We start from the raw sequence: 57,671 nt of genomic DNA, 5'->3' as shown, positions 1-57,671 counted from the left end.
ACAGCGACAGAATGTGCTCGGCGGGTTCCGCGATTTCGAAGAAGGCTTCTTCTTTGCTTGTCCACGCGAGTTCTCGCGGGGCGGTGACTTCGAGATCGGCAACAATGTAGAGAATCTCGGGAAGCATTTCGGCGGGGAGCCAGCGCATTTGCGCTACGTCTTTCCCAATCCAGAAAACTTGCGGATAAATCGCTCCGGTGCGCACAAGGTAAAATGCCACTTGCAACATCAAGTGCAAGTAACGCACGGAGTAGTGGTGCCATGAAAAATTCCCGGCGCTGAGGCAGCAAAGAGCGCCCATCACGTTTGTAACGGTGAGGTTGCTATTGATGACTTTGTCTGCCATGGACTGCTCGAAATTCCAATGCCATCCGGGCTTGTGAAATAGTCGCAGTTGCTCGTTTTCCATCAGGAACGTCTTCGCGTTATTCACGCGGAACTGTTCCGAAAAAGCGTCAAAATTTTCGAAGTCGGTAAAGAACTTATGGCACGATTCTAGTTCATCCGTAAAACTTTTGCGGAAATTTCCGGCGGGGCAGAATTTGGGGAAGTTTTGCAACATCGCGGGCAGAATGTGCGAGTAGTCCTTCCAACTCTTGAAATCGAATGTCGGCAGTTGCTTGGGTGGAATGCTGTTTTGCGATTCGCGGCCTGAGCCTTTATACCCACCAAATAAACTAGCGCTCGCGTCTTCCGCATGAGAAAGTTCGGCGGCGTTTTGGGCCTCGCGTTCGTCGCTTTCTCCGGCGCTTCTCGCAACAGCACTATCTGCGCTTTCCCCATTACTTCCCGCGACATTCCCGTTAGCGGATGCATTTTCGGCGGCATTTCCCGAAACGCTCGCAGCATCCGTGCTTGCAGCATTCCCTACGAGTCTTGTTGCTTTGCTGAACGACCTCACGAGATTTACTTCGCTGGGCGCTTCCATTTCCATCGCGTCCGGCTTGTAGTCTTTGATAAATTCCAGGTCGAGTCCGTGAATTTTGAATAGAACGTTGGGTTCTTTGTCAGCTTGTTCTGCGATTTTCAAAAACGTGGCGACGAGGTATTTGCACGGGCGTTCATCGCTGCAGTCGCAACCCATGTTGACTTTGGTGGGGTCATCGAAAAGTTGGAGACCGCTTTTGCTCATTAAAAGTTCAAGCGACGGGCTTAACGCCTTGTTATTTAACGCCAAAAGTTCTGCAGGTTGCTGCTTCAAAAAGCTCACGAAAATTTCGGAAGATTCCTTAGAAAATTTCGGGAAGACGATGTAGTTGTTGTGGAGGCCGCCATTCGGGCCTTTTACCACGGAAATCACGCGGTTATCGACGATGTCGATGCTTGTGACCTGGCCACGTGCGGCAAACTTGAGCCCCTGCAAAACCGCTTGCTCGCTTGCCGTTGCAAGAATCGAGCTAAGCCACTTTTTTGCCCACCAAGTCTTTCCGTAACTTCCAAAATCCATGGGCGCAAATATAGTAAAAAGTGCTCAAATGAACAAAAGAACGCCCGGCATAAACCGGGCGCCTTAATCGTAATTAAGCTTTAATCGCAATTATTTTTTCTTGAGCCAGGCTCCGCACAAGTACATGGTAAAGATGATGCTTGTGACAAGGAACATCGCAATGCCGATGCAGGCGAGGTCGCCAATGCCTTTGAGGCCGCGGTGTGTCGTGAACAGGAACCCAACAAAGCCTGCAATTGTCGTGGTAGAGCTTGCCATTACGTTACGGCCTGTCGTATCCATCAATTGACGCAGGGTAAGGTTCTTATCGGATACCCAGGAGGTAATCATGTGGATGGTTGCATCGATTCCGATACCGAGAGTCATCGGGATGACAATCACGTTGTAGATGCTGATTTTGCCGAACTCAAACGTGGCGGTCAGGTATCCGAGGAGCCCGAGTGTGAGGAGAACGCCCATGCCAAATGAAATACTGCCGGCGAGGAAAAGCTTCGGCTTGCGGAAAGAGATAATCAGCGTGCCGATAATCACGAGAATGATGACGAGGGCGAGTCTGAAACTGTCTTGCTTGACGGAATCAATCACGTCGGAGAGGATGAACTGCGATGAGAATGTGCGAAGGTCTTCGCCATCGAAATTCCAACGACCATAACGCCTCTGGAATCTGTGCAGGGCATTTGCATCCCAGCTCGGGAAGTCGCCGTAGATAAAGCCGATTTTACCGTAGCTGCCGTCTTTTTCACGGAGCAGGTCCAAAGCCCATCCCGGAATGTCTTCTGCAGTAAAGGTGCTTTCGACATTGGCGAGCTTGCGCAAGTTTGCAATGTTTGTGGAATCTTCACCTTCGGCCTTGTCGAACACACGTGCTTCGACAAGATCACGGATTTCTTCGATGATTTCCAGACGTTGCTTTTGCGAATCCTGTGCCGGGACGAATGTCTTTAAAGTGAGGAAGCTTCTTAATGTGGAATCTTTTTCTGTGTGCAGTCGGATCATCAAGGTATCGTATAGCTTGTCGAGCTGTTCGGGCTTGCTACCCATGACTGCAGCAGGTGTTGATGTTGCGCGGTTATCGACATACGTCACGCTAGTTGCAATTTTGTTTGTCTTTTGCTGCTTGACGGTTGCGACACGGCGGAGGTTGCGCAGGTTGTGTTCAAAGTCTACATCTTGAGCGTACCAGAGCGATACGGCACCCAGTGCAAAACCAGCAAAGGCGACGTACTTGAAAAACTTGAGAATCTTGGCTTCGTCCCAGGACTTGGGCAAAAGGGTATTGTCCGGGGCCTTCGGGATGCCGCCCATGCACTTGATGAACACCGGGAGCACCAAGACGGACGTGAGCATACTGAAAAGCACACCCATCGATGCGACCACGCCGAATTCATAGAAACCGCGGAAGTGGGCGGCGAGGAGCGTGAGGAATGCTGCAATGGTTGTAAAGCTTGCCAGAATGAATGGCTTGAGCATCTTGCGCTGGGCTGTTTCGAGAACTTCTTCAAGTGTGGCATACTTGCTCATCAGTTTTTGCGAAGTTCCCAAAATGTGGATGGCGTAGTCGATGCCGATACCCAAAATAATGGATGCGACGAACACCGTAAACGGATTGAGCTTGCCGTAGAAAATCGCTGTAAATGCAAGTGTCGGGAGGCAGGCGTAAAGCACTGTCGAGGTCACAAGGATAGGGCCCTTGACGCTTCTGAAGAAGAACATCGTGAGCAAAATAATCAGCACAAGGCTAATGCCGAACGAGAAAATGGAATCGTTGGCAACTTCGTCGACTTCCTTAAGGCCTTCATAGGTGCCTTCGACGGTAAAGCGAGTCGGTACCGAGTAGGTCTTACTGTTAAAGTAAGCGAGCAGGGAATCGGTGCGAGAAAGAATATGGGTTACAAATTCGTAGTCTGTCGAGGGCTTGATAAGCTTTGCGCGGACGGCTCCGTTAAACAGAATCTTTCCTGTGCTGTCGGGGCGGGGGGAACCAATCAAACGGCTCTTGAGATTGTCGGGGAGTGTTGATTTTGGATCCCACTTGTTTGACTTTTTGCCGTTGTTTGTCGTTTTCTTTTTGAAGAATGAATCGAATGCGCTTGCGGCTTCGTCAGGCAAACCGAGTTCCTGCGGAATGTCTGCGCTGAACCATACGCGTTCTTTCTTTTCCGTGGTCGAGGAATCTGTGGATGAAGATTCCAGCAAGTCGACAACTAAAGGACCGTTCTTGCGGCCGATTTCGAGTTGCAAATCTTCAAGATTGTCTCGGATCCTTTCGAGATGCTTGACCGGCAAATAAAGTAAGGCGTTGTCCTTGAAAAACTGGTTTTCGTTATCGACCTGAGTCGAAACGTAATCGCCTTTCCAGTTCTTGTGGATAAAATCACTGATGGAATCCTGCAGGGCGGCGACCAGATTTGCGTCTTCGCTCTGGATGGCTATCATGAAACGGTCTGTAGAACCGAATCTCTGGTAAGATTCTTCGAGCGCCTTGACGCTAGGAGTGTCTTCGGGCAAAAGGTGCGATAGGTCTGCATCGAGTTTAAGCCCTGGCTTGAAAAGAATAGGGATTGCACAGAGGAGTGCAAGTAACAGGTAGAATGTAAGAGCCTTGTACTGGTGCCTACAGATAAGTGGAATGTACCAGTTCGAAAAACGTTCAATCAGGCTTTTTTTATTGTTCATCATTGCTCCTATATATCATTAATTCTTGTTGTCAGGCATCAGGTGATTCGTGTGGACGGTGTATTCCCACGCTTTGGCTGCGGCTTGCATTTGTTTTACGATCTTTTGACGTTCGTCATTTGAAAGGTCAATTGCTTTTCCGGAAGTGTAGCCAGATACCGGTTTGTACGTATCCCATGAGGGCTCCAACAAAGCTCGATAGGCGATGATTGATGTCGACTTTGAAAATTGCGGGAAAAAGTAAGTCGTGGAATCCTCACGCATGCTCATATCGCCAAATCTAAATGCGAAAACGGGCGTGCTTCTGTTCGAAAGAGACGAATCCTGTTGCAACAAGTTGAATCCCATAAAGTGGTTTGAAACGTTCAAATGGAGGTAGCCCAATATGGAAGGTGCAATGTCGACCTGGGAAACTGGATTTCTGTTTATACTAGGAGCAATGCCCGGACCATTGAACATCAGGGAAATCCAGGTGTTGCCATCCGTGACTTTCCCAAGTTTTTCATTTTGACGGCTATGGGCGTCGTTGGGGAGCGAGTGGTCCCCTGTCAGAACGATTAAGGTCTGGTTTGCACGTGGGCTAATGGCGATTTCGTTCATGATGATGCCAAGAGCGCTATCCATATAGGCTTCGGCTCGGATGTAGGCGGAATCGGGATTGCTTGGCTTGGGGCCCATGTCTTCGGGAAGGTCGAAGGATACGTGCATGCTTCGGCTGAGCCAGTGGTAGAACACGGGCTTGTCCTTTGGGCGTTCACGATATCTTTCAACAAAACGGTTGGCGAGGGCGACGTCGTTTTCGTTATCGGGATTGTATTCGTTATAGTCAAACCATTTTTTGAACCAAATGTGACTGTTGTCGAATTTGGGGTCTGATCCGATGAGAACTTCTGTGTAGTATCCTGCGTCAGAAAGAATCTCGGAAATGGAACGCATTCGCAGATTTGGATAGCTGTTTAAGAGGATCCCCTGCGGAAAACTGTAAACACCTTCCATGATCCCGAGCATCCCTTCAATGGACGGAAACCCGACGCTGTGGGCATTGGGGAAGTAGAGGCCGCCTTGGGCTAGCTTGCAAAGATTGGGGAATCGATTGCAGTTGGCTTTAACGCGCATGTCGCTTGTCCAGCCGCGCAAACTTTCTATGGTCAGCAAAATGATGTCGGGGCGCTGATCTAGGGAGCGTTGCTTGAATGCATTTAGCGAGTCCGTCTCGTTTTCGACTTCTTTCCAGAAGGGGTATTCTTTAGAAGGAATGCCGCCTAAAGATTGAATGCCTTCGTCGAAATTGTCGCTCTTTTTGCCCATTTCGAAGTTGCTAAGAACATTATCGAGCAATGTGTAGAATACGGGGCGAATCTTGTCCCAGCGGCGGGCCGATGGGTTAAACCACGTGTGACTTGTCGAGCCGACAATGGCAAGTGCCAAAAGAACGATGATGTAGATGCGATTCTTTTTCGCGGTGGGAACAAAAATCTTATGGGAAGAAAACTTGAATGAAAGCAGGCATATGCCAACGATTGTAGCAATAGCGATACCCGCAGTCAGTAAAAAGTGGAATGCATCACCTAGAAAAATGGATTTAGACAGCCCAAGGTCTGTTGCTGCAAAAATATAAGTCTGTATATACGAAATAGTCAGTTGCTGGTTTAGCCAGCGCATGATTTCGTCATTGGTACCGCTTAAGATGATGTAAATGCTTGCAATTGCGATGGAGACAATTTTTATGATTTTTGTGCCTTTACCACGCGCAATCAGGGATATTATAGCGAATACAAACGCAATTGAGGTGGTTAGTCCGATTTCGGCGTATAGGGCGTACCAGATAAACCTATTGAAATTTGAAACTAGAGGTCCTCCAAAAGGAGTGTCTAGCATGTAAAGGGAACATAAAAGTGCAAAACGGCCCAAAATAAGGATTAGCGCAAAAACGAACCAATAAAGCGGTGAAATGCAATCAAAAAAACTATTTTTTCCGTTCTTAATCATACCTGTGCAATATAGAATTATTCGAAATCGCTGTCGGCTGTGGTGGGCTGAAAACAGATGATCGGTGGAATCTTTTGGATGGAGTGTAACGAACCTTAGATAAAAATTGTATCTTTTGGGCGTTAAGATTCGGCCAATTATAAATAGATAGATGAATTATGAGTAAGATCAATACAATAGTCGTAGCCGGTGGAACGCATGGCAATGAACGTACAGGGGTGAGTCTGGTCGAAAAGTGGATGGCTCATCCGGAATGCTATAATACGCTTTGTAGAAGCGCCAAGGTGGATGTTGTCCTTGGCAATCCCGAGGCGGTGCGCCTTAATCGACGTTATCGCGATCATGACTTGAATCGCGCTTTTTCGCAGACTTGCCTGGATGTGAGTGTAGAACCTGCGCAGTATGAATTCCGTCGCGCTCGTGAACTCAATAAGATTTATGGACCCAAGGGCGAAAATACACGTACCGACTTGATTCTGGACGTGCACAACACGGGCTCGAACATGGGCTATTGCCTGATTCTTTCGACACGTGATCCGTTTACGATGAAGGCATCGGCAGTGCTCACGCAAGAATTTGAGGACGCTTGGATTTATTACCAGCCCGAAGAACGTAGCGCTTCGCCGTACTTTGGAACGGTCGCCAAGGCGGACGTATGCATTGAAATTGGCCCGCAGCAGCATGGAACGCTGAACGCCGCCATTTTTGAACGCTCCGAGAAGCTCGTGAAACGTTATTTGGAACTTGCCGAGGAATGGAACCGTGGCGAGTTGCAAAAGCGCGCCCCGATTAAGGTTGAAGTTTATACGCAATTACGTGACCTGGGCTACCCGAAGCCGCAGGGTGGTGGCGCCATACAGGCGATGATTCACCCGGAATTGGATGGTCACGATTACCGTGAACTCAGACAAGGCGACAAACTTTTCCGTACGTTCGATGGCAAGGACATCTTGTTCGAGGGCGAATCGGACGGACGCTCGGTCTACCCGATATTCATCAACGAACCTGCGTACTACGAGAAAGACATTGCCATGAGCCTCACGGTGAAAACCGTGGAAGAGTGGTAAGTTCGCATTGTCATGCCGGACTCCGTTCTCTTTGACCACTTAGAACTTTGACGCTTTGCGTCAGCATCTTCGGCTCAATCATGACAGTCTGCAAGCAGCCTGTCGCGACACTCGCCTTGAATGCAACTAGCTCTTATGTGGTCATGATCCGCGAATGGGGACGGCATCGCCTTTTATTTAGAATTCGTCATCCTGGAGGGTGCGCAAGCGACCGATAGGATCCAGTGAAGTCTAGTTTTGGATCGTAGATACTTTTCTACATTTATTGCGTAAAAACAGAGGTCTGATATGGCAGAAAACGAAGAAGAATTGAAGTCTATCACGGGCGAAGAAAGCCTGAACAGTTTTATGGAACTCGTGCAGAAGTTGAAGGACGAACCTTGGACTTCCCGTTTGAACGATATTCTGGATGCCTTTGAAGACTTCTTGACGATTCGCCCGGAACCGCCTCAGTCTTGGCAGGACAACTATGCCACTAGCGGTAAAAAGTTTGACTATTACCAGATTGTGCTGCCCGAAGATTTCCAGGACCCGTACGAAGACGATCTTGGAAACATCAACCGTCTGCGTGGTGAATTTGCTCGCGTGCCGAGTACGATGGCTCTTGAACATGAACTCGTGAGCCGCAATTACTTTATTTTTGAAAACGGCCATGCCGAACCGATTCCTGCACCGCGCCCGATTCTGATGCTCGAAAGCAAGGACCGTGCCGATGACGAACAGCCGCAGGAAGGCGATATCACGTGGGATTGCTGCATCTCGATTTTTGCGGATGGTAGCTACGTTGCCTACAATCTCGATCACGATGACGAAGAAGAACTTGGCGAAGATTTCAAGGTCGTCTTTGAAAAGCATATCGATACGCTTTCGAAGTTGCAGCTCGTGATTCCCGTAGAAGGTCGCGATTACGGCATCCTCCGTAGCGACGCATAATCGCTTATCGCGCACTTGTCATCCTGAGCATCGCGAAGGATCCAGTCAAATCTAGAGTTTAAGAATCATCTTTCTCGCTAAGATGATGGTCAAAAGCGAATTTTAATGGAACAATTTGAAACAGAAATTTATCTGCGTTACAAGCAAATTATTGAATCGCAAAAGGCGTGCTCCTTTACATGTCATCCCGGATTAGTTCCGGGATCTCCATTTCTTTGCAAAACTGAATTGTCATCCTGGAGGGCTCTGCCCGATAGGATCCAGGGCGATTCCTGTGCAGTCCCTCGCCGTGTTTACATGGCGGATTTGCTGGACCGTTATGATGTTTTTTGCTTTGACGGCTACGGCACACTCTACAATCGCGATAGATTTGTTTATCCCGGCGCTATGGAATGGTTCCAGATGCTTCGCCGTGCTGGTAAAATCCTCCGCTTGGTGACAAATGCCGCTTCCGATGTGGATGGCGTCTTGGCTCGTGCTGCAGAAAAGCGTGGCTTTGACTTTTCGACGGAAGAAACGATTTCGTCGGGAAGCTTGCTGCCGAAACTCGTGGAACGTCTGCGTTCGGGTATCGCGAAAAATACGGCTGCCGGAATTGTGAACGAAACTGCGGGTGGAATTTTCGCGAAACCGCTTGAATTGCGCGAAGTCTATTACATTGGCCGCGAGACTGGCAAGAATGTTTTGGAAGCCTGCGGAATTACTGCAGTTGCGATGGATGCAGAACCTGCCGAGCCGATAGTCGCGATTTCTTCGGCAAAAGATACGCCAGAAACTTATGCGCGTGCGGTCAAGATTTTGCAGAAGCCGGGTGCAATCCTTCTTGTGCTGAATTCGGATGCTTGGGCTCCGAAAGCCCCTGATGAAAATGGCGAGACTGAACGCGAGCCTGTTTCGGGCGCACTCTCGGAACGTTTGCGCCGTGATTCCATGTGCGACGCTAATGGGGGAATGGGTTGCGAAACTTATTACTTGGGCAAGCCTTTCCCGCAAATTTGGGAACGTGTTAAAGCATCGATCCCGGCGGGCTCTCGCGTGCTGATGATTGGCGATACGCTTGGAACGGACGTGTATGGTGCGAAAATTGCGGGCTTTGATTCGGCGCTTGTTGTCGGTCGAAATGTTCCTGCCGCAGAATTAGATGCAGATGAAGCTGCGCTTGGAATCCGCCCGGATTATTATTTGGAACCGTAAAATAAAAGAACCAAGCTTGCGCATTTATTTTATCACAAAAAATTCGCCCATCGTTTCTTTATAGATGTTTCCGTAATTTTTTACGTTATACAGTTGTACGTGAGAACCTGAAATCTTACTTGCAATCTCGATATACATATCTCTTAAGGAGGCGTCGGGCGCTTCATTCAATAGCTCCGTAAAGCCACGAGTAAAACTGTTAGTCAAGTAGACTCCCATTTCTTCGTTTCGTTCATCGGCCTTGCTTGTTTCATAAGGTGATGCCGCAGTCAAAAAAATGATACCAGGGAGCTTTGCTTGTTCCGCTGTTTCTCCGAGACCTCCACTATAGCAGGCTTCTACGGCAACTAGTACCTTGCGGTGCGGAATCTGTTTTATCAGAGAAATAATCTGTTCGTAACTGATTTTATTTTTGCCATATTCCAAATAACCAGGAATTCCGTGTCCACTCCAGAATACAAAAACATTGTCAGTTGATTTGGCCTGAATTACCTTGGGTAAACTTTTGCTTGATTTCCCTGTTAGAACATCCTTCATTTTTTGTGGATCAAGTGAACTTAATTTGTAATCAATCACGTTGGGCTCATACACGTTGCCGCCATCTAAGCGGACAAATAATTCTCCGGGGTAGGGGTTCTGTTCATGATTCACAAGATCGTCTTCGGCAATCACGATAATGTGGTCATCATCGTAACCCATTTTTTTGAGTTTTTGGTAAAAGGCAAAGATGTCTGCTTGGAAACGGTAATTCGCCCAGCCAGAAGATGCCGCCACCAAAAGCGCCCAGCGTTTTGAAACATCTGCATAAGAAATATTCGTATCCGCATTATTGAAAAAACTCGTATCCACATTGGCTTTAAAAATTTCCAGCCAATTGTCCTGCGGATTCACCGAATGCTTTGAATTATCGTTGCTGGTAAAATCATTTGTCACATATTTATGATTAGCAATATTCCACCCACGATATACGGAACCGCTTACGCTGTTGTCCCTATTTTGGAAAGTCCATGAACTTGACACACCCGCTAAATCAGGCAAGTGGCCGTTTTGCAGCGCCAAGAAGTTTTCCTGCATTCCTGCAACCATCCAATCGCCACCGACACCATCTCTTCCTTCTAGCACCGCTCTAATGGATTCGTTCAACTCTAGACCCGACGAAATGGAATAAGAAGCTGCATATGCTAAGATATACAGGGCGTCAAAGAAATGAGCCTCGCCATTGAGGATTCCTTCGTTGAAGTGTTCATGATAAGCTTGAGCAAAACCCGATTCGGGCCTTGCATATAAATCAAAACCACGGTAAAAATCATAGTGAAGTTTATTCACGATAGAATCTGAGACGAAGTTGCTGGAACATATCATGCGAATTCCTCCGTGTGAATCCACATTTTGTCGATATAGTTCATCATCGAGGGCTAGTGCCATTTTGTCATTGTAAGGCTCGAACAGCAGAACGCTGTACTGGTTTTTACGGTCCAGATATTTTTGCACAAGCGTTCTCAATTCAGTCTCGTCATTATAAAGGAAAATCCTATCAATTTTCAAGTCAAATTCTTCGGCCATAAAGCCAAGCCAGTCCACATAAGAACTGACAAGGTTCCCGTTCAATTCGCTAGAGGGCGCCAAAAGAGTAAGCTCTATTTTTTCTGCAAACGCACCTATTGAAAAGCTCGCCAAATGCGAGAATGCCGATTCTATCAGCATAAAATCATTTTCGACTAAGTTCCACAGGTTCGGCATATTGGCAAAGGTTCGCTGGTATTCCACATTCGAGGACTTCGGTGATAGAATCGGTTTTGTACTTTGTTTCAAAAGTTCCGCCATGCGGTACGCCTTGTCCGATTGCGTAGGGCCAACAATGGCCACATAGTCCGTGTCGTGCGCAATCTTTTCCATGTAGGAGTCGATATCGGCATCATCCTGGTTTTTAAATTCCAGCTGTAGTTTTACTTTTTGGTCAAGTCCAGCCTGAGCTTTGTCAATATTTTCCAAAGCCCACTTGGCGCAGCGTTTCCAGCGGGGCATTTCAGAAGTCGTAGCCATGACGGCGACTTTAAACTTTTGCGTATTGACATCGGACTTGGCCGAGGATGAATTGTCGGAGCACGCACAAAGACAAAGCAATGTAACAAACAATAACGAAAGAAGACTATTTCTTGGCATGGCGAGCCTCCTCGCTAACAGCTTCATCATAATACTTGTCATGGCGGGCTTCAAAGTTTTTCGTATCGCCAAAATTTTTGTTGAATACAATCGCCGTGGCGCCATCCCCCAGGCCCAAAGAACGGAAACGTGGCCATTCCTTACCCGAAAGCCATTCTTCCAGATAGCGCACCACGATTTCCTTGATGGAAATCGTCAGCGTAAAAGGCACCTTGGGCAAAACCCCGCTCTGGTCAACATCCATTCCAATCATGAAATGACCCGTATTCGGTAAATCAATCATTGCACGGCGCGCCCCCTTGATGGCTCCCCCTAGCAGCGGAAATATGGCTGAAGGTCTATCAGCGTCTAGAAAAAAATTCAGGACCGAGTATGTTGCCATGTAGGCGAATTCGATGTTGTTAAAAGCTGCTTCGTCATTTTCTGTTTCTGACACATAAACCAGCTGTAGCGAATCTTTCACCGTCTTATGTGCTTCATAACCTTTCTTAAAGCCGTTTATGGATGTTTCGAGGGTCGCAAATCCAGGAGCCGCCGCCAAAATGAGACATGGGTTTATGCCTAAAATCGCACCGGACAAGTAACTAGCCCCGTAGCGGTCGATAGAAAAGGAATAGACGTTTTGCGGGAGTTTCGCAGAATCGGCTTCAAATAGTAAGATTTTGTTTCCATCCCCCGTAAAGTGGGCGTTGAGCTTTTGCGCTAACCCCATGTATTCCGAAGAAGCTAATATGAGCAGCGAGGAATCTGTATCGGCATTTTTTTTGAGCCACGATTTTACAAGAGAGTCTGCTTCGTCTATGGATTCTGGCTGTACCAAGTGAAATGGAACCCCTTGATCTTCGTAGAGCCTAAAAAGTCCTGCCAATATCTGGTCATTGTAGCTGTTGTCGCCTATACCGTTGATGCTTGCAACCAACGTGATATTTGCTATTCCCGAATAGTTTTCGGAAACGCCAACAGATTCGCTGTCGGAACAAGCGAATAAAAAAAGCAAAAATGATCCTAAGAAAAATCTAAATATCATTGTCATGAAATGAAGAAATATTCCCCCAAACTGGGGGAATGTTTAGGTCAGTTAAGTTTGTTGTAGACGGTTTTATTTGAGGACTATGACATCGAAGTCAGACAAAATTTTGGAGCTTTCCATGTATTCTTTGAGCTTCTTCTTACGGGTTACGGCTTCTTTACCGAGACTTTCGTCAATCAACTCGTATAGCGGCATCAGACTGCTGCCAGAGAAATCGACCAGTGTTGCATTTTCTGCGAGGGTAGATTTCCAAGCATTCACATCATCCTTCTTCAGAATTTTGGAATCTGTAATCTTCAACGCCTTCTCGGCATCACCACCGGATACGGTCACTTTAAGGTTCAGCTCATCATATTCTTCTTCGTAGCTGGTATATACTTCTTCATCTATGTAAGCCGCTTTATTAAATGTATATCCATATACCGCTTTTAGATAATCCATGAGTTCGAATTCATAGGATTGCTTCGACGCCATAGCTTGACGGATTCGGCCGCCTAGTGTAGCGCCCAACACGACGTGGGTTCCGTAACGTTGGATCAATTTCTTGAAACCGGTGTTATCGCTCGGGTATTTTGAGTCTAAGCCGTTAATGGCTGCGTAGGCTGATTTTTTCATATTAGATGATATGGCATCATCTAATTCGCTTTCTTCAAAGTCGACCGTCTTTACGGTTACATTGGCATAGGATACGGCAATTTCAGCGAATGTATTTTCATAGGTCCAATCGGTAAACGCCTCTGTGTATTCGCCATAGAACCAGCCCTTATCTACACTGATTCCGGCCAATTCATCAAGCCATTCTTCATATTCTGCAAAGACCGAACCGGACCATTTATAGAATTCAACATCGACTTTGGTGGGGCTTGACGAGATTACCTCATCCTCGATCAAGGTCTTGGTATCAAAGATTTCTGCCTTGAGCGAACTGTAATCGGCGTAACTACCTGTAAGTGCATCGTAGCCATAACCAACGGCATAGATTTTGTTCGATTGCGACAACTCGCTAGCATTGTCAGCATAGTCGCCACTATACTTCTGCACTACAGTAATTGTCTTGTTCAGGGATGTGTCTTCAGGGAACTCTATGCGCAGGTTACCTGTAAAACGTTCCTCCATATCGTTTGTGGTCAAGCGGACCTTCACGGTTGCATCGCCTTCGCCCGAAGTCGGACTAATGGACTGGATGAAGTTCGTTTTGTCTTCGATTTTCCATTTGCCGTCGGCCTCGATTTTGAAATCGTAGGTGCTGTCCGTCATGTCGAACTTCAATGTGTCGCTGACGGTCTTTCCTAGGACTTCAACTGAAATGGAGTGCTTGATTCCGCCACTAGGGGAGTCGGAGTCGGAACATGCGACAAGACCTGCGGTCATTGCGCATATGAGAGAAAATTCTACAGAGAATTTCTGAGTTTTTGAGTAATTCATGATTTCCCTCCTTCTTAAGAAAGGTTTTTTGGCGCTTGTGCGCTTTCTGATTGTAAAATATTTTTTTTGATAAGAAAGTCAATAATAATTGTAATAAAATCGTATCAAAATTTGAATATTCCAAGTTGGAGCATTTTGGGAAAAAAAGAGGTTGCGCCTTGTTTCTCTTATTTCGAGCGGGAATAGCGTGCAAAACGAGTGTTGCAAAATTATGCTTGCATAATTTTATAACCGAGTGCAGCCGCGGACGCCGTAGGCGTCAACAGGGTTTGATTCGTCGTCAGTCTCCGCTAACGCGGCTGACTCCTCACCCTAACGGGCTTATCGCTTGCGCGATAATTCCAAAATTCGCTCTTCGGACTTCGTCCATGACCGAATTTTGTCGAACCCTCTTCTCGGGTTCTCAACCTATATTTACCATATAAAAAAAGAAAAACCACCTGATAGGTGGTTTCTCTTTTTTCGAGCGGGAAAAGGGTCTCGAACCCTCGACATCGACCTTGGGAAGGTCGCGCTCTACCAACTGAGCTACTCCCGCATGGGTAGTCTTAATTTAGTAAAATTAGGGGGCTTGTAAAGGGATGCCTTCTTTTTTTCTATTATTGAAATATGCAAAAACTTAAGTTTAAATCTGTTTGTGGCGTAGTGGCGCTTGTTTGTCTTGTGGCGACGAATCTTGTTTGGGGCGAAGGTGAAAAGCGTGGCTTTTTTGATAGCTTCGCAAATTTCTTTACGCCGAGTGGTTCTGTGAAGGGCGAAGGCCCTGTGTATGATGAACTCAGGGGCGTTGAATCGCAAATCGATAAGATTGAAGTTCAGTATTCTAGAGAACGCCGTCCGGGCAACAAGACGCGTTATCGCAAGCAGTTGGATAGCCTCCGCAATGTCCGTGATTCGTTGATTACGGTGATTGAAAAAATGCCAACGTCATCAGCTGTGGTTGCAACATCTTCGAGTGCAAAAATCGCTCAATCAAGTGCAGCGCAGTATAGCTCTAGTGTGGTTAAGTCGAGTTCCTCGTATGCAATTTCTTCGTCTGCGGCGGTTCCCGCAAGCAGTGCTGTAAATGTTGTTTGCTCTCGCGATACGGTCTTTGTTCATGATACGCTTGTCGTGCGTGATACAGTCGTGATTCACGATACGTTATATGTTGTTTTGGCGAATAAGCCCGAAGCAACGCCCAAAGCATCTCCGAACAAAGCGAAAAAGAAAGCCGATAAAGCTTCGGAAAAGTAACTGAAAAAAATGCGCGGCTTTTCAGTCTGTCACCCCGCACTTGTTGCGGGGTCGCCTTTTTATTGAAAATGCGCGGCTTTTCGGCCGCGCTTTTCTGTACTCGTCATCCTGAACCCTGTAAGGGTGAAGGATCCAGTGATTTCTTGTCGTTGCGTTATTCCTTAATCGTATATCCCGAGCGGAAGTTTTCGATCAAGCAACTGCTGATGCTCACGCTCGTGTCGTATTCGGGAATGTCCTCGCGTTTGACCCAAGTGGCGCAAGCGAGTTCCGCCTCTTGCATGTGAATGGTTGAATCGCCATCAAGTTCGGCTGTGTAGCCCGAGATGAGCGATTCCGAGAACGGCCACGGCTGGCTGCCAAAGTACTTGATATTCTTCACGCGGACGCCCGCTTCTTCAAGAACTTCGCGCTTGACTGCCTGTTCGAGCGATTCGCCAATTTCCACAAATCCCGAAATGAGGAACATGCGCGTCTTGTCCGGATTGTCCAAATTGCGTGCCATCAAAAGCTCATTGCCGTTGCGAACAGCGACAATCACGACCGGCGAAATCTTGGGGTAGACAGTGTTCTTGCAGCTCGGGCAAATCATGGAGCGTTCCTTGATTCCTCGCTTCATGAGGCATCCGCATTTACCACAGAACTTGTTCAAACTTTCCCACTTGGCGATGTGTGCGGAAGTTGCACCGCCGAGGCGTTCCAAATGATTTTCGAGCGTTCGGAATGTGCGGTTGCCACGAAACTCGTAACCTTCCGGAATTTCAGGCAAGTTTGAATTGCACAAGAAATAAGCGTCACCGTCGATGCTGATCAAGTAATGACATTCGCATTTAGGGAAGTCGCGCACTCGTGGTATTTCGTAAACATCTTCACCCGCTTTCTTGAAAAGCGTTTGCTCGCCATTGAAAATAATCAAGTAATCGGTGGGCTTGGGTTCAATGGTCTTAAATTCGTTATTCAGCTTGTGCGGTGCAATTTCGTGAATCATAGGATAGTCAATAGTTATTGGTTGTTGTTCGTCATGGCGGACAAAATTTGCCATCTATTTTTTCTTGAAGAATTTTTTAGCGGTTGAAACGCCGACAAAAGAGAATAAAATTCGTCCAATCATTTGGGTGGCGCTTGTAACCTGCGGGTAAATGTTGCGAGCGTTTTTGACAATCCACGGGAACCATAGAGGCGATAAAAACGCATGGCTAAAGCGCAATTTCATGAATTGAATGAACTTGTCCAAGAATCGGCGGCTCTCGTCTGGCAACTTTTCGAAAATGTCCGAGCCTCTTACAGCCTTTGCCCATTGCAAATTCGTCTGGAGTTTTTCGCTCCATGTCTTGTTGCCTTCGCCGATGGCGTTGCTCTCATGAATGCGGTATTGAATAACTTTATCTGCAATAGCGCGGTAGCCGTTTTCTACAGTGGCGCAAAGTGTAATCCATTGATCGTGTACAGGCACGTCTTGCGGAATCGGGAGCACTGTCTTCAAAAGCCTTGCCTTGAAAGCAACCATACAACCGGTTACATTCGTGTAGCCTGTAAGAAGCGCTTGTTGGCTCAAGTGCTCAACAATGCACGCCTTCTTTCGCCAAGATGAATCTGTGACGACTCCTTCTCCATCAATAATTTCGGCATCGCCAAAAATCATGGATTTGTCGCCAATCTTCTGGCTCATAACTTCTAATTTATTCGGGAGCCAAATGTCATCTTGGTCGGCAAGGAAAATCAAATCATCGTCAGCGAGTAATTCGCTTGCTTTTTCCAATGCCGTTGAAAATGATGCTCGATGCCCTCTGTTCTTCTCAAACTTTGTGATTTCTAGCGGGAGCTTGTCTTTGTAACGTTCCAAGATTTCGCATGTAGAATCTTTGGAACCGTCATCCACTGCAATTATAACATCGGCAGGTCTCGTCTGCGCAACCAAAGAATCGAGCATCTGCGCGAGATACTTTTCGCCGTTATAAGTCGCCAGTGTAATGCAAATTTTCATGCTCAACACCTAACGCCAAAGGATGTGCCACGCGAGGTAAGCGCGGTATGCAATTCTAAAATAAAGGCTGTTCGTGCTCTTGCCGCCCGTGAACGAGACTGTGTTTTCGTGACGGCGGTAAAGCTGCAAAACTTCGTCCTGGTAGCCGCACTTGAAATGCTTTTGTGCGTAATACGAGACCCACAAATCGTGTGCGACGACTTTTGGCGGGAACGGCATGCAAGCGTCTTTCACTTGTTTAGTAAAGCACATGCAAGCGCCAAGCCAGCAATTGTTGATGATGTTTCGCAAAAGTGATTTCTTCATCGGCCATTTTTCGTCGTAATGGCGTTCCTTGATCACGTTCAAGTTGGCGTCGACGAGCGAGCAGTTGCAAAGAATTGTGTCGTAGCCGCCTTCTGTGAGGAACTTTTCCATCTTGTCGAGCTTGCCCGGCAACCAGACGTCATCCTGGTCGGCAAAGTAAATCAAGTCGCCTGTGGCCTGTCGCATGGCGTTTTCGAAGTTGTGTGCAACGCCGTGATTCTCGTTGTGGAAAATCTTGATTCGCGAATCGTTGTAGCTCTGGACGATTTTCAATGTGTCGTCTTTCGAAGCGTCGTCAGAAACGATGAGCTCGTCATCTTCCCTAAGCTGCGGAATAATGCTGTCCAGCTGTTCCTTGATGTATTTGGCGCCGTTGTAGGTCGCCATGCAAATGCTTCTTCTCATACCTAGAACCAACTATACAAAATTTTGTACATCAAGAACTTTAAGTACGATAATCCGAAATCCTTGTGGAGCAATTTTGCGACTTGGAAGAACTGTTTTTGCCCTGTGCGGGCGATGGCACGTGCAAAAAATCCTTTGCGAGCTTGCTCTGCGCCAAGCGTGTTGCTGGTATGCTGGCGGTAAAGTATCGTCGCGTCATCGAGAATCGAGATGACTCCGCCTTTGAAGTGGACGCAAAGGGCTACCCATTCATCGTGCATGGTTGCGCGAGGAGACATTGGGAGTGCTGCCAATTTTGCGGCGTGGTTGAACATCATTGTGCAACCGGTGACCACGTGACGCACACAAATTAATTCCGGGTGCTTGCGGAAAACGTCAATTTTCAAATCTTCGTTGAACGATTCTTTGATGGGGGAGAGCTGCTCATCGACAACTTTTAAATCCGTCGCAACAAGAACTGGCGCGGTCCCTTCGACTTCCTTCATCCGAGCAAATGTCTTTTCGATTTTCTCCGGCAACCAAATATCGTCCTGGTCGCAGAACATGTAATACTCGGAATCCACATTTTCGAGCAAATACATAAAAGACTTCGCCGCACCCCTGTGCTTTTGCGAGTCTTTCAAAATTGTAACCCTATCGGGATACATTTCGCGAAATTGCCCGACGATTTTCATCGTATCGTCCGAGGAACCGTCATCACGAACATACAAATGGAACTGTTTACAAAATTGCTGGAACAGAGAATCAAGCTGTTCCCTGATGTACTTGCCGCCATTGTACGTAGCAAGCAAAACCGCAATCTTGTAATTGTTTTGGAGCATCCTATTCCAGATACGTGTACCCGTAAAGTCCGGAACGATAGATGTTCAAGAATTCCTTGCCTTCTTGAAGCGTAATCTTTCCTTCCTTCACAGAGCGCGTGACCCAGTTTTCCATGTTGCGGACAAGAGCCTTGTCGCTGAAGTTCACGTAGTCGAGCACGTCTTCCACGGATTCACCGTCAATCACTTTGTCAATATCGTAGCCGCCCTTGTCGTTGCAGACAATATGCACAGCGTTCGTATCGCCAAAGAGGTTGTGGAGGTCACCGAGGATTTCCTGGTATGCACCGACGAGGTAAACCGCGATAAAGTACGGTTCGTCCTTCTTGATCGGGTGGAGAGGAATGGTGCGTGCCACTTCGCCACCGCGAACGAACATGTCAATCTTGCCATCGCTATCGCAAGTCACGTCCTGAATCGTCGTCTCAATCGTCGGCTCTTCGTCCAAACGCTGGATCGGCATAATCGGGAACACCTGATCCACGCCCCAGCTGTCCGGGAGGCTCTGGAAAAGGCTGAAGTTGCAGAAGTACTTTTCGGCAAGCAAGCGTGGAAGTTCGCTCAATTCATAAGGCGGATGGCGCAAGTCTCGTGCGAGCAAGTCCACCTTGCGGGCGATGCTCCAGAACAAACGTTCGCTCATAGCGCGCGTCTGCAAATCCACGTCGCCCATCTTGAAACCGCTCAAGGTGTCGTCGTTAATCTGCATGGCATCGTGCCAGCTTTCGAGCAAGTTCTTCGGAGAAAGGCTCTTGTAAATGCCGTACAAGTCTTTCAACGCTTCCGGAGCGTCATCGCTGATTTCATGAACGCTTTCGTCAAAGAATGCCTGGCCAGCCGTTTCGAGCACGTTGAACACCAAGATGGAATGGTGAGCCGAAAGTGCACGGCCCGATTCCGCAATGATATTCGGGTGAGGAACATCGGCGTTTTCGCATGCTTCGAACATCGCGTACACAACGTCGTTTGCGTATTCCTGGATGGAATAGTTCACGGAGCTTGCGTTAGAACTGCGCGTGCCATCGTAATCGACGCCCAAGCCGCCGCCCACGTCCACGAATTCAAGGCCCATGCCCATCTTTCTAATTTGAACGTAGAACTGCGACACTTCGCGGAGTCCATTCTTGATATGGCGAATGTTCGTAATCTGGCTACCCAAGTGGAAGTGGATGAGCTTCATGCAGTCTTCCATCTTCTCTTCTTTGATGTAGTCGAGAGCTTCCAAAAGTTCAGAACTGTTCAGACCGAACTTGCTGTGGTATCCGCCGGATTCTTCCCACTTGCCGCTACCGGAGCTTGCAAGCTTGATGCGAATACCGATGTTCGGGCGCACGCCGATTCGACGAGACAAGTCAACAACCAAGTGAAGCTCGTTCATCTTTTCGACGACAATGAAAATCTTCTTGCCCATCTTCTGTGCGAGGAGAGCAAGCTCGATAAAGTCTTCGTCCTTGTAGCCGTTGCAGATAATCAACGCGTCCGGATTTTCCATGTTCGCAAGCACCGCGTGGAGTTCCGGCTTGGAACCTGCCTCGAGGCCGATGTTGAACTTGGAACCGTGACTCACCACTTCTTCCAAGACTGCACGCTGCTGGTTCACCTTGATCGGGAAGATGCTGTAATGGCCACCCTTGTAGCCATATTCAGTCGTCGCCTTCGTGAAGCACTCGTGAATCTTTTCGATGCGGCTGTCCAGAATATCCGGGAAGCGCAACAACACAGGAGTCGAAACATCGCGCAAGGAAAGTTCCTGCACGAGCTCGTAAAGGTCGATGCTCGGACCGCCGTTCTTGATTGGCGAAACCGTCGCATGACCCTTGTCGTTAATGTCAAAGTAACTTACGCCCCAGCCCTTTACATTGTAAAGATCTCGGGAATCGTCAATGCGCCATTTTTTCATTGCCTAGTCCACAAGTACCGGGTTGAAATCTTCGTTCCACGGGAGACCGTACTTCGTGAGGGCTTCCATGAACGGATCCGGATCGAACTCTTCGACCGTATGCACACCCGGCTTGTTCCACTTGCCCGTGAGCACCATCATGGCACCGCACATGGCTGGAACGCCAGTCGTGTAGGCGATAGCCTGGCTGCCGAGTTCCTTGTAGCATTCCTGGTGGTCGCAAACATTGTACAGATAGTAAGTCTTCGGCTTGCCATCCTTAGTACCCTTGAAAATGCAACCGATGTTCGTCTTGCCCACCGTGCGAGGACCGAGGCTTGCCGGGTCCGGGAGGAGAGCCTTGAGAAACTGGATAGGAACAATGTCCTGACCCTGGAACTTGATCGGCTGCGTGCTGAGCATGCCCACGTCTTCGAGGCAACGCATGTGGTCGAGGTAGCTCTGGCCAAACGTCATGAAGAAGCGGATGCGCTTGATTCCCGGAATGTTCTGGGCGAGAGATTCAATTTCTTCGTGGTGGAGGAGGTACATGTCCTTCTTGCCGACCTGTGCGAAGTTGTATTCACGCTTGATGCTCATGGCCGGGATTTCAACCCAATGGCCCTTGCCGTTCTCGTCCGTGTCCCAGTAGCTGCCCGGAGCAGAAACTTCGCGGAGGTTGATTTCCGGGTTGAAGTTCGTTGCGAACTTGTAGCCGTGATCGCCGCCATTGCAGTCGAGAATGTCGATTTCTTCAATCGTATCGAACTGGTGCTTCAAGGCGTAGGCGCAGTATGCCTGAGAAACACCCGGGTCAAAGCCGGAACCCAACAATGCCGTGAGACCAGCCTTTTCAAACTTTTCTTTGTAAGCCCACTGCCAGCTGTAATCGAAGTAGGCGCTAAAACCCTTTTCCTTGCAGCGCTTGTCGTAGACCTTGCGCCATTCCGGATCGTCGATATTTTCCGGCTCGTAGTTAGCCGTATCCATGTAGTTCACGCCACATTCAAGGCATGCATCCATGATGGCCAAGTCCTGGTAGGGGAGAGCGATATTCATCACCAGGTCCGGCTTGTATTGCTTAATGAGAGCAGAGACGTTCTCGGCCTTGTCAGCGTCCACGGCGGCAGTCGTGATGACCGTCTTCGTATTCGGGCGGAGTTCCTGAGCCAACTTCTCGCAATTTTCGCGATGACGGCTGGCGATGCAGATTTCGCTAAAAACTTCGCTGCAGGTGCAGCACTTCTTGATAGCAACTGTGGCAACGGCGCCACAACCGATAATCAATGCTCTTGCCATTTTTTGTTTGTTCCTCATTTGTTGAGAGTTAATCCATCGGGATGGCGATCCCGGTAGAGAATGTTACTATGGAAAATGTAGTAAAAGACGAGTGCTGCATCTCGTCATTCTGAGGGCAAAGCCCGAAGAATCCAGTCAAGTTTCATGAATGCGCTTCGATTGCGTCATGGGGGCTTTAGCCCAATCCAGTCAAGTTTCAAAAACGCGCATCGACAGCGTCATTCTGGAGCGACTGTAAGGAGCGATAGAATCCAGTAAAGTCTTGCCATTGGGGCGTTCCCTTGCCCACGGGCAAGGTCGGGCTATATTCTAGGGGCAACCGCCTTCGCTACGCTCGCCGCTCACCTCCTAGAACGGAGCCTTGCTTGTGCAAGTCTCCGCCACACCGTGGTCACTATCCCTAACGCAATTTATCTGTATAAAACAACTACAAATATTCAAATTTGTAGTCGTTTCTTTAAAAACTTTTCAATCAAATTCGGAATATCTAAACATTTTCCGTATTTCGTTGAAATTTTACCATAGATGAACTAAATAAAAATCCACGGCTTTATCACCGTGGACATTTTCAAATGGACTGTTTAGCGTTGCGCTCTACGCTTTTGGATTTCGTCTAGCGGAACGCCCGAAATGCTAGAGATGTCTTCATCAGTTAATTTGCCATTGGCAAACATGGCATCGATCCAGTCACGATCACGTTGAGCAATCTTTTCCGCCATTTCTTCTTCTTCGACTTCGGCAATGGACTTGTATCCATAAACTTCGCTGCATTTCTTGAAATCCATTTTGAACTGCTCCTTGGCTTCGCCCTTGAACCATTTACGCAAATATATAAAAGTTTGAGACAACAATTCTTCTGCCTCTTCGCGGGGGAGTGACTTGAGACCCGCCATGGCTGGCTTCAGATATTTTTTTAGTTTTTCTCCGTTAAAAACGTACTTCAAAGCAACTAGTGCAAGTGCGATCTTAGGCGAAATCATCGAGATTTCAAAGTCTTCGAAAATTTCACTCACATCAACGACTTCCATTAGGAACGGCAGTCCAATCTTGTGATAGTATTCTGGATAATTCGGGTACATCACCTCTTTTTCTATGCGGAATGGGTCTTTCCCATTGTACAAAACGATTGCAACAGTCGGAATATTTTTCTGATTGCGAAACATAATCTGGAACCAGTATTTGACCAACTGCGGGATAATTCCTGTTTCTGGATAACTCTTGTGTTCTTCAATAATCCCGATGAGGAGTTCGGCTTGCTTGGGTTCGTCGCTTTCTAGTTTCACGGTAAATGCCAGGTCGCCATCGCCATGAGTTGCGGTATCGCAGAACGCTTCAGAAATCTCTTGCTATGTGTCAAGGTTCACTGTCGCAAGAAATTGGGCGAGATTGCTGTTTTTTCGAGACGCAAGGCGAAGAAGTTCTGCTGTTCGAGCGGGGTCCTTCAGCACCGAGCGAACATAAGAGTCATGAGAGAATTTTTGAGTCATAGAATAGCCTCCTGATAAGTTTAGAGGCTCTAATCTACAACGGCGAATTTCAAAAAAGTGAAACTTTGCAAATTTTGCAATCAACCGTTTGCAAAAACGTTCATTTTGTCAACTATAGGTGGCGCGCCCTTTCCGAAAAATTGTGATCCCCACTACTCCCATTCCTAACAAAAAATGGTATTTTAAAAAGACTTCTCGTTCACCTCCAACGATTAAGGAATTTGGCTATGCTTCAGAAATTGTGGAACAAATGCAAAAAATGCGGCTGCGATAAAGCCGCAGATTCTGAAAAATTTTGCGAATCTTGTAGCGAAAAACGTCGCGAATTTTGGAGCGATATCAAGAAAATTGTGGGTGTAGGCGGTGCCGCCTTTTTAGTGCTTATCGCCGGTGGCAAAATGACGAAAAAATCCTAAATTCATTCTTCGGAATATGAATAAGTACGCGTTTTTCTTGCTTTGCGCTTCTGCTGCTTTTGCTCAAACAGCGGATACGGTCTCGTTTGTCAACTTCGAAAATCGCGAAGTTGGCGTTTACGGCAATGCAGAGGCTAAGGAAGATTTCAAGCGCAACACCACGGATAAAAGCTGGTGGTATGCGATGGACAAGAACAACGGCGAAAATTCCAAGATTGTCTATGACGGTGAGGCGCATGGCAATGTGTTGCAACTCAAGTACCCCAAGGGCTGCGTTGGTCCGAATGACAATGATACTCCCGCGTGTGCGGCACAAATCATCCAGCCACTTGTGAAAACTGCCGATACGATGTGGAGTGCGTACGATATTTTCTTCGAGGATGGTTTTGAATTCCAGTTGGGCGGCAAGCTTCCGGGGCTTTGTGGCGGCAAGTGCTATACGGGGAACGCGATGCCTGAAACAGGCGACGGCTGGAGTGCGCGAATCATGTGGCGCAAGGGCGGAAATGCAGTTCAGCTGATTTACTTCATGGGGCAACATTCTGAATACGGCGATGATTTTAAGTGGGATTTCGGCGGTAAAAATCCGCAGGCGCAATTTACCGTGGGCAAGTGGCACCGCATTGTAAATAAAGTCTCAATGAACTCCGTGTCGGCCCCCGGAAAAGGCGACAAGAACGGTCGCGTGCAGGCGTGGCTTGATGGCGAGCTTGTGCTGGATGTCGATACGCTCAGGCTACGCGATTACGATACTTTGCATGTGGACAAGTTTTATCTTTCCACGTTCCATGGCGGGAGTAGTGCTGAATGGGCTCCGACACACGATAATTTTATCCGATTTGACAATTTTACGGTTTCTACGGATTCTATCGCTGTGTCGCTTGACAAAGCGGGCGGTGTTGGCTTGAATAAACGTTTATGGCGAGAAAATCGTCGCGCCGTCTCAAAGCCTGTTGATATCTATCGCGTTAATGGTTCGCGAGTTGGTCGTGGCCTACACACTGAATCCAAAACGCAGCCGATCAAGAACGGCAGACTCGTAAAAGTAGTGCAATAAAAAACACCGGATTTCTCCGGTGTCTTTACGAATGTAATGAGAACAAACTGCGTGGCGTCTTGTTGCAACAAGACGCGCTTCTTGTCGCGACTCTCGACTTTTAGTAGTTTTCTTCATGTACTTCGAAGTAGGCTTGCGGGTGAGCGCAGACGGGGCAGACTTCCGGAGCCTTTGTGCCGACCACGATATGTCCGCAGTTGCGGCATTCCCAAACCTTGACTTCGCTCTTTTCGAAGACCTTGGCGGTTTCCACGTTCTTGAGGAGGGCGCGGTAGCGTTCTTCGTGCATCTTTTCGATGGCGGCGACCATGCGGAACTTCTTGGCGAGAGCGGTGAAGCCTTCTTCTTCGGCGGTTTTCGCGAAGCCTTCGTACATGTCGGTCCATTCGTAGTTTTCGCCTTCGGCGGCAGCCTTCAGGTTCTGGGCGGTGTCGCCGATGCCTTCGAGTTCCTTGAACCAAAGCTTGGCGTGTTCCTTTTCGTTGTCAGCGGTTTTTTGGAACAATGCAGCGATCTGTTCAAAACCGTCCTTTTTGGCGCGGCTTGCAAAGTAGGTGTACTTGTTGCGGGCTTGGGATTCGCCTGCGAAAGCTGCTTCCAAATTCTTTTCGGTTTGGGTACCAGCGTATTTATTTGCCATAATAAACTTCCTCGTTGATAGGTTTACTTTAATATACACTCATTTTGTTGCGGTGTGGAAACTTTTGTGACACATTTTTGTAATAAGTTGGAGTAAGCTGTTTGGGTTTAATGATACGTTGTGTATCTTTTAGATTTTAAAATTGAAAAATATTTATAAAAATCATTAAAAATTTGCAATTTTCTTTAATTTTGTATCATTTTTAATATTGCGTGCAGTTCGCTAGAAACTTAAATTTATACATGTAAGAACGAATGTTATAACCAATGACTATTGACTAATAACTAAAGACTGCTTATGAAACCGATAACAGAATATAAGGATTACCGCCTGTACATGCAGGACTTTTACGAAGAGCGTAAAAGGACGAGCGCATTTTCGTGGCGTGAGTTTTCCAAGCTGGCGGGGTTCAAGTCGCCGGTTTACCTAAAGCTTGTTTGCGAAGGCAAGAGCAGCTTGAGTTTCGTCAAGATGGAACAGGTCGCACATGCGATGGGGCTTGCGGGGCACGAGTTTGCTTACTTCACACAAATGGTCAAGTTCGGCAATGCAACGAAGGACTCTGTGAAAAAAGAGGCGCTTCTTGAAATGCAGAAGATTGCTCGCGAGCATCAAGTGCGCGTTGTCGATGCGGAATCTTTTGAATTCTATGAATCGTGGAAAAATCCGACGATTCGCGAACTCGCTCCGATGATGCCCGGAAAGCGCCCGCTCGAAGTGGCGAAAACTTGCCATCAGGTGATTTCGGCAGAACAGGTGCGTGACTCGCTTGCGTTCCTCGTGCAGACGGGTTTCCTCAAGCGCGAGGCGGAACATACTTATGTGCAGACGGAAAAGACTGTCATCGGCACAAAAGAGTCGCTTCCCATTGCGGTTCGCGGCATGCACAAAGAAATGGCATCGCTTGCGAGAACGGCTATCGACAAGTTCCCGATTGAAGAACGTCATTTCACGGGTGCAACACTTGGGCTTTGCGAAGAGGCTTATGCCCGCATTTCGCAGGAGTTGGACGCGTTTGTACGCAAGGTGGCAAACATTGCTGCCGAATATGAAAACATCAACCAAGTTTATCGACTGAATCTTCAGTTGTTTCCTTTAACAAAAAAGGTCGAGGAGGAGTCTCATGAATAACGTAATTAAATTTACCATGGTGGCGAGTGTTCTCGCTTTAATGGGCTGTACTGACAACAATGTCAGTGGAGCTGCGATTGAGGATAATGCTGTTGCTCAAAACAGCAGTTCGTCGAAAGCAAACGGCAGTAGCAATTCGATGAATGGACCTTCTCAGATTGTCTTTTCCACCAAGGCAACAGAGGTGCTGAATGTTGACAATGCCGATATTTCTGTCTATGGCGAAGAAAACGGCGCTGAAGCGGGTTGCACGGCTGATGGAAAATCTTTTGAGGCAAAACTCAAGGTAAATGATGGACTTGTTGAAAATTCCATAGAAGTGAAAAACTTTGGAAGCTCTTGTGATAGCGTGCTTGCGGAATTTGTCGCTTCGTGCGAATCCATGGTGTTTATTTACAATGGAAACAATAAAACGGAATCCTGTGATGAAAATGGCAATGTGACGGCCTATTGTTTTGATGATAGAGCCGTTGGTATGACAATATGCACGAATAATGTTCCTGGTACTTGCTCGACTAAACCTACAGAAGCGTTCGTCGATTTCAATGAACTCTTTAAGGATTTCTCGAAGTTCTCGGGGAATGTGTGCAACGCTATTTCCAAAGGTGCAAGCTCAACGACGGGGCGTTTTACAACTCCGTCTTCGACATCTCGCGATATGTCTAGTTCCAGTACAGGGGATAAGCCGACGAGTAGTTTCGTTGATCCCAATATTAAATGCTTGGAAGAAACAGGGAAAAAGTGCAATGAATTGGAGATGAAGCCCGTGGATCCGCGTCAGGAATTACCGTCTTATTCCGCCATTGGTGTAGATACGAATTCTAATCGTTCTTTTGTCATCAAGCCAAATGTTGATGCTTTGAATGTGTCTGATGCGGAACGTTCAATTTTGGATAGCCTTGCAAGAGCTTATCCTCAAAAGACAAAGACTGATGCTATTGATGGCATGACGCTTTTTTTAAGTTATGTTGCGGAATATCCTTTTACAACCGAACAGGAAGAATACTATGTCCGTGGTGATGGTTCGGAACGCAGCGAGATAGATGTATATCGCGAAGAAAAAGGTGTAAAAAGCTCTATGGTTCTTCCGCTAGATGTATATTATGGTGGTCAGGGCTATATTTCTGTAACGACTCTTCAAGTTTCTGAATCCTCTATACTTTATTTGGTGCGAGCTACGCTTGGTTCTTATGCAAGTCTGCTTATAGACACTTTCAGAACGGAATGTGAAGCTACCAGTGGTTCCTTCTATGAATATGGTCCGGCATTTATGGCTGATGTGGCTGTTGCGTGTGCCGTCAAGAATTTCTCGGGCATAACATTTGACGGAATTTTGGGTCAACAGAAAAACTTGTTCAGGAATGCGTTTGCAACTTTTGTGCAGCCCGTTGTAGACTGATAACTTGCAATTTTTCTATAAATAATTCTAGATTGTTCTTCGTACAGTACGGAGAACTTTTTTTATGGCTATTTATAACAACATTCTCGAAACGATTGGCAATACGCCGCTGGTGCGCATCAACAAGCTCAACAAGGGCGATGCCGAAGTCTATGTGAAACTCGAAATGTTCAACCCGCTCGGTAGCGCAAAAGACCGCGTGGCGCTGAACATGATTGAACGTGCCGAACAAGAAGGCAAGCTCAAGCCGGGTGCGCTCATTATTGAACCGACGAGCGGTAACACGGGTGTGGGCCTTGCTTACGTAGGTGCAGTGAAGGGCTACAAGGTGGTGCTCACGATGCCGGATTCCATGAGCATGGAACGCCGCATGCTGTTGAAATCGCTCGGTGCCGAAGTCGTGCTGACCGAAGGTGCTAAGGGCATGGCTGGCTGCATTGCAAAGGCAAACGAAATCGCAGCCGCTAATCCGGGTAGCTTCATTCCGCAGCAGTTCGACAATCCTGCAAATCCTGAAGCGCATTACCGCACGACCGGTCCAGAAATTTGGCGCGATACGGATGGCAAGGTGGACGTGTTTATCGCGACTGCAGGCACGGGCGGAACCGTTTCTGGCACGGCAAAGTTCCTCAAGGAAAAGAATCCGAACATTTATGTAATTGCGATTGAACCGGACGATTCTCCGATGATTTCGAAGGGTTATGCAGGGCCGCACAAGATTCAGGGAATTGGAGCAAACTTTGTCCCCAAGAATTACGATCCGAAGGTGATTGACGAAGTGTATCTCACAAGCACCGAGAAGGCGGGGAACGCCGCACGCGCTGCCGCTGCTGAAGAAGGAATTTTCGTTGGGATTTCGTCGGGTGCAGCTCTCGAATGTGCGCTTACGGTCGCGAAGCGCCCGGAATTCAAGGGCAAGCGCATTGTCGCTGTGCTCCCGGATACTGGCGAACGTTACCTCAGCACTTGGCTCTGGAACACGTAATCGCCACTGCGCGAGACATTAAAAAGGAAAATGCCGACTCCCGTGAGCCGGCATTTCTATTAAGTGAGGAATTCATTAAAAAGTTTATTTAGAAAGCATTTTGCCGTTAAGCGTTGCTATCCAGTGCTTATTTCTAGCCTTGGACGGAATCTCGATATTGGTCGTTCCCGCCTTGATCTGGGTCTTGTACAAAACAGCACCGTTCAAATCGACTAGAGCAAACTTGCCGCCCATATCCGTGTGGATTTCGAGGTAGTTGCCAATGACCACGAAGAAGTTTGTCGGGGACAGTCTGCTGAGATCGTCATAGCGGATGCCCATCGGAATGGAATCTTTGTCCTTGCCGTCGTTCTGCCAATCGGGTTCATGGATTGACGGATCTACAGGAGCCATCGCAATGGGGGAGGCCGGTTCCTTGAATCCAAGCTGTTCGTCCATCCACTGCATTCTTTCTTTCATCTTCTTGCGGAGATGTTCAAATTCTCCATCCCACGTGGTTGCGTTGTAGCCACCCATAGGCATGCCAAAGCCACCGCCACTGCTGCTATTGCAGTATTTCATTGGCTGCGGGTCCGCATCGTTCTGGCCGCTTGATTTGCCCAAGTTCGGCCAGCGCTTGAAGTTTCTGTCAGCTGCGTTCTTGAGGTACGTCTTCATGGAATCGAGATAGAGATCCAAAGTCTTGGTGTGCCAAACGCCACTACGGAGTTCTGCCCAGCGTTTCTTCAATTCACTTTGGTAGTGACTGTCCTTCCACATGCCAAGGAGCCAGTTTGGGGCCTTGAGGGAGCTACCCATGCCCCACATGCCGCCATTGCCTGACTTTTGGCTGTTTTCGATTTGCCAGCCGCTTGTGCCGGAACTTCCGAAGCCGTTTCCGCCACCACCGAAACCACCACCGAAGCCGCCGCCCCACATGCCACCGCCGTTATTGCCTCCGCCATTTTCGGGCTGGCTGCCATTACTCATGGCGAGGTTAAAGTCCCAAGCCGGGCCAAGTGTTACCTTGCCTTCCGTCTTGACTCCGTTCTTGTCGGTTTTGTCCTTTGGCTTGTGCAAGAAGAAACTGCACCAGTAGGAGTCCGCGTTGTTCGTCACTTCTTCGTGCAAGACATAGTCCAGAGCCGATGTCATATCCACGTAGTTTTCATAGCCTTGACCGTTCTTGCCGTTCTTGAACAAGCCTTCAAGATCGTTCAGGTATTTTTTCAGGTAATCTTCCTGTTGCTTTTGGATGTTTTCCTTTTTGGGGTAGTGCAAAATGACGTTTAAACCGTCAGAAGTGTTAAAGCCTTCCTTTTCGATGGGGCCACTGCCTGCGCCACCGGTGTTGGTGCCCGTTTTGTCAAAAGCCCAAATGTAGCCGCCGGTCACGTCTTCGCCGCTAACGTCAGTTTCTTTGAGCTTGCTTACGTTCACGCGATACTTGCCGCGTTTGATTTTTTCAATAAGCACGTACACGCCGCGGTAAACGCCGTTGATGTACAAGTCAAAATGCTTAGTGCGTGGGCTGTAGTGGCCTGCTTGTCTAAAGAGCCAGTGGGCGAGAGCGTTTCGCATCATGCTCTTGTCTACATAAGGACCATGGAAAACCCAGTCGTCTGCAGGCGGGAGCCCGAACAGGCTGACGTCAAGACCTTCACCTTTTTCGTCACGGACTTCTACGCCATAGCCTGGCTTCGGAAACAAGGCGGAAGATTGCCCTCTTACCTTGATGCCAATGTCATAAAGCGTACCTTTGGCACTGTCTGCAACGGAATTTGTTTTCCCGTCGAGCACGCGCATTGTTGCAGGAATTTTTTCGGTGACATTTTTGTCAAGGCATTCGCCTTTGGTGTCAACGAAAACAATCGGTAAGTCGTACGTTTGCGCAAGGGACATCCCTGCCGCAAAGCAACACGATAATAGGGCTTTTTTTAGCATAATGTATCCACACTCCTTATCCATCTCTTCTAAAAATAAATGCACCCTTGTTGAAAGGGTGCGTTTATTTCTGTTTACACGTTGTTTGCGTTTACAACTTTACAACGGCTAATTTCGCGCGTTTTGTGCAAATTATGCTTTGATGCGCAAGCGAGCGTATTCGTAAAGGCCGAGCGAAAGAGCAACGGATGCATTATATGAATGGGCTTCGGGTTTCATCGGGATGCGGAGTACGGCATCGCACTGCTTCTTGATGAACGGGGGGAGGCCAACGTCTTCACCACCGACGGCGAGCACCACGTGGTCTGCAAAGTCGAAACCGGCGAGGTTTGTTTCTGTGTCGGCGTCGAGCCCGAGAATCTGGTAGCCGGCCATCTTGAGTTCGCCGATGGCGCCTTCAAGGTTGTCCGGACGGCAGATGCGGAGTTTTTCGAGTGCGCCTGCGGAAGTGCGGGCGACGCTCGGGGTAATGCCGCACATGCCCTTTGCGGGGAGGAGCAAAATATCGACGCCCAAGGCGAGTGAACTACGGATGCAAGCTCCGAGGTTACGCGGGTCTTCGATGTTTGTGGCAACGGCGATGAGCTTCTTTTCGCCCGTGTCACGGGCTTTGAAGAATTCTTCGCGGACGTCCATCCAGTTCAGGAGTTCCTTCTCGTTCATGAGGGCGACGACGCCGTGGTTCGGGCGGGCGTAGCTGTCGAGAATCTTGGAATCGACCTGCTGCACGTGCACATGGGCGCGCTTGGCGAGCTTCTGGAGTTCATAGAGCTTCGGGTTGCCGGACTTGTGCATGAAGAGCACGCGGTGGACCTGGAGCGGGTTCTTGTTCAAAAGTTCTTCAACTTCCTTAATGCCACCGACGGCAACCTGCGGGGCTGCATCGGCATCACCGACTGCAGGCACGAAGTTTTCCTGGTTAGCGCGGCTTTTGTCAAATTCGCGGCGTTCGCCAAAATTGCGCTCGCCTTCAAAGCGCTTCGGGCGGTCGCCAAAGCTCGGACGGTCACTGTCGAAACGGCTCGGGCGGTTTGCAAAGTTGTCGCGGTCGCGACGGAGGTGCGCCTGGCTACCAATGCCACCACGGCGTTCCTGTGAAAATTCGCGGCGTTCTGGGGTGCGTTCGGGTTCGTCCGGATGTTCGCGGTTGAACTTCGCCTCATCGAATGTGGGGCGTGCTGTGCGGCCAAAGTGGCGCTTGCGATCGTTATCAAAACCGCGACGGCTGTCGTCATTATTGAAACTCATTTTCTGGATTCTCCATGAAAAGGTTTAAATTGTCATGCCCGCCGCTGAGCGGGCATCTCCATTAAAAATTTAGAATTCCACGCTAGTACTTTTCTCGGCAGGCAATCACCGTGTGCATTTTCACATCGGTTTCTTTCTGCTCTAGCGGTTCCTTGGAAAGTTGCGCCGGAGTCATAATCCCTGCCTTAAATGCGTTAGGGTATTTGGCGAGGAACCTGTCGTAGTATCCCTTGCCGTGTCCTTGTCTGCTCCCATCCCAGTTGAACTTTACGCCCGGGACCAGGAACACAGGAATGTCGCCTTCAAACTTCTCGATGCCTTCGCGGGGCTCCATGATTCCATAGTGCCCCTTGACCAGGTCCTTCTTGAGGTTTGCAATCTTGTAGAAGAGCATGATGCCGTCCCCCTCGCACTTCGGGAGCAAAAGGCGTCCTTCGGTGGCGAGTTCCTCAAGAATCGGCATGATGTTCGGCTCGCCCTTGAGCGGGTAAAAAGCCGCGATGTTCCTTGCATCGTGGTAGCCCGGAATGTCGTGGATTTCTTGCCACGGTTCCTTGATGATGTCATCGCCCTTTTTCATGCGACGCATCTTCAAGATCATCTCAACGATGGGGCTGCTGCCAAAAATCAGCAACACTAAGATTACAATAACGATGGACGCGGCCATTTAAAAACCTTTATTTTGAGGCTCTATTCTTCGTCGCCTATGCGTTTTGCCGTCGGCAACTTGTCTCGTAGAATTTCGTTCCATAGGCACTGCTGCCAGTGCATCAAGTGCGCTTCTTCGTATCGCTTTTCCCATGGGATGTTCCCTGGCGCGGCAAGCCAAATTAGCTGCGACTTGTTTGCGAGGAGTGCGGCGTCAATTTTCAGCTCTTCGGCTTTTTCGTCGCGCCACGTCTTAAGCGCGTTGAGCAAGTCCGAATGCGGAATGACTGGCGGTGGTGGAGCTTTCGGGAGGCGCATCGGCCAATCGCATTCCGGGACGGCCACAGCCGTACGGAGCATGTTCAAAAACGATTCCAGACGGTCGCCTTTGAAATTGCGCGGGAGCTTGGGCAGGTATGTTTCATCGACATCTGGGAAATGCGAATTCTGGGCGTTCACAATCGCAAGCATCAGCTCGGACTGCATCACCTTATAAGGCGGACGGTCGAGTTCTTCGGCCTGCTTTTCGCGCCATTCCCACAAGTGCTTGAGGATGTTTAATGCGCAGGGGCCGTAAATGCTGGAACCCGTAATGCGCCACGGATCTTTTTTCGGGGCGTTCGGAGTCCTTGCGTGTTCGATAAGTGTGTTGCACTGCTCCGTGAGCCAGTTCATGCGACCGGCCTGTTGCAGCTTTTCTGCTAAAATGGCACAAAGTTCGTGAAGGTAGAACGTATCGTGGATGGCGTATTCGCACATGTCCAGCGAAAGTGGTCGAATCGTCCAGTCGGCTCTCTGGTTTTCTTTCTTGAGCTCGTCGCCAAAATATTCCCTGACCAAATCGGCAAGCCCGAGGTGCTGTTCGCCCAGAATCTTTGCGGCAAGCATCGTGTCAAAAATGCTCTTCGGCGAAAAACCGTAAGTCTGCCACAAAAGTCTGAGGTCGTAATCTGCACCGTGGAAAATCAGCGTCTGCATTGCACGTGCCTTGAACAGCGGTGCAAGGTCCAGCCCACAAAGCGGGTCCACAATATAATGGTGGTCGCCAATGGTAATCTGGATAAGACAGAGACGAGCCGTGTAATGGTACATGGAATCCGCCTCGGTGTCGACAGCGGCCATGTCATAGAGATCCAAATCAGCAAGCAAGTTTGCGAGCGATTCTTCACTATCTACCAATATGTATTTCTCGTCTTTAATCATTTGACAAGGAAATGTAATAAAAGAAATCGATAGCGCGCTCCTTTTCCCCCGAATTTACCCCAACACAGCACTTTCCCCGCGCAAGTGTGCTGTAACGCACAGTGAAATTTTCCTAAATTGCACGCCATGAGAAAGATTTCACTTACCGGTATCAAGCCGACGGGTACTCCCCATCTCGGCAACTATGTGGGCGCAATCCGCCCGGCTCTTGAACTTACGAAGACTTACGACACGGTCTATTTCATCGCGGACTATCACGCTTTGACGACTGTGCAGAACGGCGCCGAAATGCGCGCGAACATTTACAAGGTCGCAGCAACCTGGCTCGCTCTCGGCCTTAACCCGGAAGAATCCCTGTTCTACAAGCAGAGCGATATTCCTGAAATCTTTGAACTTAGCTGGGCTCTCAGCTGCTTCACGCCGAAGGGCTTCATGAACCGCGCCCACGCTTACAAGGCTAAGGTCGAAGCCAACACCGCTGCTGGTGTTGATGTGGACTCCAATGTGAACATGGGTCTTTACTGCTACCCGTGCCTTATGGACGCCGACATCCTTATGTTCAGTGCAGACATCGTGCCGGTGGGCAAGGACCAGAAGCAGCACGTCGAATTTGCTCGTGATATTGCCATCAAGTTCAACAAGCACTTTGGCGAAGATGTGTTCACCGTCCCGGAACCGGTTTTCCAGGAATCCACTGGTGTCATCCCGGGTCTCGACGGTCGCAAGATGAGCAAGTCCTACGACAACTACATTGACATCTTCCTCGAACCGAAGGCTCTCAAGAAGCGTCTCGGCAAGATCGTGACGAACTCCCAGGGCATTGAAGAACCGAAGGATCCGGATACTTGCAATGTGTTTAAGTTGTACAAACTCTTTGCAACGCCGGAACAGACCGAAGCTCTCGCAGCACGCTACCGTGCAGGTGGCATGGGCTGGGGACATGCCAAGCAGGAACTCCAGAACGTTCTCGAAGAACATCTCGGTGCCGCTCGCGAAAAGTACTTCTACTTGCTCGACCATACCGACGAAATCGAAAAGATTCTCGCTTATGGTAAGGAACGCGCTCGCGCTAAGGCCAAGGTCATGATGGACAAAGTTCGTCATTTGCTCGGAACTTATTAAAAGACCGTTCCGGCGCTTGTCATGCCCGGCGGAGCCTGTCCTGAGCGAAGTCGAAGGAACCGGGCATCTCCTTTAAAAAACATTTTACAAGGCTCTCGGATTTTCCTCCGGGAGCTTTTGCGTTTTTCAATTGATTTTATTAAATTACAGTCGTGCGAATTCTTTTTTTAGTCCTGTTGCTGATTTTGAACGTCTATGCCGAAGCCAAAGGCTCCGGTGCGGTTCGTTTTAGCGCTAAGACGAAAAAAGCGAAGTCCGCAGTTGTTGTACAAAAGTCGGCTAAATCCGCGGCATCTAGCAAAGCCTCTAGCAGGACTTCTAGTAATGCAAAGTCTCGCAATACAGCATCTCGCAAAGCTTTGAAAAATCCTGAGAATCTCGAAGTTGCGGCTTTGGATTCCGCTGTGCAGTCAGACTCGGCTGACGTTTCCATGAATTTTGCAAATCCCGCCATCTCGGCAACTTCCGTCGCAGACTCCGTAAACAAAAGCGAAGTCGTTCGCGATACCGTTGTCGATACAGTCTATGTTGTCATGCCCGAATCGGCGAAGCCTCAGGAAAAGCCTGAGGTGTACAACATTCCGCTTCCGCACCAGTCTGCGTTTTTGGGCGGCGGCATTTCTGTCGGTGTCGGTGCCGGGCTTTTCAACGCCTCCAAGGATTGCGACTGCCTAGGGGTATGGCAAGGCCAACTAGAATACCACTATAGGGATTACATTTCTGGAGGGCTTGATGTACGCTTCTTTGGCGGAACGCTTGACCAAGATGTGATGCTCATGTATCAGCGCTATCGCTTGAATGTTCGATTCCACAAAGCGTTTTCTGGAGCGGACTTTTATGCATCTACTTTGTTAGGACTGGAAACGACGGACCTTTCCGAGTTCCGTAAGGAACTGCATGATGGTATTCATGGAAACCATGGTGATGATTCGACCAAGGTGGCGAGGAACGCTGACGATTCTTCTTTGGATGAAGAATCTTCTGAGGATTCCTCCGAAAATAAGTCCGAAGAAAAAGATAAGGCGGAAAATAACTGCGAAAAGATGTTTTCGCTTGATGGCTTTACGCTTGGCTTTGAAATAGGCATGGGTGTTGCCGTATCGCGGTATCTTGGTTTCACCGGCAGCGCTAGCTATGAATTCAACTTTTCTTGGGCTCAGCTCGTCTCGTTCAGTCCGGGAATCGCTTTCAATTTGCACGAAGTGTGGCCTTGGGCTCGCAATAACCTCCGTTCGACCTGGATTTCGTTTGAAATGGTCTTCCAGCGCTACTTTAATCGCGGTGTCGGGGAGTGGGCTTTAGCCGGTTTTGTCGGTTTACAGTTTGGAATTTAGCCTAGACCACCCCCTGCGGATTGACAACGCAAGTCTCTTTTTTCTATATTAGGCGCACCGAAATATTCGGAACCCTCCCGGAGCCAATGTCGGTTTCCGGGCGATAGACCAAAGGGACTCATTATGAGACAATACGAAACGATGGTGATCATCGACGCTATGATCTCTGACGACGCTATCAAGGCTGAAGTCGAGACCATCGGCAAGAACATCACCAGCGGCAACGGCGAAATTCTCCGCCGTGACGACTGGGGCAAGCGCAAGCTCGCATACACTATCAACAAGCGCCAGCACGGCTACTATGTCATCTTCTACTACAAGGCAGAAGCTGCAACGGTCGCTGCTATGGAAGCCGCTCTGAAGCTGAACGAAAACGTTCTCCGTTGGATGACCCTCGCTGATTATCCGATGAGCGAAATCGTCTACGATCAGACTCAGACACAGTCCACCGAAGAAATTGTTCCGGTTGACGCAGAAGAAGGGGAGGCTGAATAATGGCTTTTGAAGATAAGAAGCAGGCTACTCGCATCCGCCGCAAGAAGACTTGCTGGTTCACCGAGAACAACGTCAAGTTCATTGACTACAAGGACGAAAAGACTCTTCGTCGCTTTATCTCTGAACGTGGCAAGATCATCCCGCGCCGCATTTCTGGCACTTCCGCTAAGTATCAGCGTATGCTGAACGAAGCTATCAAGCGTGCCCGTCAGATGGCTATTCTCCCGTTCGTTTCGGACAGCATGCGCTAATAGGAGGAACTAGACTATGGAAATTATTCTTAAGGCTAACGTCCCCCACTTGGGCAAGATGCTCGACGTCGTGAAGGTTAAGGATGGTTACGCACGTAACTACCTCTTCCCGCGTAAGCTCGCTGTTCGCGCAACTAAGGAAGCCAAGCTTGAAATCGAAAACAACCGCGCTGCTGTTGAAGCTCAGTTCCAGAAGGAACTCGCTGCTGCTGGTGACGTGGCTGCAAAGCTCGCACAGGTTTCTGTCAACCTCGAACGCCGCGTTGTTGAAGGCGAACGTCTCTACGGTTCTGTGACCGCAGGTGACATCGCTGAAGCAATCACCAAGGCTGGTGTCAAGGTTTCCCGTGCTCAGATCGACCTTGCTGAACCGATCAAGCAGCTCGGTGTCTACACCGTGACTGTCAAGGTCTTCAGCGACGTTGAAGCACAGGTCAAGGTTTGGGTGGTCGCAGAGAAGTAATTCTCTTCAGTTCCACTGAAAATCTTACGGACCGCTCCCAATCGGGGGCGGTTTTTCTGTTGTATTAAGTCTTTGTGGTGACTTTTTACAACGTTTTAACGGTTTGTGTAGTTGAAAAAGCGTAAGCAAAAAAATATATTTTTCAATGGGTTTGATTAATTGGGTATGGTTAATTAAAAAAGAGAGTGGTTTATGATTAAAAAGATTGCTATGCTTGCCCTTGCCGTTTCTGCGGCGTTTTCGAGTGCGGTTGCCGCTAATAATTGTACTGTCAACATATCGACTACTAATTTGACGTTCACTGGTGAACAGGTGAAGCCAACCGTTAAAAAGGTTATATGCGGTAACGATGAATATTTTGAGTCTGACTTTACCAAAGTTACTTATGGTAAAAATATAAATGCCGGTACTGATGCCGGCTCTGTAACCATAACGCTTAAATCAGGTGATGTTGTTACAAAAAAATTTGATATAGCCCCTAAAGGCATTCATATAGCTATAGATAATGTGGAAAAAGAGTTGGGAGGACCTACTCCGAATCTTACTTGGACAATGTGTGATGATAGTGAGTTAAACACTCTTAACGCTGATACTTTGACTAATTTTATCGAAAAATTAAATAAAGAATTCAAATTGGTTGTTGCTAGTGGCGAAGAACAAGTTGGTGCAATATATAGTGTTTCTGGAGATCCGTCTGTAGATTTAAGTGCTCTTTTCCCTAATTATGATTTCGTTGTCGATCTTGGTTCTATGCTCATTACCAAAACCAAAATCATAATTGTTGTAGAGAGCACCGCAAAGGTCTATGGCGAAAGCGATCCAAAGTCGTTCAAGTATGATATTCGTGGTAATATCACCTCTGCTGATTATGGAAAACTTGGTAAAATTGAATTGACAAGAGCTAGTGGTGAAAATGTTGGAAGTTATTCTATTGGGGTAAGCATTGATGGTGTTGTATATAAGGATAAGCCTAACAAGGTGGATGGCTGTGAAAAAACTTATTGCAAGGACACCGATGATTATAACATTTACGTGGTAAGTGGAACGTTCGTTATTCAGCCTGCTGCCGTAACCTTAACGGTGAATAATCTCTCTAAAGTCTACGGTGAAGCAACTCCGGAATTTTCTTACAAGGCTACTGGTCTTGTTGGCACGGATAAGCTGAAGGATGTTACACTTTCTTGCGCCAAGTGCTCCGCAACTGGATTGGAAAATGTTGGAAAGTATGATATTACGGCTAGCGTAAAGGCTTCCTCAAATTCCAACTACACTGTGACGACAAAGGCCGGTACGCTTACTGTTACGCAGAAGGCTGCAACGGCGACTGTAGGCAAGTTCGAAAAGAATTATGGTGACAAAGATCCGAAGTTTACGTTTACCACCGAAGGTCTCGTGACGGAAGGCGAAGAACTCGAGCTCCCGTCGATTACTCGTGCCAAGGGCGAAGATGTGGGCTCTTACAAGGTTAGCCTCTCTTTTGCTGAAGGTTCCAATACCAACTACAAGCTGACGATTGTTCCTGGTTCTTTAACCATCAATCCGAGACCGGTAACTTTGACGGTTACGGACCTCACGAAAAAGTTTGGTGAAAAAGATCCGGAATTGACTTATACCGTAAAAACACTTGCTTCGTTTGACGGGGTAGAGGTCGGACTTAATGGTGTGGTTCTTGCACGCGAAAAGGGCGAAAACGCTGGCATCTATCCAATCTCTGTAACGGTAGACGAAGAGGCGAACCCGAATTATGTTGTGACTATTGCTGACGGTGGTTCGTTAACGATTTCTCCGAATGATGATGCTATCGTTGTTTCTGTAAAGGGCAAGAGCAATAAGGTACAGTATAACGGCAAAGAACAGGTTGTGAAGGGTTATGAAATCACGACCAATAATGAAGCTTATTCTCTTAAGTATGTTACTTACTCGGGTGATTCCGTCATCTCTGGTAAGGACGCCGGCAAGTATTTTATGGGCCTTTCTAAGGCTGACTTTACGAATACGTCCGAGAATTATAAGAGTGTGACATTTGATGTCGAAGATGGCGTTTTGGAAATTACGCCGAAGAAGGTTGTCGTCTCGGCTGTTGCTGATACCATTACTTATGGCGATGCTATTCCGAGTGAATTCAAGTGGACTGTCGATAGTCTTATCGCAGGCGATGAACTGGACAATATCCATGTCTCTCTCAATAAGACAGGAATTCTTCCTGCTGGCGATTATACACTTACATTTGATCAGCAGAGCCCGTCCAATAATAATTACGTTGTAAGTAGCTATGAGGCTGCTGCATTGACGGTGAATAAGAAGGTTGTGACGATTACGATCGACGATGCTGAAAAGATCTATAGTGAACCGGATCCTGCTGAGTTTACGTACACTATTTCGGGACTCTTGGACGGCGATCAGTTGCCGGGTATTAATGTGGCTCGCGAAAAGGGCGAAAACGTGCTTAAGGATTCTGATGGTATGGATTCTACGTATCGTATCTCTGCAACGATTTCTTCGGGAAATAACAATCCGAATTATCTCATGAAGATTAGACAGGGACACTTTACGATTAAGCCGTATCCCAAGCGTATTACGGTTGCCATCTTTGGTGAAAATGTCTATGCCAAGTATACAGGCGAAGAAATTACGGTCGAGAAAAAGTTTGACGTGACCTTGATTCCGATGTCCGATGAAGATAAGTTGCCGGAAGGTTTCTCCTATTCCAAGGATTTTGTTGCCTATAAGGGTGAACTCACTATATCGGCAACGGAAATGGGACGTTATCCTATGGGCCTTTCCGTTGATGACTTTGTCAATGCGTCCCCGAACTTTGAACAGGTCAGTTTCTTAAAGTCTGTCGATGGCGCACTTGTGATTGACGAGTTTGGCCCGAAGACTTCTATTGCGAAAACTGGCCGTGTAAACGCTTTTGGCGTTTCCGCTATGAACCACCGCATTCAGGTGAGCTGCTCTAAGGTGGGCGATCGTTATGCGGTTTATGATATGCAGGGTAATGTCCTTCGCATGGGTGCTGTAGAAGCCTCTAATTTCGAAATTCCGGTTTCGAATTCGGGCGTTTACATGGTGCGCGTTGGCTCTTCTGCGAAACGTATCCGCGTCAAGTAGCTTTTTACCTTGATTTTTAATGAATAAAGCCCCGGAATTATGTCCGGGACTTTTTGTTTTGACAACATTTTTTGCTATTTTAGAGTTATATGCGCAAGTTTGCTATTTTACCCTTGTTTTTAGGTTTCTCTCTCGCCCAGGTCTCTTTTGGCCAGGTGCGAGACCTTTTCGCTGAGTTTGAAGAAGAAGCTAAGGCCCCGGCTACGGTTCCGGCGAGTTCTGCGTCTGTAGCTCCTGCGGAAAAAACTCCGGCTGCTCCCGTAAGCTCTGCTACAGTTGCTCCGACAAGTTCTTCTGCTAAGGCGCCTGCTAGTTCCGCTTCCAAAAAATCGAAGGGTAAATCTTCTAGCAGCAAGGCTGTGTCTAGCTCGTCTGTTGCACCGGTTTCAAGTTCGTCGATTGTGCTCTCAAGTTCTTCGGTCGCCGAAATCTTGCCTGCTAGTTCTTCGTCGGCTGTACTTGTGGAGTCGAGTTCGTCCGTTGTCGATGTCGCTCCCGCTGTAACACTTGCTGATACTTCGGTGCTCGATTCTGCCGCTCGTGATTCCTTGATGCGTGAAGCTGCCATGGCCGAAGCTGAAAAAATCCGCGCCCGTGCAGATTCCTCGAGATTTGCGGATTCCATTGCCCAGGCTCAAATGGCTGGTATCGACAACGTGAGCAGCAGTTCTGTTGCCGCTTCGTCCAACAGCATGAGCCGTCGTGAACTCCTTGGACCGGTGAAGGTTTCTAAGGTGAATGGCATTGACGAAATGAAGGGCCGTTACAAGAGCCCGCGCAAGGCTTTGTTCCTTTCGCTCTTGGTTCCGGGCGTAGGCCAGATGTATGTTGGTGGCTCGACTGCGACTTATGTGCGCGGTGGCGTGTACATGGCTTTGGAAGTCTTTATGTGGAGCGGCTGGGGATACTTCTCTATTTACAAGTACAACCAACAGGTGGACAAGTACAAGAAGTATGCTAAGACCCATTATTCCATTGGGCGTTACGAAGCTGCCATGCACGATCTTTACAGTGTCGGCGGCTCGGACAACTATAGCAAGGAATTTAGCAATCGCTACATGGGCACTCGCAAGTCGTTCTGCGAAGCCATCTATGGCAATGCAAACTATGGTGGTTGCTATAGCGACGACGCCTTGTTCAAGTATGATTCTAAGCATTTGAATAACTTCCCGGATCCGGATCGTCTTTCTGAAAAGGAACGTAAAAAAGCAAATCTCGGTAAGGAAATGGATGATTTTGGTCATTCGTTCAATAATGAATCCGAAGTATTCCAGTTGATATCTGAAGACGCTTACGTGCTGGGTTGGGATGATGTTGATGCTGTTAGCGCTACTAGCCTTGGCCTTGAAAATTTGGATTCGGCAACCGTTGCGCTTGGAAAATCGAGCCACTTGAAAAAGTATCGTTCTATGCGTAAAGATGCCAACGACTATGCGGATATGCAGGCCTGGTTTATCGGTGGCCTCATCTTGAACCATATCATCTCTGCAGTCGATGCTGCTCTCACGGCTCATTCCCATAACAAGGTTCTCTATGAAGAAGACCTTTCCTGGTATGACCGTCTGCATTTCGATAGCGGCGTTTCGTTCAAGGATTCCTTTGGCTGGCAAGTTCGTGCAAACTGGGGATTCTGATGCATCGTATTATTCTTGCCATTCTGCTTGCGTCAGTTGCCGCTTTCTCGCAGATAGTGGTGAGCGTCGATACTGTAGTTTATAAGAACCGAGACAAGAATGTGTTTCTTGCCATTGGTGCTTCTGCTCTTTTGCCGGGCATGGGTGAACTGTACTTGAACGAAAAGAAAATGGTTCGTCCGTTCTTGTGGGCTGACCTTGCCCTCTGGGTTTCTACGATTGGGGCCTATGTGGTGGGGGACCGCTATGTGTCGTCGGCTCATAATTATGCTGTCCGTCATGCAGGCTTTAATGGCAATAAGGATGTTTCGCTGTTGAATACAGTGGGGTCCTACCGTAGCCGTTCCGGCGTATATGGACAGAATTCTTCGCCGGATATGAATGAAGACTACAACCAGGCGATGATCCGTTCGGGCAAGAAAATTGACGAGGATTTCTCAAAGGATATCGAGTGGGATTGGGGTAGCTCTGATAATCCCGAATCCTCTAAGCATATTGATGAGTTCAAAAACCGGATGCGCCATTATCGCATTAGCCGTATTGTTTTCCAGGTTTCTGTAGGGGCGTTGATCCTGAACCGTGTGCTGTCTATGCTTGATGCGATTCGTGTTTACCGTGCAACTTCGACCAAGTCCTTCTCGGAGCGTGTTCAGTTTGCACCAGAATTTTATGATGATGGCGGTGCACTCCTGATGAATGTGAAATTTTAAATTTGTCATTCCCGCCAACGAGCGGGAATCTCCTTTTTATGCAACTTTTTAACTGAATTAAGCATCTAAAATTTCGAAATTGAAATGCCCTGGATTCTTCCACCTTCGGTGTTAGAATGACGGAATAAAATCAAACCACTTCCTATTGTCTACTTCCTACTTCTAATCAAAAAAATATGAAACACCTTCTTTTAATAGCACTCTCTTCTCTTCTTCTTGTGGCTTGTGGCAGTAAAGATGATTCCGCCAAGGGCGCTCCAGCAGGCAAAGGCAATGGCGGCAAAAAGGGTGGCGCTCAGAGAGTGCTGAATGTCGAAGGTTATGTGGCAGAGCTTGGGCAACAGGGCAAGAACTTCCAGACGATGGCGACTCTCGTGCCGAAGAACAGCGTATCGCTTTCGGCGGCGACCTCCGGCCGTTTGGTAAGCCTCAAGGCAAAAGACGGGGCTATTGTCAAGAAGGGGACTCTCCTCGCAAAGATTGACGATTCTGAACTCCGTGCGCAGCTCAAGCAGGCGCAGTCGAACAAGATGCTTGCCGAGCAAAAGGAACAGCGTGTACGCGGTCTTTTTGAAAAGAACGGGGCGACCAAGCAGGATTTGGAATCGGCAGAAGCTTCTCTCAAGTCTGCTCAGGCTAGCGTAGAACTTATCCAGGCTCAACTTGCAAAGACCGAAGTCCGTGCGCCATTTAGCGGTAAGCTTGGCTTTGTCGATGTGTCCGTAGGCGCTTGGCTCAATTCCGGCACGCCGATTGCGGAACTCAGCGAAGTGGACCGCCTCAAGGCAAAGTTCTCGCTCCCGCAGCGCTATGCGTCTGTCATCAAGGTGGGCGACAAGATTTCTCTCAAGGATTCGGAACGCAACGTTGAAAAGTTCGGCGTTGTCTCTGCGCTCGATGCCGTGATTTCTGAAAGCAGCCGCACTCGCCGAGTGATGGTCGATGTCGATAATGCAAAGGGCGAACTTATTGCAGGTAGCTTTGTGAGCGTGAATGTCGCTATGGAAGCTAGCAACGTGCAGAGCTTTACGATCCCGTCAGAAGCGATGATTCTCGACAGGGAAGGCGCTTACGTGTTTGTGAGCCAGGGAGGCAAGGCTAAGATCAAGCATATCACGACGGGGCTTCGCACGCCGATGTCTGTGCAGGTTCTTTCGGGCCTTGATGTAGGTGATACGGTGATTGTTTCGGGTATTGTGAGCCTCCGTCCAGGTGCCGATGTCAAGATTAAGGGACTCCGCCATTCGATCAATTATGAGGTAGAGTAATGAGCGTAAGCCAGCTCTCCGTCCGTCGCCCAGTCCTCATGACAGTGATGGCGCTTGTCATCCTGTTGCTTGGATTTTTTGGACTCAGTTCTCTCGGCATTCGTGAATACCCGAACGTCGACTATCCTTTGATTCAGGTGCGTACCTCTTACCCGGGCGCAAACGCGGCTGTGGTCGAAGCGGAAGTCACTGAAATCTTGGAAGCATCCATCAACAGTGCGTCAGGTATCAAGGCTTTGACGTCTACGAGCCGCGATGGTTTCTCTTACATCAGCATTGAATTTGAAACGGGCATGGACCTGGAGGCGGCTGCAAATGAAATCCGCGACCGCGTGAGCCGTGTGCGTCGCCGTTTGCCGGATGATGTTGATGAACCGACGGTCTACAAGTCCGATAGCGATAGCGACCCGATTTTGATGGTGAGCCTTGTGAGCGACAAGTTCGACCCGATGGAAGTTTCGGAAATTGCGAACAACCACGTGAAGGAACGCTTGCAGACGATTAACGGTGTTTCGGAAGTGGCAATCTGGGGTGAAAAACGCCCGGTTGTGCGTTTGTGGATTGACCCGGTGCGTATGCAGGCGCTTGGCGTCTCGGGAGCGCAGATGGCTGCTGCCTTGAAACAAGGTAACTTGGAACTTCCGTCTGGTTCTATTGAAGGTACTGAAACGACGCTCTCAATTCGTACGCTTGGCCGAGTTCTCGATCCAAAGTCCTTTGGCAACATTGCGGTGAGAACGGCTGAAGATGGAACTGTAATCCGCATTTCTGATGTCGCGGATATCCATTACGAACCGAAGGATACGCGTACAGGTTTTAGACGTAACGGCAAGAATTCCATTACGCTTGCGCTCATGGCGCAGCCGGGCAGTAACCACGTCGAAATTGCAAACGAATTCTACAAACGTGTCGAAGACATCCGCCGTGAAATCCCGGAAGGCGTGGAACTGCTTTACGGCCGCGATACTTCGATTAACATCCGCGCGTCTATCAAGGAAGTGGTGGAGACCATCTTTATCGCGTTTATTCTCGTGATTGCGATTATCTTTGCGTTCCTCCGCGAAGGCCGTACAACGTTTATCCCGATGGTCGTCGTGCCTGTATCCGTGATTGGTAGCTTCTTTGTGCTTTACCTTTGCGGGTTCAGTATCAACGTGCTTACGCTTTTGGCGATGGTCCTAGCGATTGGCCTTGTTGTGGACGATGCCATTGTGATTGTGGAAAACATTTACCACAAGATTGAAAGCGGCATGACGCCGAAACAGGCTGCGATTGCAGGAACAAATGAAATCTTTTTTGCGGTGATTGCGACATCGGTTGTGTTGATGGCTGTGTTCATTCCGGTGCTTGCGCTGGGCGGCACGACGGGGCTTTTGTTCCGCGAATTTGTGGCGGTGATGATTGGAACCGTGTTCCTCTCGACGCTTTGCGCTTTGACGCTTTCGCCGATGCTTTGTTCTAAATTCCTGAAACGCCAGAAAAAAGGAGCCTTTTATAAGTGGACTGAACCGTTCTTTGACGGAATGAACACTTTGTATTCCCGCTTGCTGGGCGGATTCCTCAAGTGGCGTTTGCTGTTGTTCCCGATTGTGGCTGTGCTCTTGTTTGGGGCGTACTTCTGCTTTAATAACATGAGTAGCGAAATGGCGCCGACCGAAGACTCTAACGCCGTGATGGTGAACATGAGCATGCCCGAAGGCGTGAACCTATCGCGCACCAAGCGCATGGCCGATGAATTTGTCGATGAAGTGACTTCAATTCTCGATTCTAATGAATATACGGAATTCCAGGCGGGTGCTTGGAATGCTGGCAACTCGAGAATGCGTTTGTTCTTGAACGACGACAAGAAAGCCCGCCGTCCGCAGAGCGAAATCGCCCGTGTGATTCAGGTGCTCGGTAACGAATACCCGGATTTGCGCGTGATGGTATTTGAACCGCAGAGCATCAGTACGCAGCGCGGCGGCCTCCCGGTGCAGTTTGTGTTGCAGGCTCCGAACATCGAAGTGCTGCGTAATCTTGTTCCGAAATTCGAAGAAGCGGCAAGTAAGAGCCCTGTGTTTAGCGTGGTGAACAGCAACTTGCGCTTCACGAAGCCGGAACTCCACATCGAAATTTTGCGCGACAAGGCAAACGAAGAAGGCGTGTCGGTAAACGATATTGCACAGGCGGTGCAGCTTGCCATTAGCGACCAGACTTATGGCGATTACTATAAGGACGGCCGTCAGTACGATATCATTGGCGCTGTTGGTTACCAGTACCGCGATACGCCAGAAAACCTCTCGATGCTCACGGTCAAGAACGGCAAGGGCGAGCTGGTGAGCTTGGACAACTTTATTACGTACAAGGAACAGTCCGCTTCTCCGTCACTCCCGCGTTACAACCGCTTTAGCGCGGCAACCATCCAGGCTGGCCTTGTGCCGGGCAAGACGATTGGCGATGGCGTCGAAGAAATGCGCCGCATTGCAAAGAAGTTGCTGAAGGATTACCCGAGCGTGAGCACGACCTTAAGCGGTTCGTCCAAGGAATTCGAAGAAAGCTCTTCGGGACTTTACGTGGTGTTCTTGCTTGCTCTTGCGCTTGTGTTCTTGGTGCTCGCGGGGCAGTTCGAAAGCTTCCGTGCGCCGTTCGTGATTTTCTTTACGGTGCCGCTTGCTCTTTCGGGTGCTTTGGTGAGCTTGTTTGTCACGGGCCAAACGCTCAACATCTTTAGCGAAATTGCTTTGATTTTGTTGATTGCTCTCGTGACGAAGAACGGTATCTTGATTGTGGAATTTGCAAACCAGATTGCCGAGAATACGGGCTGCAGCAAGCTCGAGGCGGCTCGCCAAGCGGCTGAACGCCGCTTCCGCCCAATCCTCATGACGAGCCTTTCTACGGTATTGGGCGCGGTGCCGCTCATCCTGACCGGCACCCCGAGCCGCATTGCAATGGGTGTTGCCATTGTCGGCGGTCTCACGTTTGCGACGTTCATGACGCTCTTCATTGTGCCTGCTGCATATAGCTTCTTTGCAGGGAAGGTCGAATCCGTCCGTACCGATGCAAGTAAAATGGCGTAGGTTTAGACGAGAGATTTTATTATACTGCACCAATGGTGCCTAACTAGTACTCTCGTCTTTCGTCTAAAGCGAGTTTGCGAGCGTTCTTTCGTCTAAGTTGCGGCAACGCCGCTACTTCACCAGCTGAAAAGCTTTCTCGCCTTCACGGCTCATGCCGTAGCGGGTGCGGAGGATTTCTTCTTTATAGAGGGAGTCGGTCTTTAGCTTTTGGATGAGCTCGTCTCGTTGCTCAAGGACCTTGGTCAGGGAGTCGATTTCTTTTTGATAGAGCTCGATTTCCTTCACAATTCTACGCTGCTCTGGAATACTGTCCTTGCCGAACAGCAAATGGAACACCAGGAACGCAAATGCGATCACGGTGGCAATTCCAATGAGAAGTCGTATGTGCAACTAATTATGCTCCGTTAAAATAGAATTGGAAGTTGTCCTTTGACGAGACTAGACCTGATATTTCTAGTTCCGTCAATATAGCTAAAAGTTCCGGTGCCTTAAAGTCAAATTCTTGCTGAAGTTCAGAAAATGTTTTGCGGAATCCGTTAAAACGTTCAAATACTTTTTGGGCTCCATCGGAAAGATGGACCCCGCATGTGGCGAGCTGTTGGACGCTTGTTCCTTCAAGGAGGGGGATTCCGGCCACGGAACGCAAGCTTTCGGGCGCAAAGACGGGCTTGGCGTGTCCACTGTCTAGGAGGGCGTTTGTGCCACTGTAGAGCTCGCTGTCGAAGTTCCCGGGGCAGGCGAGGAGCAATTTCCCTTCGTCTAGGCAGAATTGCGCGGTGAGGAGGGCGCCTCCCTTTTTACGGCTTTGGACTACAAGTGTCGATTGGCTAAGTCCGCTGATGATGCGGTTCCGTGCGATGAAGTTCCCTTTGTAGGCAGGCGTGTCGCCTTCGTATTCGCTTAAAAGGGCCCCTCCAGCATCGAGAATCCGTTTGGCGAGGGTGTTGCGTTCTCCTTCGATTTTGGCGTCTAGGCCTTGCGCAAGGACTGCTATTGTGGGGATGCCAGCATCGAGGGCGGCGCGGTGGCAAAAACTGTCTATGCCCTGTGCAAGCCCCGAAATAACAACGGCATTTGTGGATCGGAGTGATTCGACGAGTCGCCTACAGAGCTCTTCAGCGGATGCGGACGGGCGGCGTGTGCCGACCATGGCGATGCCGATTTTATCGTTTGTGGGGAGGGTGCCTTTGCAAAAGAGTTGTTTCGGACAATATTTGGATGCACCAAGGAGGAGCGGATAATTGTCGTGGACGAGTTTGCTGTAAGGTTCGTTGAATAAAAGATTCGTTTCCATTTTATTGTTACCCCGAATGTATCTTGGGGCTGTCGTACTTTGAGAGCGTAAATTTAAAGGATGTAAGAAACGATATAGGAAACGATAAAATTAACGATATAAATAACGGTGTTACTAATTTACAGAATTTATCGTGAAAAAACAAGGGGTCGCGTTTACTTTCTATCTTTGGGTGCATGAAGTACACGTTTAAGGATCTCGTCGATATTATGGCTCGTCTGCGTTCGGAAAATGGCTGCCCGTGGGACCGCCAGCAGACCACGCATTCGCTGTTGCCATATCTGGTTGAAGAAAGCTGTGAGTTTATCGATGCCGCGCAAGATGGCGACAAGGAGCACATGTGCGAGGAACTCGGCGATGTGCTGTTCCAGGTGGTTTTCCATTCGCAAGTGTGCAAGGAACAGGGCGACTTTACGATTGACGATGTAATCCAGGGCTTGTGCGAAAAGATGGTGCGCAGGCATCCGCATGTGTTTGGCGATGCTAAAGTGGATACGGCAAATGACGTAAGCCGTCGTTGGGAACGCATCAAGGCGCAGGAGAAGAACAACTTAAAGCATGCGGGCGAGTCTATTATGGACAAAGTCAGCAAGAGCATGCCCACGCTCGCACGCTCGCAAGATATTATCCGCCGTGTGGCAAAAGTCGGTTTTGACTGGGGCGAGGCTGCTCCCGTGTTCGACAAGGCTCAAGAGGAATTTGCGGAATTCCGTGCCGAGATGGAAAAGATTTCTCCCGAGAATGCAAATGTGGATCGCTTGGAAGATGAATTCGGCGATATCATGTTCAGTCTTGTGAATGTCGCTCGCCATTGCGGCTTCAACGCGAACATCGCTTTGCAACGTGCGAATAACAAGTTCGAAAAGCGCTTCCGCGAAGTAGAACGCCGCGTCAAGGAACTGGGCCAGGAAATCAAGGACGTGGGCCTAGAGGGCCTGCAAGAATTGTGGAAACAGGCAAAGTTGTCTTCCTAAGTCGTCATCCTGACGCCAAAGGCGGAAGGATCCAGTAAAATTATTCTCTAAAAATAACTGGATTCAGCTCCTTCGAACCTAAGAATTGTAAAGCAACAAGTTGCTAACAATTCTATATCGTCCTAAAGGACTCAGAATGACGATCTGACAACTGCGGCGAAACCGCTATTCCAATTTGGAATGTTCCGCGCGGGATTAAACGAGTGTGCGAAATTTTGTTCGCACTCGTAATTCGTGTGCTATATTATTCTTGTGGCACAAGTAAATTCTGGTTCTGAGACGGGAAGCCGGATCGAATCGCGGAGTAGAACTTACTAGTGTTACGTTTATAAGAGAGTCCCGTGAGAGCATTACGGGACTCTTCTTTTATTCGAATTAGTGTGTGTGTGAACCCCAAACAAAAAGACCTGCAACTTCCGTTGCAGGCCTTTTAAACTTTCGAGAAGTTCTAGGGGTTGGTCGTGAGCAAAAAGAAGCCCTCGGTATTAACCGAGGGCTTCTTGCGAGAGGAACGGCAGTGGAGTAAGTTCTTACTTAAGTCTAGCCGTTCCGGTCGTGTTAGGCGCGAGCCTTGACCTTGTCGCCGTACTTCTTGATGAGTTCTTCCTGGATGTTCTTCGGAACCGGGAGGTACTTGCAGAATTCCATCGTGAATTCAGCCTTACCCTGGGTCATGGAACGGAGGTCCGTAGCATAACCGAACATTTCGGAAAGCGGAACTTCAGCAGTAATCGTGGTCATGCCGAGTTCTTCGGAAGTACCAACGATGCTACCACGACGCTGGGAAACGTTACCCACGACACCGCCCTGGAATTCGGTCGGGGTCTGGATTTCGACCTTCATGATCGGTTCGAGGATCTGAGCACCAGCCTTAGCGAAAGCTTCGCGGAAGGCCATACGGGCTGCAACCTGGAACGCCATATCAGAGGAGTCGACCGGGTGGAATGCACCATCCTGGACTTCCATTTCGATACCCACAACCGGGAAGCCGATGAGGGAACCTGCTTCCATGCAGCTCTGGAAACCCTTATCGCAAGACGGGATGTATTCCTTCGGAATACGGCCACCGACGACGGAGTTGACGAAGTTGTAGACCTTTTCCTGGTCGCCTTCGACAGCCATCGGACGCATTTCGCCGACGACCTTAGCGTACTGACCAGAACCACCAGTCTGCTTCTTGTGGGTGTAGTCGAACTTGGCCGGGCGGGTGATGGTTTCGCGGTAAGCAACCTGCGGAGCACCAGTCGTCACGTCGCACTTGTATTCACGGCGCATACGTTCGATATAAACGTCAAGGTGGAGTTCGCCCATACCCTTGATGATGGTCTGACCAGATTCCTTGTCAACTTCGACCTGGAACGTCGGGTCTTCCTTCGTGAAGCGGTTGAGGGCCTTGGACATGTTGTCGAGGTCGTCACGGTTCTTGGCTTCAATAACAAGTTCGATAACCGGGTTAGGAACGTGCATAGAAGTCATGTTGTAGTGGTTCTTGCCATCCGTGAATGTCGTACCGGATGCGCAGTCAATACCGAACAGAGCAACGATGTCGCCTGCACCGGCTTCGGTGATATCCACCATTTCGTCAGCGTGCATACGGACGAGACGGCCAACGGAAACCTTCTTGCCGGTTGCCATGTTGGTGATCATGTCGCCCTTCTTGAGGGTACCCTGGTAAACGCGGACGTAGGTGAGCTGGCCATAGCGGTCGTTCACGAGCTTGAATGCGTAGCAGACGAGCGGTGCGTTGTCTTCGGACTTGAGGATAACTTCAGCTTCGTTGTTGTCGAGGTCGAGAGCCTTGTTTTCAACGTCGGTCGGGCACGGGAGGAAGTCGATAACACCGTCGAGGAGCTTCTGGACACCAATGTTCTTGTGAGCAGAACCCATGAACACCGGAGTGATGTCGAGACGGATGGTAGCTTCGCGGATGACCTTCTTGAGGAGGTTCTTGTCGATCTGGTCGACACCGTATTCGCCTTCCATAGCCTTTTCCATGACTTCGTCGCTGTAGTCAGCGCAGCAGTCAACGAGCTTTTCACGGTATTCGTTAGCCTGGTCGACGAGTTCTGCCGGGATTTCCTTTTCGATCATGTCGTCGCCATTGTCGCCTTCGAAGTAGTATGCCTTCATTTCGAGAAGGTCGACCACGCCCTTAAGATTGGATTCCAAACCTATAGGAATCTGCATGACGCACGGCTTGTGGTTGAGCTTTTCCTTGAGCATGACTGCAACGCGGAGCGGATTTGCACCAGAGCGGTCGCACTTGTTCACGAACACGACGCGCGGCACATGGTAACGGCGCATTTGGCGGTCAACGGTAATAGACTGGGACTGGACGCCTTCAACGCCAGTGAGGACGAGGATAGCACCGTCCAACACGCGGAGAGAACGTTCCACTTCGATCGTGAAGTCCACGTGCCCCGGAGTATCGATGATGTTGATGGAGTCGCGTTCACCGGTCTTGGTGTGAGTCCAGTTTGCAAACGTAGCAGCAGACTGAATCGTGATGCCGCGTTCGCGTTCAAGTTCCATGGAGTCCATCGTGGCACCGACGCCGTCTTTACCACGAACTTCGTGGATAGCGTGGATACGCTTTGTGAAGTAGAGGATACGTTCGGTAAGGGTAGTCTTACCGGAGTCGATGTGAGCAGAAATACCGATATTTCTGTGCAGCTGAATGTCTTTCATATTTTTATTCCACTAATGGAGTTGATGTTATTGAATGTTGCGCCCAAAAATAGAAAATTTTGGGGGGAACTCAAGGGCGGTTTTTCATTTGATAGTATAAAAGGGGGGTAAAATGGCTAAAATTTGCGTTTTTGCACAATCTGGTAGATTAAAAATCCCGTTACAAGAGATATTCCTGCCCATATGGCAAGGGAGTGGATTGACATCCACGGACCAAAATTCATGAAATAGCGCTGCGATATTCCGTAATAATCGTTCTTAACAAGGGAATCTGCAAATCCCTCGACGTTTAGCGGTATGTAAAAATGATTGAGGGCCATTTGCAAGGCGAGTAACGCTGCGACAGTCTTTGCGCTCAGGTTCGTTTTGTCGAGAGCGTCGCCGAGTGGGACGAGTATCAACGGGAGGAGCGGGATGACATGCCGAGCTTCGCTGTCGATGGCAAAGAAGATGAAGGCGAGGAATGCAAGCGCGTAGCCGGGGCTCCGATTGAAAATGTTCTTTGAAAAATCGCGGAACAAAAAGATCACAAGTAGCGGCAAAATGCCGAAATAGCAGATGTGCGCGACCGGAGTGATGAATGGGTATTTGAGTGGGCGCAAGAAGACTTGGAGGACAAATGCGACTTCGCTGAAATAGAATTCGTCATTCGCATGTGCACGGAGGTAAAGGTTGATTGCAATGAAGGGGATGGCGATCAACGCCAGTTTTTTCCATGCGGATTGGCGGACAAATTCGTGGGCGTATGTGAACGGGGTGTAGATGTGGCAGTCGCAGTTCCGAAAGATTATGTATAGAAATGCGCTCCAGGCTATGGCACTTACGAAAAGTAGTGGCTTGGATGCAGGGATGAACAGCATGCTTTCGAGAAGCGGTTGCTTGTGTAGCAGGTAGAGTGTGGCGACCGCTCCGATGGATAGTAACGGAAGCGCTACGGCGAGGATTTTCCCGGTGTGGAATTTTAGGTCGCGTGCGTTTTCAGAAAAGGGATCCTTGAAAATGTAAAGGAGCCAAATAATGTAGGTGACTGTCGGCCATGTGAGGATGCCCAAAAATGAAATGGCTATCGCCTGCAAAAATTTTTGCCGCTGTAAATAGTAATAGGATACAAGGAAAATGGTATTTGCGAAGGCGTCCGTCTGGAATATTTCGTAGCCGCAGTTCTTGAGTACGAAATGATTGAAGAAGAAACACCCGAAGACTAAAGCCGAGGTCGTCTGTTTCCAGGCACATAGCTTGATGAGCTTGAAAAAGAAAAATAGTTGGATAGCGAGATTGCCAAAATGTAGCACGTACATCGAGTGCATCAGGTTCGCGTGCGAGGGCTCAATGTTAAAGAGGTTGAAAAACAGGTTTATCAGGAAAAACGGGAAAATACGAAAAACACGGAACCGGTCGTAGCCTGTAGTCCAGAAGTCCTCGGTAAAATTTTGCGCGACCTGGTAGTAGAAAGCTCCGTCATAACCGGCGCCGTTGTTCAGGGGCGTCTTTTCGCCAACAAAAGATAGTGTAAAAAGAAACAGTAAAACGAGAACAAGGAGCACTAAGGCTCCTTGCGTTTTAGTTGTTTTCGTCAGAGTGCTGTTCGGTCGATTCTGCATTGTTTTCGCCGTTTGCGCTTTGATCTGCACCGGCATCGCTGGATTCAGGCTCCTTGTCGATGGCGTTTTCGACGAGTTCCGGCTTTTCTACACCTTCGAGAGCCTTGAAGTAAGACTTAGCCGTCTTGCCGACTTCGTTCGTGTCGAAGTATGTGTAAGCGCCGTTACCGACGGCACCGATGGCCGGGATAGCTCGGAGAGCAATGCGGCCGAGGAAGTTCGTTGAAATCTTGACGCCGATTCTCTGGAGCAGTTTTTGGAGGGCGGCGAGCGAAAGCTTTTGCATGACAATGCGGCTGCCCGTACGGACGGCGACATCGCGGAGAAGCGAGGCGGCACTGTGGCGGAACAAGCACCAGACCATGGCTTCACGGGAAAGCATGGAGAATTTACCGTAGGTGCAAGCGATATCGGAAACAAGCTGAGCCTGGATGCGCCAGACTGCGGCGATATCCGGGATAGATGTCAAGACACCGGTGAACCCTGCCGGGATAGAAAGCGAGGTGCTAACGGCTGCTGCCTTGAAGGCTGCCTGCTTAATCAAGATATCGGCACGCGCATCAGGGTCCCTGTTGGGGCAGAGGAGCGAGTCCGGAATATCCGTAATCAGGTTGAAGACGACGGAGTTGAACATTTCCTGAATGGAATTGGAATCGTCTTTTTTGAATTCGTTAAAGTTTAACATAGCGGCCTCCTTTTCTCCTATTTCAAGAACATTTTAATAATTCCTGCAAAGTTTTGGGGAATTCTATATTGAAAATTACTCTTTTCTAACCACAATTTCACAATTTCATCGATCCAAAGTCGATCTGAAGCGATTTTTGTGATAAAAATATCGGTATTTTCGCCATTTTCGACAATTTGGTAGTTCAAATGGAACGAAATGGGGGCTGTTTCGCCATGTGGAATGACCGTGATGTCCATCGTCTGTTTTTCGGCGTTGACGCTGAAGGAGACGTTGTTCAATGCTTTTTGAAGTTGTTCTTCCATGATTACTCCATCTGTGGCGGTTAGAACAAAATTTTTGCGAATAAGCCCGTACCCTTAGGGAGAGCCTTTTTGATAGAATGGTCTTTGAACCACCAGGCGGCGATTTCATTAATCAACGGACGTGGGCTATCTACTTTGTTTATGACAATCATCGTCCCCTGTTCCGTATCTTCGAAACAGTAGTGCGCACAAAGTGTGGTCGGTGTAAATTCACCATGCAGAAGGATGGTCACATTTGCTTGGTTTTCTAGCGAGTCGATATCGACGTTCTGGATTTCACCAAATCTGTTGATGAAATCGTTGCGCCGGAAGAACATCTCGATGGCTTTGTCTCGTGCGTTAGAAAGGAAGGACATGGGTAATTCGGATTTAGAAGTTCGGAATTAGGAATGAATTTTTCGGTTGTAATATATATTCTTTTGTGAAAAATGCAAAAAATAACACCTCGTGCTTTGGATGGCGCGAGGCGTTTTATATTGCGTTAAATGCGGCGGGTTAGCGCGGAAGCGTAAGGATGTCGATGCCATCCTTGGTCTTCACGACGGTGTGTTCCCACTGGGCGCTGAGAGAGCCATCGCGGGTGACAGCAGTCCAACCGTCGCTGAGAGTCTTGGTACCCGGGCGGCCGACGTTGAGCATCGGTTCGACCGTGAACACGTTACCGACTTCAATGAACGGGCAACGTTCGTAGTTGCGGAAGTGGTAGACTGTCGGTTCTTCGTGGAAGCCGCGACCGATGCCGTGACCGCAGTAGTCTTCGACAACGCTGAAGCCGTGTTCGTCGGCGATGTCTTGGATGGCGCAGCCGATATCGTTCCAGTGTGCGCCTCTTTCGCCAGCAGCGCGGATGCCTTCTTCCATGCAGAACTTGGCGGTGTCCACAAGTTCGCGGGCGATGTCAGAGACCTTGCCGACGCAGAACATGGCGGACGTGTCGCCGTGGTAGCCGGAGAGAATCGTCGTGATGTCGATGTTTACGATGTCGCCATCCTTGAGGATGGTGTTTGCATTCGGGATGCCGTGGCAGACAACTTCGTTGATGCTGATGCAGGCGTAGCGCGGATAACCGTGATAGCCCATGCAGGCGGAGATGCCCTTGTGCTGGCGAGTGTAGTCGCCGATGAATTCATCGATTTCGAGCGTGGAGACGCCGGGCTTGCACATTTCTCCAGCACGGATCAGCGTTTCGGCAGCGAGTGCGCCGGCATCGCGGATCAGTTCGATTTCTTTTGCGGATTTTACTTTGATTTTTGCCATTTTTAGGCCTTCTTGTTTTTATTTAAGTTCTTTTATGCGCCTACTTTTTCCATGCGAATCTGTCGAGCAGGTAGGCTAGGAGCATCTGGTCGTCGGTCGTGCCGTTTGCGAGGTCCTTCACGAGCGGGAGCATGCGGCTGATGCGTTCAGTTGCTTTTTGACCGCCGAAGTGCTTGCGGACTTCTTCGAGGCGGACTTTGGTACGTTCGCTCACCTTCTTCGCGATTTCTTCGTTTGTGAGCGGGTCCATCTTGATGAAGTTGATGCCGAAGTCGACGGCCGTCTGGCGGAGGTCGATTTCTTCGACCGGCGTGATGAGAGAAATGCAGAGACCACTGCGGCCTGCACGGGCGGTACGTCCGCTGCGGTGCACATAGACTTCGTGGTCGGCGGGGTGGTCATAGACAATCACGTGCGTCACGTGGTCCACGTCGATACCGCGGGCGGCAACGTCTGTGCAGATGAGAATCTTGAGCTTCTTGTCGCGGAAGGCGTTGAGTGTCTTTTCGCGGAGGCTCTGGGCCACATCGCCACTCAATGCGCCAACTTCAAAACCGTAGCCGGAGAGCACCTGTTCGAGGTAGCTTACGTCGCGCTTGTAGTTGCAGAAAATCATGCAGCTTTCAGGATTGTAGTATTCCAGAACCTTGATGGTCATGGAATCCTTTTCCATCACGTCGCAAGTGTAGTAGCGGTGTTCGAGGTTGTTCGCGATAACCTTGTCGTAGCTGAGAGAAAGGAAATCGGCACCCGGACGCTGGAATTCGCGGGCAAGGCTCTTGACCGTCTGCGGAATTGTGGCGCTGTACATTGTGCAGGAGATGGCCTTCGGCAAGTACTTGCGGATCTTCTGCATGTCGGGATAGAAACCCATCGAGAGCATTTCGTCCGCTTCGTCGAGCACGAGGTCGCGGATCGAAAGCAGGTCTACATTACCGCGCTGGATGTGGTCCATGAGACGGCCCGGAGTAGCGACAATGACATGTACGCCGGAACGGAGTGCCTTGATTTGCGGTTCGTAGCTTACGCCACCAAAAATAGCGACAGACTTGATACCCGTACCCTTCGAGAGCTTTTCAAATTCTTCTTGCACCTGGATGCAGAGTTCTCGCGTCGGCACGAGGATAAGTGCCTGCGGATACGGATGGTCACGGACAATGACCTGCAAAAGCGGGAGGGCGTATGCGCCCGTCTTGCCCGAACCCGTCTTCGATTGCACGAGCATATCGCGGGCGGCGAGCATGTAAGGGATGGATTTGCGCTGGACAGGCATCAGTTCGGTCCAGCCGTGTTCCCGGAGAATAGCCTTCTGTTCTTCGGGGAGCATATCAAACGTATAATCGGGGAGCTTGTTCTTGGGCTCGATAATTTTGACAGGCGTTAAAAACGGATTTACTCTTTCTTTCGTTTCTTCTTTAATTTCGTCACTCAT

Annotated in this window: 47 protein-coding genes and 1 tRNA gene (1 of these 48 only partly in view); 20 read left to right on the top strand and 28 right to left on the bottom strand. The window is 48.8% G+C overall.

Annotated features, from left to right (window positions below; genetic code table 11):
• The 3 genes from B7991_RS02360 to B7991_RS02350 form a co-directional block, all read right to left on the bottom strand.
• On the bottom strand, positions 1-1,447 hold the beginning of the coding sequence (locus B7991_RS02360) for an SNF2-related protein (protein ID WP_088629405.1). Its footprint begins 2,618 nt before the window's first position; the window shows 1,447 of its 4,065 coding nt (coding positions 1-1,447); it begins with the start codon at positions 1,445-1,447; the stop codon falls past the left edge of the window.
• Positions 1,448-1,537: 90 nt separating this feature from the next.
• Entirely contained in the window at positions 1,538-4,126 is a 2,589-nt protein-coding gene (locus B7991_RS02355) for an MMPL family transporter (RefSeq protein ID WP_254917813.1), read from the bottom strand.
• A 15-nt stretch (positions 4,127-4,141) separates the two neighbouring features.
• Positions 4,142-5,785, bottom strand: a complete 1,644-nt coding sequence (locus B7991_RS02350; RefSeq protein ID WP_254917812.1) for an LTA synthase family protein — start codon at positions 5,783-5,785, stop codon at positions 4,142-4,144.
• A 485-nt stretch (positions 5,786-6,270) separates the two neighbouring features.
• Here B7991_RS02350 and B7991_RS02345 point away from each other — a divergent pair, with 485 nt between their 5' ends.
• The 3 genes from B7991_RS02345 to B7991_RS02335 all read left to right on the top strand — a co-directional run bounded on the left by B7991_RS02345 (position 6,271) and on the right by B7991_RS02335 (position 9,306).
• Positions 6,271-7,179 carry an aspartoacylase gene (locus tag B7991_RS02345; RefSeq protein WP_088629402.1) on the top strand — a complete coding sequence of 303 codons (909 nt, stop codon included), beginning with the start codon at positions 6,271-6,273 and terminating at the stop codon, positions 7,177-7,179.
• Between the two features lie 288 nt (positions 7,180-7,467).
• Positions 7,468-8,112, top strand: coding sequence for a hypothetical protein (locus B7991_RS02340; protein ID WP_088629401.1), 645 nt, complete (start codon positions 7,468-7,470; stop codon positions 8,110-8,112).
• A gap of 105 nt (positions 8,113-8,217) precedes the next feature.
• Positions 8,218-9,306 (top strand): HAD-IIA family hydrolase, encoded by a 1,089-nt coding sequence (locus B7991_RS02335; RefSeq protein WP_235002914.1) that lies wholly within the window; start codon positions 8,218-8,220, stop codon positions 9,304-9,306.
• Positions 9,307-9,330: 24 nt separating this feature from the next.
• Here the strand turns inward: B7991_RS02335 and B7991_RS02330 are convergent, their stop codons facing one another.
• The 4 genes from B7991_RS02330 to B7991_RS02320 form a co-directional block, all read right to left on the bottom strand.
• Complete coding sequence (locus B7991_RS02330; RefSeq protein ID WP_159462286.1) at positions 9,331-11,469, bottom strand: C13 family peptidase; 2,139 nt, start codon at positions 11,467-11,469, stop codon at positions 9,331-9,333.
• Positions 11,456-12,496, bottom strand: coding sequence for a hypothetical protein (locus B7991_RS14615; RefSeq protein WP_217898029.1), 1,041 nt, complete (start codon positions 12,494-12,496; stop codon positions 11,456-11,458). Before B7991_RS14615 ends, B7991_RS02330 begins: the two co-directional genes overlap by 14 nt.
• Before the next feature lie 72 nt (positions 12,497-12,568).
• The gene (locus B7991_RS02325; RefSeq protein ID WP_088629398.1) at positions 12,569-13,924 is read right to left on the bottom strand and encodes an MAC/perforin domain-containing protein; all 1,356 of its coding nucleotides are present in this window, start codon (positions 13,922-13,924) and stop codon (positions 12,569-12,571) included.
• A 465-nt stretch (positions 13,925-14,389) separates the two neighbouring features.
• A tRNA-Gly gene (locus B7991_RS02320) sits at positions 14,390-14,462 on the bottom strand.
• Positions 14,463-14,533: 71 nt separating this feature from the next.
• On the opposite strand from B7991_RS02320, the gene B7991_RS02315 reads away from it, so the two are divergent.
• A complete protein-coding gene (locus B7991_RS02315) occupies positions 14,534-15,160 on the top strand; it encodes a hypothetical protein (protein ID WP_088629397.1) in 627 nt (208 codons plus the stop codon).
• A gap of 154 nt (positions 15,161-15,314) precedes the next feature.
• On the opposite strand, the gene nudC is transcribed toward B7991_RS02315, so the two are convergent.
• The 7 genes from nudC to B7991_RS02280 all read right to left on the bottom strand — a co-directional run bounded on the left by nudC (position 15,315) and on the right by B7991_RS02280 (position 23,149).
• Entirely contained in the window at positions 15,315-16,148 is an 834-nt protein-coding gene (gene nudC / locus B7991_RS02310; protein WP_088629461.1) for an NAD(+) diphosphatase, read from the bottom strand.
• Between the two features lie 54 nt (positions 16,149-16,202).
• Complete coding sequence (locus tag B7991_RS02305; protein WP_088629460.1) at positions 16,203-17,144, bottom strand: glycosyltransferase; 942 nt, start codon at positions 17,142-17,144, stop codon at positions 16,203-16,205.
• A gap of 9 nt (positions 17,145-17,153) precedes the next feature.
• Positions 17,154-17,855 carry a glycosyltransferase gene (locus B7991_RS02300; RefSeq protein ID WP_235002915.1) on the bottom strand — a complete coding sequence of 234 codons (702 nt, stop codon included), beginning with the start codon at positions 17,853-17,855 and terminating at the stop codon, positions 17,154-17,156.
• A gap of 2 nt (positions 17,856-17,857) precedes the next feature.
• Entirely contained in the window at positions 17,858-18,676 is an 819-nt protein-coding gene (locus B7991_RS02295) for a glycosyltransferase family 2 protein (protein ID WP_088629395.1), read from the bottom strand.
• A 1-nt stretch (position 18,677) separates the two neighbouring features.
• Entirely contained in the window at positions 18,678-20,576 is a 1,899-nt protein-coding gene (gene speA / locus B7991_RS02290; RefSeq protein WP_012820343.1) for a biosynthetic arginine decarboxylase, read from the bottom strand.
• A 3-nt stretch (positions 20,577-20,579) separates the two neighbouring features.
• Positions 20,580-21,854 (bottom strand): saccharopine dehydrogenase family protein, encoded by a 1,275-nt coding sequence (locus B7991_RS02285; RefSeq protein WP_074208888.1) that lies wholly within the window; start codon positions 21,852-21,854, stop codon positions 20,580-20,582.
• Between the two features lie 581 nt (positions 21,855-22,435).
• Positions 22,436-23,149, bottom strand: coding sequence for an Rpn family recombination-promoting nuclease/putative transposase (locus B7991_RS02280; protein ID WP_254917821.1), 714 nt, complete (start codon positions 23,147-23,149; stop codon positions 22,436-22,438).
• Between the two features lie 419 nt (positions 23,150-23,568).
• Here B7991_RS02280 and B7991_RS02275 point away from each other — a divergent pair, with 419 nt between their 5' ends.
• Both B7991_RS02275 and B7991_RS02270 read left to right on the top strand, forming a co-directional pair.
• Entirely contained in the window at positions 23,569-23,757 is a 189-nt protein-coding gene (locus B7991_RS02275) for a hypothetical protein (RefSeq protein WP_073423223.1), read from the top strand.
• A 16-nt stretch (positions 23,758-23,773) separates the two neighbouring features.
• Entirely contained in the window at positions 23,774-24,814 is a 1,041-nt protein-coding gene (locus B7991_RS02270; protein WP_088629393.1) for a polysaccharide lyase, read from the top strand.
• Between the two features lie 100 nt (positions 24,815-24,914).
• Here the strand turns inward: B7991_RS02270 and rbr are convergent, their stop codons facing one another.
• Entirely contained in the window at positions 24,915-25,454 is a 540-nt protein-coding gene (gene rbr / locus B7991_RS02265) for a rubrerythrin (RefSeq protein ID WP_085490822.1), read from the bottom strand.
• A 297-nt stretch (positions 25,455-25,751) separates the two neighbouring features.
• Between rbr and B7991_RS02260 the strand changes: the two genes are divergently transcribed.
• The 3 genes from B7991_RS02260 to cysK all read left to right on the top strand — a co-directional run bounded on the left by B7991_RS02260 (position 25,752) and on the right by cysK (position 28,969).
• On the top strand, positions 25,752-26,585 hold the full coding sequence (locus B7991_RS02260; RefSeq protein WP_088629392.1) for a TIGR02147 family protein: 834 nt from the start codon (positions 25,752-25,754) through the stop codon (positions 26,583-26,585).
• A complete protein-coding gene (locus tag B7991_RS15055) occupies positions 26,578-27,984 on the top strand; it encodes a hypothetical protein (protein WP_254917811.1) in 1,407 nt (468 codons plus the stop codon). The genes B7991_RS02260 and B7991_RS15055 overlap by 8 nt, the downstream gene beginning before the upstream one ends.
• Before the next feature lie 64 nt (positions 27,985-28,048).
• Positions 28,049-28,969 carry a cysteine synthase A gene (gene cysK, locus B7991_RS02250; RefSeq protein ID WP_088629391.1) on the top strand — a complete coding sequence of 307 codons (921 nt, stop codon included), beginning with the start codon at positions 28,049-28,051 and terminating at the stop codon, positions 28,967-28,969.
• Positions 28,970-29,053: 84 nt separating this feature from the next.
• On the opposite strand, the gene B7991_RS02245 is transcribed toward cysK, so the two are convergent.
• The 4 genes from B7991_RS02245 to B7991_RS02230 all read right to left on the bottom strand — a co-directional run bounded on the left by B7991_RS02245 (position 29,054) and on the right by B7991_RS02230 (position 33,967).
• Complete coding sequence (locus B7991_RS02245) at positions 29,054-30,850, bottom strand: CotH kinase family protein (RefSeq protein WP_088629390.1); 1,797 nt, start codon at positions 30,848-30,850, stop codon at positions 29,054-29,056.
• 174 nt (positions 30,851-31,024) lie between these two features.
• Positions 31,025-32,140: an RNA methyltransferase gene (locus B7991_RS02240; RefSeq protein ID WP_088629389.1), complete on the bottom strand. Its 1,116-nt coding sequence runs from the start codon at positions 32,138-32,140 to the stop codon at positions 31,025-31,027.
• An 82-nt stretch (positions 32,141-32,222) separates the two neighbouring features.
• Positions 32,223-32,807 (bottom strand): 5-formyltetrahydrofolate cyclo-ligase, encoded by a 585-nt coding sequence (locus B7991_RS02235; protein WP_088629388.1) that lies wholly within the window; start codon positions 32,805-32,807, stop codon positions 32,223-32,225.
• A gap of 23 nt (positions 32,808-32,830) precedes the next feature.
• Entirely contained in the window at positions 32,831-33,967 is a 1,137-nt protein-coding gene (locus tag B7991_RS02230) for a ribonuclease D (RefSeq protein ID WP_254917810.1), read from the bottom strand.
• Positions 33,968-34,117: 150 nt separating this feature from the next.
• Here B7991_RS02230 and B7991_RS02225 point away from each other — a divergent pair, with 150 nt between their 5' ends.
• The 10 genes from B7991_RS02225 to B7991_RS02180 all read left to right on the top strand — a co-directional run bounded on the left by B7991_RS02225 (position 34,118) and on the right by B7991_RS02180 (position 47,435).
• A complete protein-coding gene (locus B7991_RS02225; protein WP_073423212.1) occupies positions 34,118-35,113 on the top strand; it encodes a tryptophan--tRNA ligase in 996 nt (331 codons plus the stop codon).
• 176 nt (positions 35,114-35,289) lie between these two features.
• Positions 35,290-36,447: a hypothetical protein gene (locus tag B7991_RS02220; protein ID WP_254917809.1), complete on the top strand. Its 1,158-nt coding sequence runs from the start codon at positions 35,290-35,292 to the stop codon at positions 36,445-36,447.
• Positions 36,448-36,570: 123 nt separating this feature from the next.
• Positions 36,571-36,942 carry a 30S ribosomal protein S6 gene (rpsF, locus tag B7991_RS02215; RefSeq protein WP_073423210.1) on the top strand — a complete coding sequence of 124 codons (372 nt, stop codon included), beginning with the start codon at positions 36,571-36,573 and terminating at the stop codon, positions 36,940-36,942.
• Complete coding sequence (gene rpsR / locus B7991_RS02210) at positions 36,942-37,193, top strand: 30S ribosomal protein S18 (protein WP_012820327.1); 252 nt, start codon at positions 36,942-36,944, stop codon at positions 37,191-37,193. The genes rpsF and rpsR overlap by 1 nt, the downstream gene beginning before the upstream one ends.
• A 16-nt stretch (positions 37,194-37,209) precedes the next feature.
• Positions 37,210-37,656 (top strand): 50S ribosomal protein L9, encoded by a 447-nt coding sequence (rplI, locus tag B7991_RS02205; RefSeq protein ID WP_012820326.1) that lies wholly within the window; start codon positions 37,210-37,212, stop codon positions 37,654-37,656.
• Between the two features lie 192 nt (positions 37,657-37,848).
• Positions 37,849-40,767 carry an MBG domain-containing protein gene (locus B7991_RS02200; protein WP_088629385.1) on the top strand — a complete coding sequence of 973 codons (2,919 nt, stop codon included), beginning with the start codon at positions 37,849-37,851 and terminating at the stop codon, positions 40,765-40,767.
• A gap of 89 nt (positions 40,768-40,856) precedes the next feature.
• Positions 40,857-42,401: a hypothetical protein gene (locus tag B7991_RS02195; RefSeq protein WP_088629384.1), complete on the top strand. Its 1,545-nt coding sequence runs from the start codon at positions 40,857-40,859 to the stop codon at positions 42,399-42,401.
• Entirely contained in the window at positions 42,401-43,111 is a 711-nt protein-coding gene (locus tag B7991_RS02190) for a hypothetical protein (protein ID WP_088629383.1), read from the top strand. The genes B7991_RS02195 and B7991_RS02190 overlap by 1 nt, the downstream gene beginning before the upstream one ends.
• A 176-nt stretch (positions 43,112-43,287) precedes the next feature.
• Complete coding sequence (locus tag B7991_RS02185; RefSeq protein ID WP_088629382.1) at positions 43,288-44,379, top strand: efflux RND transporter periplasmic adaptor subunit; 1,092 nt, start codon at positions 43,288-43,290, stop codon at positions 44,377-44,379.
• Complete coding sequence (locus B7991_RS02180; protein ID WP_088629381.1) at positions 44,379-47,435, top strand: efflux RND transporter permease subunit; 3,057 nt, start codon at positions 44,379-44,381, stop codon at positions 47,433-47,435. Before B7991_RS02185 ends, B7991_RS02180 begins: the two co-directional genes overlap by 1 nt.
• A gap of 111 nt (positions 47,436-47,546) precedes the next feature.
• Here the strand turns inward: B7991_RS02180 and B7991_RS02175 are convergent, their stop codons facing one another.
• Both B7991_RS02175 and B7991_RS02170 read right to left on the bottom strand, forming a co-directional pair.
• Positions 47,547-47,825: a septum formation initiator family protein gene (locus B7991_RS02175; protein WP_088629380.1), complete on the bottom strand. Its 279-nt coding sequence runs from the start codon at positions 47,823-47,825 to the stop codon at positions 47,547-47,549.
• Positions 47,826-47,829: 4 nt separating this feature from the next.
• Positions 47,830-48,729, bottom strand: a complete 900-nt coding sequence (locus B7991_RS02170; RefSeq protein WP_088629379.1) for a DNA-processing protein DprA — start codon at positions 48,727-48,729, stop codon at positions 47,830-47,832.
• Between the two features lie 176 nt (positions 48,730-48,905).
• Here B7991_RS02170 and mazG point away from each other — a divergent pair, with 176 nt between their 5' ends.
• Positions 48,906-49,703, top strand: a complete 798-nt coding sequence (mazG, locus tag B7991_RS02165; RefSeq protein ID WP_088629378.1) for a nucleoside triphosphate pyrophosphohydrolase — start codon at positions 48,906-48,908, stop codon at positions 49,701-49,703.
• A gap of 558 nt (positions 49,704-50,261) precedes the next feature.
• On the opposite strand, the gene fusA is transcribed toward mazG, so the two are convergent.
• The 7 genes from fusA to B7991_RS02130 all read right to left on the bottom strand — a co-directional run bounded on the left by fusA (position 50,262) and on the right by B7991_RS02130 (position 57,671).
• Positions 50,262-52,391 (bottom strand): elongation factor G, encoded by a 2,130-nt coding sequence (fusA, locus tag B7991_RS02160; RefSeq protein WP_088629377.1) that lies wholly within the window; start codon positions 52,389-52,391, stop codon positions 50,262-50,264.
• A 116-nt stretch (positions 52,392-52,507) separates the two neighbouring features.
• Positions 52,508-53,935 carry a hypothetical protein gene (locus B7991_RS02155; protein ID WP_088629376.1) on the bottom strand — a complete coding sequence of 476 codons (1,428 nt, stop codon included), beginning with the start codon at positions 53,933-53,935 and terminating at the stop codon, positions 52,508-52,510.
• Between the two features lie 16 nt (positions 53,936-53,951).
• Entirely contained in the window at positions 53,952-54,677 is a 726-nt protein-coding gene (locus tag B7991_RS02150) for an EcsC family protein (protein ID WP_088629375.1), read from the bottom strand.
• Positions 54,678-54,694: 17 nt separating this feature from the next.
• Positions 54,695-54,982, bottom strand: coding sequence for a hypothetical protein (locus B7991_RS02145; protein ID WP_088629374.1), 288 nt, complete (start codon positions 54,980-54,982; stop codon positions 54,695-54,697).
• A gap of 20 nt (positions 54,983-55,002) precedes the next feature.
• Positions 55,003-55,338: a hypothetical protein gene (locus B7991_RS02140; RefSeq protein ID WP_141099823.1), complete on the bottom strand. Its 336-nt coding sequence runs from the start codon at positions 55,336-55,338 to the stop codon at positions 55,003-55,005.
• 139 nt (positions 55,339-55,477) lie between these two features.
• Positions 55,478-56,239 (bottom strand): type I methionyl aminopeptidase, encoded by a 762-nt coding sequence (gene map, locus B7991_RS02135; RefSeq protein ID WP_012820312.1) that lies wholly within the window; start codon positions 56,237-56,239, stop codon positions 55,478-55,480.
• Between the two features lie 40 nt (positions 56,240-56,279).
• The gene (locus B7991_RS02130; protein WP_088629372.1) at positions 56,280-57,671 is read right to left on the bottom strand and encodes a DEAD/DEAH box helicase; all 1,392 of its coding nucleotides are present in this window, start codon (positions 57,669-57,671) and stop codon (positions 56,280-56,282) included.

This window comes from Fibrobacter sp. UWB3 (assembly GCF_002210405.1).
Classification (GTDB): Bacteria; Fibrobacterota; Fibrobacteria; order Fibrobacterales; family Fibrobacteraceae; genus Fibrobacter.
The sequence above is the reverse complement of the archived record's forward strand: the minus strand, read 5'-3'. Positions and strand labels throughout refer to the sequence as shown.

Bases quoted from the DNA above. Each gene is read 5' to 3' on its own strand.
- B7991_RS02355 (WP_254917813.1), bottom strand. From the start codon at position 4,126: ATGATGAACAATAAAAAAAGCCTGATTGAACGTTTTTCGAACTGGTAC.
- B7991_RS02350 (WP_254917812.1), bottom strand. From the start codon at position 5,785: ATGCGCTGGCTAAACCAGCAACTGACTATTTCGTATATACAGACTTAT.
- B7991_RS02345 (WP_088629402.1), top strand. From the start codon at position 6,271: ATGAGTAAGATCAATACAATAGTCGTAGCCGGTGGAACGCATGGCAAT.
- B7991_RS02340 (WP_088629401.1), top strand. From the start codon at position 7,468: ATGGCAGAAAACGAAGAAGAATTGAAGTCTATCACGGGCGAAGAAAGC.
- B7991_RS02335 (WP_235002914.1), top strand. From the start codon at position 8,218: ATGGAACAATTTGAAACAGAAATTTATCTGCGTTACAAGCAAATTATT.
- B7991_RS02330 (WP_159462286.1), bottom strand. From the start codon at position 11,469: ATGCCAAGAAATAGTCTTCTTTCGTTATTGTTTGTTACATTGCTTTGT.
- B7991_RS14615 (WP_217898029.1), bottom strand. From the start codon at position 12,496: ATGATATTTAGATTTTTCTTAGGATCATTTTTGCTTTTTTTATTCGCT.
- B7991_RS02325 (WP_088629398.1), bottom strand. From the start codon at position 13,924: ATGAATTACTCAAAAACTCAGAAATTCTCTGTAGAATTTTCTCTCATA.
- B7991_RS02315 (WP_088629397.1), top strand. From the start codon at position 14,534: ATGCAAAAACTTAAGTTTAAATCTGTTTGTGGCGTAGTGGCGCTTGTT.
- nudC (WP_088629461.1), bottom strand. From the start codon at position 16,148: ATGATTCACGAAATTGCACCGCACAAGCTGAATAACGAATTTAAGACC.
- B7991_RS02305 (WP_088629460.1), bottom strand. From the start codon at position 17,144: ATGAAAATTTGCATTACACTGGCGACTTATAACGGCGAAAAGTATCTC.
- B7991_RS02300 (WP_235002915.1), bottom strand. From the start codon at position 17,855: ATGAGAAGAAGCATTTGCATGGCGACCTACAACGGCGCCAAATACATC.
- B7991_RS02295 (WP_088629395.1), bottom strand. From the start codon at position 18,676: ATGCTCCAAAACAATTACAAGATTGCGGTTTTGCTTGCTACGTACAAT.
- speA (WP_012820343.1), bottom strand. From the start codon at position 20,576: ATGAAAAAATGGCGCATTGACGATTCCCGAGATCTTTACAATGTAAAG.
- B7991_RS02285 (WP_074208888.1), bottom strand. From the start codon at position 21,854: ATGGCAAGAGCATTGATTATCGGTTGTGGCGCCGTTGCCACAGTTGCT.
- B7991_RS02275 (WP_073423223.1), top strand. From the start codon at position 23,569: ATGCTTCAGAAATTGTGGAACAAATGCAAAAAATGCGGCTGCGATAAA.
- B7991_RS02270 (WP_088629393.1), top strand. From the start codon at position 23,774: ATGAATAAGTACGCGTTTTTCTTGCTTTGCGCTTCTGCTGCTTTTGCT.
- rbr (WP_085490822.1), bottom strand. From the start codon at position 25,454: ATGGCAAATAAATACGCTGGTACCCAAACCGAAAAGAATTTGGAAGCA.
- B7991_RS02260 (WP_088629392.1), top strand. From the start codon at position 25,752: ATGAAACCGATAACAGAATATAAGGATTACCGCCTGTACATGCAGGAC.
- B7991_RS15055 (WP_254917811.1), top strand. From the start codon at position 26,578: ATGAATAACGTAATTAAATTTACCATGGTGGCGAGTGTTCTCGCTTTA.
- cysK (WP_088629391.1), top strand. From the start codon at position 28,049: ATGGCTATTTATAACAACATTCTCGAAACGATTGGCAATACGCCGCTG.
- B7991_RS02245 (WP_088629390.1), bottom strand. From the start codon at position 30,850: ATGTCCCTTGCGCAAACGTACGACTTACCGATTGTTTTCGTTGACACC.
- B7991_RS02240 (WP_088629389.1), bottom strand. From the start codon at position 32,140: ATGAGTTTCAATAATGACGACAGCCGTCGCGGTTTTGATAACGATCGC.
- B7991_RS02235 (WP_088629388.1), bottom strand. From the start codon at position 32,807: ATGGCCGCGTCCATCGTTATTGTAATCTTAGTGTTGCTGATTTTTGGC.
- B7991_RS02225 (WP_073423212.1), top strand. From the start codon at position 34,118: ATGAGAAAGATTTCACTTACCGGTATCAAGCCGACGGGTACTCCCCAT.
- rpsF (WP_073423210.1), top strand. From the start codon at position 36,571: ATGAGACAATACGAAACGATGGTGATCATCGACGCTATGATCTCTGAC.
- rpsR (WP_012820327.1), top strand. From the start codon at position 36,942: ATGGCTTTTGAAGATAAGAAGCAGGCTACTCGCATCCGCCGCAAGAAG.
- rplI (WP_012820326.1), top strand. From the start codon at position 37,210: ATGGAAATTATTCTTAAGGCTAACGTCCCCCACTTGGGCAAGATGCTC.
- B7991_RS02200 (WP_088629385.1), top strand. From the start codon at position 37,849: ATGATTAAAAAGATTGCTATGCTTGCCCTTGCCGTTTCTGCGGCGTTT.
- B7991_RS02195 (WP_088629384.1), top strand. From the start codon at position 40,857: ATGCGCAAGTTTGCTATTTTACCCTTGTTTTTAGGTTTCTCTCTCGCC.
- B7991_RS02190 (WP_088629383.1), top strand. From the start codon at position 42,401: ATGCATCGTATTATTCTTGCCATTCTGCTTGCGTCAGTTGCCGCTTTC.
- B7991_RS02185 (WP_088629382.1), top strand. From the start codon at position 43,288: ATGAAACACCTTCTTTTAATAGCACTCTCTTCTCTTCTTCTTGTGGCT.
- B7991_RS02180 (WP_088629381.1), top strand. From the start codon at position 44,379: ATGAGCGTAAGCCAGCTCTCCGTCCGTCGCCCAGTCCTCATGACAGTG.
- B7991_RS02170 (WP_088629379.1), bottom strand. From the start codon at position 48,729: ATGGAAACGAATCTTTTATTCAACGAACCTTACAGCAAACTCGTCCAC.
- mazG (WP_088629378.1), top strand. From the start codon at position 48,906: ATGAAGTACACGTTTAAGGATCTCGTCGATATTATGGCTCGTCTGCGT.
- fusA (WP_088629377.1), bottom strand. From the start codon at position 52,391: ATGAAAGACATTCAGCTGCACAGAAATATCGGTATTTCTGCTCACATC.
- B7991_RS02150 (WP_088629375.1), bottom strand. From the start codon at position 54,677: ATGTTAAACTTTAACGAATTCAAAAAAGACGATTCCAATTCCATTCAG.
- B7991_RS02145 (WP_088629374.1), bottom strand. From the start codon at position 54,982: ATGGAAGAACAACTTCAAAAAGCATTGAACAACGTCTCCTTCAGCGTC.
- B7991_RS02140 (WP_141099823.1), bottom strand. From the start codon at position 55,338: ATGTCCTTCCTTTCTAACGCACGAGACAAAGCCATCGAGATGTTCTTC.
- map (WP_012820312.1), bottom strand. From the start codon at position 56,239: ATGGCAAAAATCAAAGTAAAATCCGCAAAAGAAATCGAACTGATCCGC.
- B7991_RS02130 (WP_088629372.1), bottom strand. From the start codon at position 57,671: ATGAGTGACGAAATTAAAGAAGAAACGAAAGAAAGAGTAAATCCGTTT.